A 55271-nucleotide genomic window follows, 5' to 3' on the forward strand; every position below is an offset into this window, starting at 1 on the left:
CAAGCACGCGCGCGCGCTCAACGCCATCACCAACCCGACGACCAACAGCTACAAGCGCCTGGTGCCGCACTTCGAGGCGCCGGTCAAGCTCGCGTACTCGGCCAAGAACCGCTCGGCCTCCATCCGTATCCCGTACGTGGCCAACCCGAAGGCGCGTCGCGTCGAAGCGCGCTTCCCCGACCCGATGGCCAACCCGTACCTGTGCTTTGCCGCGCTGCTGATGGCGGGGCTGGACGGTGTCGAGAACAAGATCCACCCGGGCGAGGCCGCGACCAAGGACCTGTACCACCTGCCGCCGGAAGAGGACAAGTTGGTGCCGACCGTCTGCCACAGCCTGGATCAAGCGCTGGACTACCTGGACAAGGACCGCGCCTTCCTGACCAAGGGCGGTGTGTTCACCGACTCCATGATCGACGCCTACATCGAGCTCAAGATGCAGGAAGTCACCCGCGCCCGCGTCGAGGTTACCCCGACCGAGTACGACATGTACTTCAGCCTGTAAGCGTGCGGATTGGCCCCGCTTGCAGCCGGGGCCAATGAGCGAACAAAGGGGCGGCCAGGTGCCGCCCCGCGTGTTTTGTCCGATACTGTGGCCCGTGTGTGAGCAAGTGAGGACGATATGGCGTGGACCCGTGACGAGACGTTTCGAGGGATGGCGGGTGGGGTGCTGGCCGCTACGCTGGCGTGGGCGGTGGCAACGCCGGTGTGGGCACAGGGCGGCTCGACCATCTGGCGCTGCGGCAACGAATACACCAACAACCCCGGCCCCAACCCGGCCGCGCGTGGCTGTCGCGAGGTGCAGGGCGCCAATCTGACCATCGTCGAGGGCGCGCGCCCGGCAGCGCCGGCGCCCGCCTCGACCAACGCATCCAGCGGCGGCGCGGGTGGCAGCGGTGCCACGGCCAATGGCGCCCGCACCCCGGCGGAGCGCGTCGACCCCGACCAGCAACGTGCGCGCGACGCCGAGGCGCGCCGCATTCTGGAGCAGGAGTTGCGCCGCGCCGAGGAGCGGCTGGCGCAGGCGCGCGCCGATTACGCCGACGGCAAGCCGCCGCGCTTGGCCGATGAGCGCACCGACTCGCCCCGCTACCAAGCGCGAGTGGAGGAGCTGCGCACGCGCGTGGAGCGGGCGCAGGCGGACGTGGCGGCCATTCGGCGCGAGATCGACCGCCTGGGCGGCGGGCGCTGAGGGTGGAATGGTGCGCCGATCCTCGCCCTCGGACGGTGGCGTCGACCCGCAGCACCTGGCCGCGCTGGACCTGCTGGCCACGCTGGTGGCCGTGGTCGATGATGGCGGGCATATCCGCTACGCCAACCACGCGCTGGAGGACGCGGTCGGTCTGTCGCGCCGCACGCTCGCAGGTGTGCCCCTATCCGAATGGTTGACCCAGCCCGAGTTGCTGCAGAACGCGCTGCAGGGCGCGCGCGGCAACGAATATGCGGTCATCCGCTATGACACCCACCTCAAGCGACTGTTGCGCGAGCCGCTGCCGGTGCACCTGGTGTTGGCGACGACCGAGTGGCCGGGACACCGCGTGGTGGAAATGCTGCCGCTGGAGCAGCAAACCCGGCAAGAGCGCGAGGAGCGGCTGCTGGAGCAGGCCCAGGCCAACAAAGAGCTGATCCGCAACCTGGCGCACGAGATCAAAAACCCGCTCGGCGGTATCCGTGGCGCGGCCCAGTTGCTGCAGCTGGAGCTGGCCGACCGCGACGATCTGGTCGAGTACACCACCGTCATCGTGCACGAGGCGGATCGGCTGCAGTCGCTGGTCGACCGGCTGTTGGCCCCGCATCGCCGGGCGCCGGTCATGGCCGACGTCAACATCCACGAGGTGTGCGAGCGTGTGCGCGCCATCATCCTGGCCGAGTTTCCACGCGGGCTGCAGGTGGTGCGCGACTACGACACGTCCATCCCTGAATTTCGCGGCGACCGCGAGCTGCTCATCCAGGCCGTGTTGAACCTGGCGCACAACGCGGCCCATGCGCTCAAGGAACGCATCGCCGCGGGCGACGCGCGGCTGACGTTTCGCACCCGTGTGCAGCGGCAAGTCACGTTTGGCAAGCGGCGCTTTCGGCTGGCACTGGAATTGCATGTCATCGACAACGGTCCCGGCGTGCCGGAGGAGATCAAGGACCGCATCTTCTACCCGCTGGTGTCGGGTCGGGATGGCGGCTCGGGTCTGGGCCTGACGCTGGCACAGACCTTCGTGCAGCAGCACCAAGGCCTGATCGAATGCGACAGCCGACCGGGACACACCGATTTCAAGATCCTCATCCCGCTGCCCTGACGGGGGGCCGCGGCCGGGGACACAGTGAGCAGTGCCGCGCATGAAACCGATCTGGATTGCTGACGACGACCCCTCCATCCGCTTCGTGCTGGAAAAGGCGCTGGCGCGCGAGGGCCTGCCCACGCGCAGCTTCGACAGCCCCAAAGCGGTGCTCGACGCGCTGGCCGACGGTGCCGACGAAGGGCCGCAGGTGCTGGTCAGCGACATCCGCATGCCGGGCGGCTCGGGCCTGGAGTTGTTGGAAAAAGTCCGGCGCCAGCACCCGACGCTGCCGGTCATCATCATGACCGCGTATTCGGATCTCGACAGCGCGGTGGCGGCCTTTCAGGGTGGTGCGTTCGAGTATTTACCCAAGCCGTTCGATTTGCCCAAGGCAGTGGAGCTCATCCGGCGCGCGGTGGCCGAAAGCCAGCGCGAGGAAGTGGCACAGGAGGCGTTGGAGGCAGCGCCGGAGATCCTGGGCCAGGCCAGCGCGATGCAGGACGTCTTTCGCGCCATTGGCCGCTTGAGCCAAAGCCACGTCACGGTGCTCATCACCGGCGAGTCGGGGACGGGCAAGGAGCTGGTTGCGCGCGCGCTACACAAGCACTCGCCCCGTGCACGCGGGCCGTTCGTCGCCATCAACACCGCGGCCATTCCCAAGGATCTGCTGGAGTCCGAGCTGTTCGGTCACGAGCGTGGCGCGTTCACAGGGGCGCAGACACTTCGGCGCGGCCGCTTCGAGCAGGCAGAAGGGGGCACGCTGTTTCTCGACGAGATCGGCGACATGCCTTTCGAGCTGCAGACGCGGCTGCTGCGCGTGTTGTCGGATGGACACTACTACCGCGTTGGAGGGCACAGTGCCATCAAGGCCAACGTGCGCGTGATCGCCGCTACGCACCAGAATCTGGAGCAGCGGGTCAAAGAAGGCGCGTTTCGCGAAGACCTGTACCACCGCCTCAACGTCATTCGCCTGCGGCTGCCGCCGCTGCGCGAGCGGCGCGAGGACATCCCGCTGCTGGCGCGGTTTTTTCTGCAGCAAAGCGCGCGCCAGTTGGCCGTCGAGCCCAAGCGCTTATCCGACCAGGCGCTGGCCGCATTGGTGGCGTTTGATTTTCCCGGCAATGTGCGCCAGTTGGAAAACCTCTGCCATTGGCTCACCGTCATGGCCCCGGCGCAGGTGGTCGAGGTCAAAGACCTGCCGCCAGAAGTACTGGCCGCGCTGTCAGAGCGCGATGCGGCGCCTGCCCCAACGCCGCGCGCCGATGGCCCTGCGGTGCCCGAGGGCCTGCAGCGGGGCACCGAATGGCCGGTTTGGGCGCCTACCGGGGGCATGAACCGCGCCGCGCCGGTCCCGGCTCAGGGTGCCGACTGGGAAGCGGCGTTGCAGACCGAGGTGTTGTCGATGCTGGCGCACGGGCGGCCAGACGTGTGGGACGCGCTGCTGCGCCGCGTCGAGACGCGGCTGATTCAAGCCGCGCTGCAGGCCACGCGCGGGCGGCGCATCGAAGCCGCCCAGCGCCTGGGCATCGGTCGCAACACCATCACGCGAAAAATTCAGGAGCTGGGGCTGGAGTGATGGGGCGCGTCATCCGTCTGCCAGTTCCAGCACCACGGGCGCATGGTCGCTGGGCTGCTTCCATTTGCGCGGTGCGCGGTCGATGGTGCAGGCGCGCGCCAGCGGGCGCAGCGCATCGCTGATGAAGATGTGGTCGATGCGCAGGCCGCGGTTTTTGGGGAAAGCGAGCTGCCGGTAATCCCACCACGAATAACTTTTGGGTGGCTGAGGAAAGAGTCGAAACGCGTCGTGCAGGCCCAAATCTTTGAGTGCCTGCAGGTGCGCGCGCTCCTCGCGTGTGCAATGGATGGTGTCGCGCAGCGCCTCGGGGTCCCACACGTCGGCGTCGTCCACCGTGATATTGAAGTCCCCCATCAGCACGAGCCGCGGGTGGCGTGCCAGCTCTTGAGCGATCCAGCCACGCAGCGCTTCGAGCCAACGCATCTTATAGGCAAACTTGTCGCTTCCCGGCGCCTGCCCGTTGGGGACGTAAGCCCCAATCACGCGCAGCGGCGCGGCCCCCGTGGCCGGCTGCACGGTGGCCGCGATCATCCGTGCCTGTTCGTCGTCAAAGCCGGGGATGTTACGCTGCACGTCCGCCAGCGCGCCCGGTCGGCGCACCAGCAGCGCCACGCCGTTGTACGTTTTTTGGCCGAACCACGCGGCTGTGTATCCCGCCTGCTGCAGCGCTTGCACGGGAAATTGGTCGTCGCTGAGTTTGAGCTCCTGCAGCGCTAGTATGTCCACCGGGTGCGCCGCCAGCCAGTCGAGCACGTGCGGCAGGCGCACGGCGAGTGAGTTCACATTCCAGGTGGCGAGGTGCATGGGTCTCAATCCCAGCAGCCAGCCGTCGTGGGCGATCGTGCCCCGGTGTGATTGACGGTTAGCGTGCCACACGCGTCCGATGCCTGGGGTCCAGGGGTGACGCGCACGGCTTGAATCGTGTAGGAGTTCGCATCCGGCGTGCCACTGAATGAGAACGTGTAACGGGTTGCTAGGTCATTGCGACACGTCGTGTTCGGTAGCGTCGCGCCCGCATAGGTTATATGGTTAGTGTAGTAACGTTCCATCCATTGTGCCAGTTCCAGTAAGCAAGCCTGCGCAGCACGTCTGTGCGTCTTCAAGACATGCTGTTTGTAAGAGGGGTAAGAGATGGCCGCCAAAATACCAACAATGGCAACCACGATCATCAGTTCGATTAATGTGAAACCCAGTTGTCGATTCGCTTTCATTGTGCCCCCGTCAATTAAGAACGATCTCGCGCCATGAAATCCGCCCGGTTCGTTTCGTGCCGTAATTCACCTTGATCGATGCAACGCTCCCGCTGGAGCCGCCCGCGACCAGCCGATCGCCCACCAGCGTCGGTTCAGAGGGCATGCCGACATTCGGATCGAAGCCGCCGATGTAATTGCCATTGAGCTTATCATCCGTGAAGTCGCCATTGTTATTGACATCAAGAATCGGCAAACTGACGCGTGCGCCGCTGAAGGGGTCGATCGCATTGATAAAACCGTTCCCGCCGGGGACGCACGGATCGACGACGGGGATGATTGAGCTGGCGATCAGCGTCGGCTTCACCAGACGATAGAGTTTCGAAGCGGTGACGATCCGCTCGCCGGTACGCGTCGTAAAGTCGAGATACCAACCCTTTTTGCCCGCCATATCATTGGCTGTTGCTTCTGAAAACACGCGCACCGTTTTGCCATCGAAGACGCCTTCTTGCTGGATACTGCGCTGTTTCAGTTGCGTGCGACCGGTAATCTGGCTGCCTTCGTCGATCAGGCCATACCAGCTCTGCAACTGGGTGTCGGACGGATCGCCGCTTCGGAAATAGCTGCCGGAACCGAAAAAAAGATAGCGCTTGCCGTAGTTGGGGTCGCCAGTCACATCATTGACCGCGACGGTGATCTGCGCGGTGATCGGCTGCGCATTTCCCGACCCATCCTTTGCCGTAAAGAAAGGTTGCGGCGTAGAACCCGACTTGAATGCGACATCCCACTGATTCTTGTTGGAGTGACTGACATCGAACTTCCAGACGTTGCCTTTGAGGTCGCCCGCGTAGATGAAGTCGATTTTGCCATCGCCGTTGCTATCGAAGACGCCCGGGCTGGCCAGGCCGTTATCGCCGGCAACGCCGGTGTCGATCTTCTTCAGCAACGTGCCATCGTCGAGCTTGAAAATATAGAGCACGGCTTTGCTGCTCGATGAATTGTAGCCATTGCCGACGATCACCGCCCAGTTGCCATCGTTCATCTTGGCGATCACCGGCCGGCCGAGCATGAAGCCCAAGTCATTGTCGCCGTTGCAGGCGCTGACCGTACCACCCGTGGCAAAGCACTCCCACTTGACATGAGTCGTCGCAAAAGAGCCCGGCGTGGTGACATCGAGCCCGAACAAGCCTTTGCCGCCACGACCCAGGGTGGCGACGAGGTAATTTTTGCCGCCGGTGTCGCTTTGGCTGGAGACCGCGATGTCGCCATCGACGAAGTAGTCGTGGGTGTAAGTGGGCATTGAGAGGTTCCTGAGCTTGGGCATCATCGCGCTCGGGATGTAGGCGAAGAGTTCCTGGCCGTTCGTCGCGTTGAAGGCGTGCAGCATCCCGTCATTGGCGCCGACATAGACGGTGTTGGTGTCCTTCACATAGAACGGGGAGGAATGGACGATGTCACCCAGCACGTTGTCTGGGCTTTTTGGCCGATTGCGGAAGCTGCCGCCGTTTTGCAGTTCCTTGCTGCGCACGCCGCGCAGGTAGTCCACCACGTCAGCGCCGCCCAGCGCCGATTGGTCACTCGATGAAAGATTCGTCCAAGTAAATGCTACCGCACTGCCGCCGGAGCGGGTAAAAATCTTGCGGCTGGCTGGCGTAGGAACATGCTCTGAGGCTTTCCAGAGGGGAGTATCTCCCGCACCGGAGGAAGTTACCGGATAGGCTTTGAGATCGCCAGACCATTCTTGGCTATTGAACAGTGCTTGATAAACTGCTGAATCTGAGGAAATCGAGGTCGAGTTGGCCGTCACTGAAGACGCGGATCCAACTTTTTTGAGGATATCCAGAAAAATCGAATCGAATACCGCGTTCAGCGAAGCTGAATCGCTTGCCGAATATGCCCTCGAAGTGCCCCCCGCAGCAGCAATCGCGTCCAACGTCGTCGGATTTACGCCAAATGGCAAAGCAAAGCCGATAACATACGTTTCCACCCCCTCTGCCCTCAATGCTGCAGCAGCAGACGCAGCCTGCGTAATCGCAGTAGCTGGGTTGCTCACAGGGTTACCATTCCTATCAGTAGAGGGCAACCCATCGGTGAGCAAAATAACAAAATTCCTGCCGCACGATTGCGGCAGAGGATAACAGGAAGCAGTGTAACCTTCAGCAGTATTCGTCCAAGTCCCTCTGAAATAGTCGCGCGCGGTCAGCAACGTTCCCTCGATTGGTGTAAGGCCGGCATTGCGAATCCCAGTTTCGTTGCATGGCAAAGGCTGCCCAGGAACATTGCATCTCAATTTGGCAAGTAAGGATGCCCTGTGCGCAGCATCCAACGGACTGATCGGAACATGTAAAAAACCGCGCCCAGGCGAATCATTGCGAAACCAGGTTCTGCCGACGAATGTCCATGCATTCAATCTGCCGAAATCCAAAATGCCTTGGGCCAAGTCACTATCGGTCGGCCAAAACGTAAAATTTCCTATCAGCACACCGTAACCGAGAGCCGCTTCCCCGGGTCTGATACCGCCGCTGGGCAAAGGGGAAACGACCCCATCGCTGGTACCGATTTTCACGCGGAAACACCGATACGTATCCCACGGGCCTCCCGGATAAGTCTCTGCGCCATTATCAAAGTCGGCAGTTGGAGAATAACAAAAGCCATTGCCGTAGTTTGAATTGGCATAAAAAGGAAGCGCGACGTTGTAGTAGATAAATCCGCCCGGATCAGTCGGATTGGGAGTACGGAAACGCTTTGTCAAAGATCTGCGGGGGCCGGCGTAGCTGGGATTGTAATTGGCTGGATCATAGCTGACATCGTAGGGCGAGTTGTGTAGAAACGAAGCAGTTGGTTCGTTTTGGCGATAAGCCATTAAACCCAGGTTGATGCGATTCAAATAGGTGTCGAGGAGACTGCGAGCGACTTGACGCGCGATTTCTGATTTGCTTTCCGGACTATTTGAGCCCCTGGCCTCGCCGTTGGGCGCCTCGTCCATACTGTTCGAATTATCCAGAATTAGCAATACGTTCGGCTTCCCGGTCACGATAAACAAAGGATAGTTTGGGATGCTTACTGCCTTTGCCTCAGGTATCCCTGAAATACAAACGAAAACAGCTAGCAAAATGGAGTTTAAAAGCTGACGACAAAACATCTTACTCTCCCCATTCCGTCCAATAAATCGACTGCAGCATCACGCTCGCCCGCCCGGCGCCGGGATTGCTGCGTGCGGTGATGCGGTAGCGTTTGCAGTTGTTGGGGTCACTGGCCCCGCCGTCGCTGCACGGGAAGGTGTTACCCAGGTATTAACAGATTTTGCGAATGGCACGCGTGTGATGCGTCGGCCGCCGTTGAGAGGAACTTCGATCCGCGGTAGTGGTGAAGCAAGAGCGACGATGAAGGTATCAATGGACTGGCGGGTAGGTAAATCAGAACGCAAGTCGCCGCGTTTGGCGAATGCGGCGACAGACGTGGAATAGTCGATTCCCTGTTTGGTGGGCTCCTCGGGTGCTAGACCGCGAATGGTTGCAAGCGAGGTGACGCTTTTTGGAGAAGGCATCGAGTCGAAATTCGTGCCAACCTGTCCAATAAACCGGAGACCGGCGACACCGGATTCATGGCTGGAAATATAGGTTGCTTCGGCGCTCGCATTGAAGGATGCCAGAGCGTCCCCAACACCACTGCCAAACTCCGGTGCGACGCCAGGAAGTTGATCGGAATCGAATGAGACGTTGATGTCGGATATGACAAGCATATTCGCGCGGGCACAGTAAGGTGCCTTCACTGCACTTGCGAGTGTGTCGTACGGGTCATCCCAGGCAGCGGACAGTAATCCAACGTGATCATCGATCGTTGTCGATCCGGCTAATTCTGGCGTGGCTTTCTTCTTACCTGCGAAGTATCGAACCGCTTCATACATCATGTCGCCAAACGGAGCGCCCCAATCAACGAACTCTCCAGAGTCAGGTGGTCGAGTTGCCACCCAACCTGATCTATAGGCTGTGTCAGTGCGTCCATTATTGAAGTCACGTATCCTCAGGCGATCGAATGTACGCACGATGGTTGCATTGGGGCTGAACGTCCCATCGTATGGGTTGATTTCACTTTTGAATGAAGAGACGACTTTGCGCAGTCGTCCTCCCGCCATGTTGCGATCGTAACTGCCAGTAATTAAGCCAAATAACATGGCATCGTTTTCGCCGTAGTCATGCAGTACTCCAACGGGTTTCCATTTTCCGCAGGGATATTGCGTGCAGTCGTCATGAAAAGATGTTGTACATACCTCGACACGAACCGTGTAGTTAGTTCGTGTTCCGCCGTGTGAGCCATCCAGTACAGGCCTTTCCGAGGCTGCCCATTCCCAAACCCGTTTGGTGCTGTTCGTCACCACAGAAAGTAGAGGGGGAAGATCACTGCAGTGATTGAGTGTTGCGCAATTGACATTCGCATTGGCAGTCAAATGGCCAAAAAAATGACGCTTTCCGGGGTCGGGTTCACCCGAGGGGGTATAATCAGAAATACGATATCCATCCACGTTTGCACTCGTATATTCCTTGGCCCACGAGTGTGCGTCTTGCGGTATGTAGGCGCGACGTAAAATGGTTTGATCCGCCGTATCGACCTCGCGATGTCCGCCATATAAGACCTTGCGTAGCGCATCGACCCTGCTGGTGGCGACGTCGTTGAGCCAGTTGCCGGACCATTGTCCGGGACACTTTCCGTTCGTGGCCGTATTCGCAGGGGTAAACAAACCGGAGGGGCCGGACCCACTATATGTGTAGCAGAGGTTTGAATCGAAAAGTCCGAAATAAATAATATTTGGCTTGAATCGGATGTCGAGTACACCGTCGCCGTCTATATCGCTGGCATCATTGTGTGCTTCATAGAAAAGACGATGATCTTTGGACGCGACAATCATCGTCATGGGCTTCGCGTTCGTTGGCGTAGTTAGTGGTAGATTGGGTATACTCAGTTGCGCGTGCAATGTAGCTGAAAAAAGTAACACTGCCCCTGCAGTCGGTAAGGCGAATCGGAGGATATGGTTCTTTTGCATCGTCTGCTCCTATTCGGTTCGGTACAGTGACTGCAACACGACGGTAGATCGACCGGTGACAACACCGGCGCGTCCGGTTATGCGATAGAGTTTGCAGTTTTTGGGATCCGATACCCCACCGTCTGTGCAATCCGCATTATTTTTCATGAACTCGATAAAATATTGTGGCGTTAGTTCATTTACTGTCGTCGTCGCATTTTTCCACTGGGTAAATCCGCTTGATGTCAGCCATCTGGGTGGACAATCCTTGTCTGGAACGGGGCAGACCCCGTCCGCACAATTGTTGATAGCGGTTTTGGGGCAGGTGTTATCGGCATCCGTGTATTGAGGTGTTGGCTTATTGTTAGTAACGTACTGTTCACCCTCGCGTAGCGCCGCCTCAGCGGCCTGGAACGCAAGCTGCCGATCATACGTCGCAGCAGTCATTTTTTCTTCGAGCGTGACAGATTGTAAATTGCTTAGTGCAAGCAATGTGACAATAATCAGCAGGATAAGGCTGACCGCGAGAGCAACTCCGCGTTGTGAGTGGCTAGGCGGCAGTGGCGTTGGCTTTAGAAGACATGTTTTCATGGCTGCATGTTGCGCGCGCGAAAAATCGTGTACCACTTTCTCGTCAGCGGATTACCGTTGTTGTCACGGACAAAGGGGTCTTGGGTCGTGATCTCGAGGCGTACTGCAATCACCTGATTCCAGTCAGTAATGGATGACGCGTTGACATAGCTGTTGCTGCCTTGAGCAAGGTAGTCGAGTTGTAAATCATACACATCCGGTGTGACCTCTTCGATCTGAGTAGACGATCCCGATAGGTTTATCCGATATAATGATCGGGTGCCCCGTGGGTTATTGCCGATGTACCACGCATGCGCACTCAGTCGATTCAAATATCCTCGGCTTTCAAACGAATAGGGGGGCGGGTCATTGTTAGGGCCGGGCGCTCCACAGTTGGGTGGTGTCGGATAGCCAAGATATTTGCTGCAATTGCCGGGGCTCCCGGTTCCAGTGTTGTGCACAATGACGTTGTTAGATGGGCTGGCGTTGGTAATTTGAAAGATGGCGGACTGTTGGGTATCACATGCGATAACAATATCACCATCCTTTAATCCATGTGCGTTCGTATTGATTTTTAATTGGGCGGCGCTAGGATTATGGTCGATGATGGGGAGCCCTGTATCCAAGGAGCCGGTCAAGGTAATCAAAGCGTCTGTCCCGGCAATACGGGCAGCCGGGCCGCTCCCGGTCGCCTGAGGAAATTGGGAATCGTGATCAGCGTTGCCCCCTTCAAAACCGCGTATGGCATTGCTCCAATCCGCCCACCATGCGCTGGAACGGTTGTTGAGCACATTGGCAACTTTGTATGCACCGCAGGGATTACCACCAGCGGCGCGTATCGAGCGCCCCAGAATTTCGAAGGAAAAGCGGGCATTTTCCTGCATGCGCGCGAGTGCTTCACTCGTCCGATACGTTTGGCGATTGGCTATCAAAACGCCGACGACCCCAGTGAGGACGACGAGGCCAATGGTCAGGGCGACCAACATTTCGACCAGTGTGAGCCCCGATTGATGAGTGGCGCGGCGGTGAGTGTTCATAGACGGGTCGTCAACACGAAGGTTTGATTTTCGTCGCCACGCGCGCGGCTGTCGTTCCATTCGATTTCGACGGTGCAGACGCCATTGCTTGCGCAGTTGATGGTGCCGCAAGTGCCTTCACCCAGTTGTTCGTGGAGTTTCTCCATCCAGTATTTCCTGTCGTTGGCGACTAGGGTTCCCGTTACTGAGGGGATTTCACAGGATCTTTCGAGGTTGTAGTCGCCAGCTTTGGCAGCGGTGTCGTTGGCCCTCATCGCGTCTAGCATGAGGTACGCCAACATCGTTGCCTGACTGCGTTGCGCAGCCGAGTGGTTGGTTTTGAGTGCATTGATCTGAATGGCCGCGACACCCAGCAGCCCGAAAGCCAGCACCACCAACGCGACGAGAACTTCGATCAAGCTGAAGCCTGCTGATCTGGCGAGATGTCGGGGTTCCATTGAGGGAGGGGGCAGTGGTTGAAGTGACATGTTGCATGTGATTGTGGGTACTAGGCCAAATTACGTTTCGCAGGAGGAAATGTCAGCGCTGTCACTCTCAGGAACGCCGTTACCATCGGTGTCGACCGCTAAGACGGGGCGCATGCGGGTCAGGATGACCGCCTTGGCGCCTTGCAGTTGATTTTTATAGCAGACTATAAAATGGCCGCCGATGGCATTGTTGTCGACTTCTCCGCGGGCGTTGTAGCGGACGAAGTTGGTGAAGTTCGCCTGGTTGGATCGCAGCGTGTAACCAGCTGGCAGTCCTTGCCATGTTCGGATTATGACTTCGTTGGTATTGATGTTACCATCGCCGTTTGAGTCGACAAAGGCTTGGTAGCCATTTTCCCATTCGTCACCGGACTTACGCAAGGTGATATAGGTGTTTCGGCGTATGGCTTCGGTTCGTGCGTAATTAAGCGCATTCAGGAATGTATTGGCGGCGGTGTCGATGCGGTTGCGGCGAATCGTGTCGTTAAAAGACGGTACGGCGATACCGGCCAGAAGCGAAGCGAGCGCGATGACGACAAGCAGCTCGATGAGGGTGACGCCGGCGCCGTGCCGGGGAGAGGGTCGTTGTGACATTCTCGGTACGTGGTGATGGTCCAGTCGTCAACGACTGTAACCATGCGGGCGCGGCCGAACAAGAACGCACCGCCGCGGACGCGACGAGCGGGCCGGGTGGGTGGACGAGCGGTGGCGTTCAGCCGTCAGGCGGAGAGTGGGGCTTGGCATTCGCGCACCACCACCGTCCCCCGCAGCGAGTGCGGCAGCGCCTGGGTGATGGTGACGTCGATCATCTGCCCAATGAGGCGCTGGGCGTGTGGGCCGCCGTCAAAGTTGACGATGCGGTTGCAGGCGGTGCGGCCCATGAGTTCGTGCGGGTTTTTCTTGGACGGGCCTTCGACCAGGATGCGCTGTACGGTGCCCACACGGCTGGCGCTGATGCGCGCGACATGGCCTTCCAATGCCTTTTGCAGCGTTTGCAGTCGTTGCAGCTTGACGTCGTGGGGCGTGTCGTCGGGCAGGTTGGCCGCTGGTGTACCGGGGCGTGGGCTGAAAATAAAGCTGAAGCTCGCATCGAAGCCGATATCGTCGACCAGCTTCATGAGTTTGGCGAAATCGTCTTCCGTCTCGCCTGGGAAGCCGACGATGAAGTCGCTCGAGAGGCTCAGGTCGGGTCGCACGGCGCGCAGCTTGCGCACGGTGCTCTTGTACTCCATCACGGTGTAGCCGCGCTTCATCGCCATCAGGATGCGGTCGCTGCCGTGCTGCACGGGCAGGTGCAGGTGGCTGACCAGCTTCGGGATACGCGCGTAGGCCTCGATCAGGCGCGGCGTGAATTCGTTGGGGTGGCTGGTGGTGTAGCGGATGCGCTCGATGCCCGGGATGTCGGCCACGCATTCGAGCAGCAGGGCGAAGTCCTCGCCGTCGCCACCGCGCCAGGCGTTGACGTTTTGGCCGAGCAGGGTGACTTCCTTGACCCCCTGTTCGGCCAGGCCGGCGACCTCCACCAGCACGTCCTCCAGCGGGCGCGAGACTTCCTCTCCGCGCGTGTAAGGCACGACGCAGTAGCTGCAGTACTTGCTGCAGCCTTCCATGATGCTGACGAACGCCGAGGCACCCTCGACGCGGGCGGGGGGTAGGTGGTCGAACTTTTCGATCTCGGGGAAGCTGACGTCCACCTGCGGCCGCGCCTGGCGCTCGCGCTCGCGCAGCAGCTCGGGCAGGCGGTGCAGCGTCTGCGGGCCAAACACTACGTCCACGTAGGGCGCGCGCTGGATGATGGCTTCACCCTCTTGGCTGGCCACACAGCCCCCCACGCCGATGAGCACGCCTTTTTTCTTCAGGTGTTTGACGCGCCCCAGGTCGGAGAAGACCTTTTCCTGCGCCTTTTCGCGCACGGAGCAGGTGTTGAACAGGATCAGGTCGGCCTGCTCGGGGTCATCGGTGGGCTCGTAGCCGTCGGCGGCGGCCAGGACGTCGGCCATCTTGTCCGAGTCGTACTCGTTCATCTGGCAGCCGAAGGTGCGGATGTAGACTTTTTTGGGCATGGTGCGTCAGCGGTGCGTGGTGTAGAGCCAGGGGCTGAACCGGGGAAAGCCCGCTAGTCTAGCGCCTCGCGCGCAGCAGCGCTTTTTCTAGCTCCAGCACCCCCAGGACGGCGACGCCGATGGCGGCGCTGATGCCGATCCACGGCAGCGGCAGCGGCGCACTGCCAAACCACGTTTGCATGAGGGGCAGGTAGGTAAAGCCCGCCTGCAGCGCGCACGCGGCGCCCACCGCGGCCAGCACGCGCGGGGTGCCCTGCACGCCCACCCAGGTGAAAGAAGGGGCCTTGAGGTAGCGCACGCTGAACAGGTAGAAGATCTCCATCGCCACCAGCGTGTTGACGGCCAGCGTCTGCGCCATGGCCTGGGGGTAGCCGGCGTCCAGCGCCCATTGGTAGGTGCCGAAGATGCCGGCCGCAAACAGCGTGGAGACCAAACCGATGCGCCACAGCACGAAGGGGGTCAGGATCGGTTCGCCCGGCGGGCGTGGGGGGCGGCGCATGATGTCGGGTTCGGTGGGCTCGAACGCCAGCACCATGGCCAACGCGATGGAGCTGACCATGTTGACCCAGAGGATTTGCACCGGTGCGATGGGCAGCGCCAGCCCGAACAGTACCGCCACCAGCAGTGACACCGATTCGCCCCCATTGATGGGCAGCAAAAACGTGATGACCTTGCGCAGATTGTCGTAGACGGTGCGGCCTTCGCGCACGGCGCGCGCGATGGTGGCGAAGTTGTCGTCCGTCAGCACCACGGCGGCGGCTTGCTTGGCGGCATCCGTGCCCTTGTGGCCCATGGCCACGCCCACGTCGGCGGCTTTGAGCGCAGGGGCGTCGTTGACGCCGTCGCCCGTCATGGCCACCACCTCGCCGTTGGCCTGCAGCGCGCGCACGAGTCGCAGCTTGTGCTCGGGCGCCGCGCGCGCAAAGACGTCGACCTCGCGCACGGCGCGCCGCAGTGCCGCGTCGTCCAGGGTGTCGATCGTCTGCCCCGCCATGGCCTGCAGGTGCTCGCCCAAGCCGAGTTGGGCGGCGATCGCCCGCGCGGTGACCAGGTGGTCACCCGTGATCATTTTGACCCGGATGCCGGCGGCACGGCACTGCGCCACGGCCTCGATGGCCTCCTCACGTGGCGGGTCGATGATGCCGACCAGGCCGACCAGGGTCAACCCGTCGCGCACCGTGTCATGGGTGAGCGCGTTACCCGCGGGCACGCGCACCGTGGCCACGGCCAGTACCCGTCGGCCCTGGGCCGCTTGGGCGTCGGCCTGGGCTTGCCAAGGGGCGGCGTCGAGTGCGACGGTCTTTCCCCGATCGTCGAGCACGTGGGAGCAGCGCGCCAGAATCGCCTCCGGCGCCCCTTTGACCCACACGCGCAGTGTGTCGCCATCGGCGTGCGCGGTGGCCATGTAGCGGCGCTCCGACTCGAACGGCAGCAGCGCGACGCGCGGGCGCTCTTCGCGCAAGGTGTTGGGGTCGAGCCCCGCTTTCATCGCCAGTGTCAGCAAGGCGCCCTCGGTCGGGTCGCCGCTGAGCTGCCACTGGCCCGACTCGTCCTGTACCAGCGCGGCATCGTTACACAGCGCCACGCCTTCGGCCAGCAGCAACAGTGCGGGGGCTTCGCGCCAGAGCTCCGCCGCCTGCAGTGGGTGCCCGTCGCGCAGCAGCGCGCCCTGAGGGGCGTAGCCGCTGCCTTCCACCGTGACGATACCGTCGCTGAGCACGACGGTCTGTGCCGTCATTTCGTTGCGCGTCAGCGTCCCGGTCTTGTCGGAGCAGATGACGGTGACGCAGCCCAGCGTCTCCACCGCAGGCAACTGGCGCACGATGGCGCGTTGTCGCGCCATGCGCTGCACGCCGATGGCCAGCGTCACCGACAGAATCGCGGGCAGCCCCTCGGGGATGGCGGCCACGGCCAGCCCCACCGCTGCCATGAAGGTATCCAGTGCTGGCAGCCCGCGCAACCCCCAGCCCACGCCGAACAACAACGCGGCGGCGGCCAGCACCGCCAGCGTGATCCAGCGCCCCATTTGCGCCATTTGTCGCACCAGTGGCGTGGCGGTGTCGCCCACGCTTTGTAGCAGGCGGCCGATGCGCCCCATCTCGGTCGCCATGCCGGTAGCCACGACGACTGCGGTGCCCTGGCCGCGCGTGACCAGTGTGCCGGCATAGCCCATGCTGCGCCGGTCGCCGAGCGCAGCGTGCGCGTCGACGGGGGCGGGGTCTTTGCCGACGGGCACGGACTCCCCGGTCAGCATGGATTCGTCCACCTGCACGTCGTGCGTGCGCAGCCAGCGCACGTCGGCGGGCAGGCGGTCGCCGGCACTGAGTTGCACCACGTCGCCGGGGACGAGTTCGGTCGCGTCCACCTCGACCAAGCGCCCGTCGCGCCAGACCTGCGCGTGAGGCGTGAGCAGCGCGCGGATGGCGGCCAGGGCGCGCTCGGCCTTGCCCTCCTGGATCAGGCCGATGGTGACGTTGAGCAATACCACCGCCAGGATGACGCCGGCGTCGATGCCATGCCCGAGCAGCGCCGTGATGGTGGCCGCCGCCAGCAGGATGAGGATGAGCAGGTTGTTGAACTGTCGCAGCACCCGCCGCCACAACGGGGTGGGCGGGGCTTCGGCCAGGCGGTTGGGGCCGTAGCGCTCGCGCCGCGCCTGCGCCTGCGCGCTGCCCAAGCCGCGCGCCGAGCTTTGCCATTGGTGCAGCACGTCGTCGCAGGGCAGCGCGTGCCATGGGGTGTCGGCGGCGGGCGTGTCAGTGGCAGCGGGGCGCGGGTGTGTGTTCATGACCATGGAGAGAGTAAGGTTATCGCGTGGGATCGTTTCCGCCGCCGCCGGGTTCCGCAGCGGCCGGGGTCAGGCAGCGATTTCTGCGCGTTGACCGGCCACGGCCGCCCCGCGCAGGAACGCGGCCAGTGCCCTCGACGGCGGGGCGGCGCGTGGCCCCTCGAGCAGTTGCGCCGCGCGCAGCAGGTCGCGCCAGCGGCCGATGCGGGTTTGCCAGCCGCGGGCGTCGCGCTGCCAGCGCTGCAGGCGCCGCGCGGCGCGCCCGGGCAGGGTGGGCGACAACGCTTCCGAGCCGTAGCGCAGTCGTTTGGCCAGCAGGCGCGCCTCGTGCAGGGCCTCGGCAGCGCCGGGCTGGGCAGGGTCTGCGGTGCGCAGGTGGCGCTGCAGCCGCGCGTGCCAGCGCGCCAAGCGCTCGATACCCCAGTCGGGGTCGGCGTCCACCTGCGCCGGCAGCTGCTGCAGCCAGGCGGCGCACGCCACCAGCGCGGCAGTGATGGCGGGGTCGCCCAGCTGCGCGCGCAGGGCGCGCCGGGCTTGGTGCGCGCCGCGCGCCAGCTGCTGCTGGGCGCGCTCCACGGCGCGCACGCGCTCGGGGTGGGCGGACTCGTCTTCGACATACAGCGGCCCCCACTCGGCCAGGGTTTCGGTGCGCGCGACGTCCAGATCGCGCACCGTACCCAGGGTGTCTAGCAGGGGGCGCAGCGCTTGCATCGCGGGCGGGGGAGGCAGCCACGGGCGCAGCAGCCGCAACAGGCTGCGCCAGCGCCGCCAACCGACACGGGCCTGATGGATGGCCTCTGGCGCGTCGCTGCGGGCGGCCAACGCGAGGTTGTCGCACAACTGCCCCAGCGCGTCGCCCAGAGCGGCGCGGGCCACGCAAGCGGGGTCCGCCGCGCGCGGCAAGTCGAGCGCGCGGGCGGTGATGGGGGCGTCGTGGGTACCATCGGCCAGGCGTTGCGCCTGCTCGGCCTTGCTGATGCGCGCGGGCAACAGCGGCAGGTGCTGAGCCAGCGCCTCGGCCATGGCGATCAGTGCATCGGCGTCACCCCGCAGGAGCTCCAGCTCGAGCTCCAGCAGCGGCGCGCGTCGTCCCGCCGCGCGGATGTCGCCGGCATCGAGCGCGACCTCGACCACACTGCCGTCGCGGCTACGCACGACCCAGGTGGTGCGCACGCAGCGGGTCTCGTGCACGGGTTGCAGTGCCCGCACCTGTGTGTCGAATGCCGGATCCTGCGCCAGCGGTGTCGAGCGTAACGCGGCCTCATCCAGCGCGGGTCGCCGCAGCGGGGCCGTCCACTCCCCGCGCACACTCAAAGCGCCGTGGCCGCTGCCGGCGGTTTTGAGGGTCTGCTCGTAGGTGCGCACCGGGCGAGCGGCTTCAGACGGCACGCCCGCCGCGCCAGGCAGCGGCTCGATGGCGCGGATGCGCAGCGCACAGCGCTGCTGGCGCAGCCAGCCGTCGGGCGTGTCGTAGTAACGGTTGATCAGGCGCTGTTGCTGGCGCTTGCGCCGGCGCAGCAGCGGATGCTGGCTTAGCCGCTGCAGGGCCTGTTCGGCGCGCCAGCCCGCAAGCGCAAACTTGAGCTCGATTTCTTGCGGCACAATGCCCTCCGATGCTGACATTTGTTCGATCGTAGCCGCATTAGCCACCATGAACCAACCTCCCCGCGACCTTTCGCACGTGGCCCCAGCCGACCGGGCCGAAATTCTGAGCCAAGCGCTGCCCTACATCCGGCGTTACCACGGCAAGACGATGGTCATCAAGTACGGCGGCAATGCGATGACGGATCCGCTCTTGCAGGCCGCGTTTGCCGAGGATGTGGTGCTGCTCAAACTGGTGGGCATCAACCCCGTCGTGGTGCACGGCGGTGGGCCGCAGATCGAGGGGTTGCTCAAGCGCTTGGGCAAGCAGGGTCAGTTCATCCAGGGCATGCGCGTGACCGACGCCGAGACGATGGAGGTCGTCGAGTGGGTGCTGGCCGGCGAGGTGCAGCAAGACATCGTCGGCCTCATCAACCGCGCGGGCGGCAAGGCGGTGGGCCTGACCGGGCGCGACGGCGCCATGATTCGCGCGCGCAAGCTGCGCATGGTCGATGTCAACGATCCGAGCGTGGAGCACGACGTTGGCCAGGTGGGCGACATTGTTTCCATCGATCCCTCGGTCGTGCGCGCGTTGCAGGAGGATCAGTTCATCCCGGTGGTCAGTCCGATTGGTTTTGGCGAGCACAACGAAAGCTACAACATCAACGCCGACGTGGTGGCGGCCAAGCTGGCCACCGTGCTGCAGGCCGAAAAGCTGTTGATGTTGACCAACATCCGCGGCGTGCTGGACAAAGACGGCCAGCTGTTGACCGAGCTCACGCCGCGGCGCATCGACGAGCTGGTGACGGATGGCACCATCAGCGGTGGCATGATCCCGAAGATTGCCGGTGCACTGGATGCCGCCAAGAGTGGCGTCAAGGCGGTGCACATTATCGACGGGCGTGTGCCGCATGCGCTACTGCTCGAGGTGCTTGGTGACCAGCCGTTTGGCACCATGATCCGCTCGCACTGAAGTGGCGCGCCGAGCGCGGTTGCTGCCCCAAAGGCAGCTGCCCAGCACCGGTCGCAAAAATTTCGGTTGACAACCCACGAGTGGCCTCTAAAATAGAACGATCGTTCGTTTTATTTTAGAGGGCCGCATGACCGCAGACGTTCGCCCGTCGAGCAGCGCCACCGTCGCGACACCCGCGCGCCGCGCTCGCAGCGCCAGCCAGCCCCGGCTGTCCAAGGCCGCCCAGAAAGGCCAGCAGACCAAGGCTGCCATCATCGATGCCGCGCTGTCGCTGGCGTCGCAAGTGGGGCTGGAGGGTTTGAGCATCGGCGCCATCGCCGAGGTCATGGGCATGAGCAAGTCCGGCGTCTTTGCGCACTTTGGCTCGCGCGAAGAGCTGCAGATTTCGGTGGTGCGCGAATACCACGAGCGCTTCGAGCGCGACGTCTTTCGTCCGGCGCTGGAGCAGCCCCGCGGGCTGCCGCGGCTGCGCGCGCTGTTCGACAACTGGATGCGCCAGACCTCGCTGGAGATCGACTCCGGCTGCATCTATATCAGCGGCGCGGTCGAGTTCGACGACCGCCCTGGCCCCGTGCGCGACGCGTTGGTGGAGACGGTCACGACTTGGCAGGCCGCGCTGCGCCGCGCGATTCGGCTCGCTATCGACGAAGGCCACCTGCGTACCGACGCCGACCCGGCGCAGATCGCTTTCGAGATCCACGGCCTGATCCTGGCGCTGCACTACGAAGCCCGCTTCCTGCGTACGGCCGAGGGCCTGCAGCGCGCCCGCACCGGTTTCGACAACATCCTGGCGCGCTACCTCGCGTAAGCGCCGGGGCTTCTTTCAACCCCTGTCTGCCCGTTTTCGGAAGGAGACTCCCCATGCCCCAGTACACCCCGCCCCTGCGCGACATGCAATTCGTGCTGCACGAAGTGCTGCGTGTCGTCGATGAACTCAAGGTCTGCCCGCCGCACGCCGAGGTGGATGCCGACACCATCAATGCCGTGCTGGAGGAGGGCGGCAAGTTTGCCGCCGAGGTGGCCTTCCCCATCAACATCAGCGGGGACGCCGAGGGCTGCCGGCTGGACAAGGCCACGCACACCGTGACCACGCCCAGCGGCTTCAAAGAGGCGTATGCGCAGTACGTGGCCGGTGGCTGGCCGGCGCTGAGCTGCGATCCGCAGTACGGCGGCCAGGGCCTGCCGTTCGTGGTCAACCAGGCGTTCTACGAGATGCTCAACAGCGCCAACCAAGCCTGGACGATGTATCCCGGCTTGAGCCACGGCGCCTATGAATGCCTACACGCGCACGGTACCGAGGAGCAAAAGCGTCTGTACCTGCCCAAGCTCACCTCGGGTGAGTGGACCGGGACCATGTGCCTGACCGAGCCGCACTGCGGCACCGATTTGGGCCTGTTGCGCACCAAGGCCGAACCCCAGCCCGACGGCACGTATAAGCTGACCGGGCAGAAGATCTTCATCTCGGCCGGTGAGCACGATCTGGCGGAAAACATCGTGCACCTGGTGCTGGCGCGCCTGCCCGATGCCCCCGCGGGTACCAAGGGCATCAGCCTGTTCGTGGTGCCGAAGTTCAAGGTCAACGCCGACGGCAGCTTGGGCGAGCGCAACGCCATCTACTGTGGCGGCATCGAGCACAAGATGGGCATCCACGGCAACGCTACGTGCCAGATGATTCTGGATGGCGCCGTGGGCACGCTGGTGGGCCAGCCGAACAAGGGGCTGCAGGCGATGTTCGTGATGATGAACGCCGCGCGCCTGGGCGTGGGCAACCAGTCGGTGGGCCTGACCGAGGTGGCGTTCCAAAACGCACTGGCGTATGCCAAGGACCGCATCCAGATGCGCGCGCTCTCCGGCCCCAAGGCCAAGGACAAGCCCGCCGACCCCATCATCGTGCACCCGGACGTGCGCCGCATGCTGCTGACCGCCAAGGCCTACGCCGAGGGCGGCCGTGCACTGCTGATCTACTGTGCGCTGCTGCTGGACAAGGAGCTGCACCACCCCGATGAACAGGTGCGCAAGGACAGCGCCGAGCTGCTGGCGCTGCTGACCCCGATCGCCAAGGCATTCCTGACCGACAACGGCTTCATCGCGGTCAACGAGTGCCTGCAGGTCTTCGGCGGCCACGGTTACATCAAAGAATGGGGCATGGAGCAGTTCGTGCGCGATGCCCGCATCAACATGATCTACGAGGGTACCAACACCATTCAGTCGCTCGACTTGCTGGGGCGCAAGGTGCTGGCCAACAACGGCGCCACGCTCAAGAAGTTCGGCAAGCTGGTGCAGGCGCTCATCGAGGAAGAGGGCGTCAACGAGAAGATGAGCGAATTCATCAACCCGCTGGCGCAGCTGGCTGAGCAGATGACCAAGTTCACCACCGAAATGGGCTTCAAGGCGCTGCAAAACCCCGACGAGGCGGGTGCTGCGGCCGTGCCGTACCTGCGCGTGGCGGGGCATCTGGTGTTTGCCTACTTCTTCGCGCGCATGGCGTCGGCGGCGCTCAAGGCGATCGCGGCGGGCAGCACCGACCCCTTCTACCAGGGCAAACTGCAAACGGCGCGCTTTTACTTCACGCGCCTCTTCCCGGAGACGGCGACGCTCACGCGCCAGGCGCGCGCGGGCGTGGCGTCGCTGATGAACACCGACGCCGCCCTGGGTGTCGAGGGTATTTGAACGGCATTTTTCACTCACAGAGGAGACGATCGATGAACATCCGTACCACCTTCGTCACTGTCTTGTCGGCCCTGGTGCTGCCCGCCTGGGCGCAAATGACCCCGGTGGGCCGTTGGCACACCATCGACGACCAGACCAAGGAGCTCAAGAGCGAGGTCGTGATCACCGAGAAAGACGGTGTCCTGACCGGTCGTATCGAAAAGCTGCTGCGCAAGGGGGCGGACCCCAACCGGCGCTGCACCGCCTGCACCGATGACCGCAAAGACCAGCCCATGGTGGGGTTGGAGATCATCCGCGGCGTGCGCAAGGTCGAGGGCAAGGACGTCTGGGAAGGCGGCACCATCCTCGATCCCGAATCCGGCAAGACCTACAACGTGCGCCTGACGCCCGTCGAGGGCGGGGCCAAGCTGGAGGTGCGCGGCTCGGTGCTGTTCATCGGTCGTACCCAAACCTGGGTGCGCGCGCAGTGACGCGCCGCGCCCGCTGACCGCGAGGAACCCTATCCATGTCTCGATTCCAAGTTCGCCGCGTGGCCGTGCTGGGCGCGGGCGTCATGGGCGCGCAAATCGCCGCCCATCTCGTCAACGTGCGCGTGCCCGTGATTCTGTTCGACCTGCCCAAGGACGGTGCCGACAAGAGCGCCATCGCCCGTCAGGCCATCGCCAACCTGAAAAAGCTCAAACCCAGCCCGTTGGGCGTGGCCGACGAGGCCGACCTGATCGAGCCCGCCAACTATGACGAACACATCGGGCGGCTGGGCGAGTGTGACCTCGTGATCGAGGCGATCGCCGAGCGCATGGACTGGAAACACCAGCTCTACGCGCGCATCGCCCCGCACCTGGCGCCGCACGCCATTTTGGCCACCAACACCTCGGGCCTGTCGATTGGCCAGCTCGCCGAGCCGCTGCCCGAGGCGCTGCGCCCGCGTTTTTGCGGCATCCACTTCTTCAACCCCCCGCGCTACATGCCGCTGGTGGAGTTGATCGCCACCGCGCAAACGCGCGCCGACGTGCTGGATGCGCTGGAGGGGTTTGTCACCACCACGCTGGGCAAGAACGTGGTGCGCGCCAAAGATACGCCCAACTTCGTGGCCAACCGCATCGGTATCGCGGGCATGCTCTCCACCATGCGCGAAGCCGAGCGCTACGGGCTGACGTTCGACATCGTCGATGACCTCACCGGCAAGCGCCTGGGGCGCGCCTCCAGTGGCACCTTCCGCACCGCCGACGTGGTGGGGCTGGACACGCTGGCGCACGTGATCCGCACGATGCAAACCCAGCTCAACCCCGAGACCGACCCGTTCTACGACACCTTTGCCACCCCGGCGGTGCTGCAGGCACTGCTCGACAAAGGCCACCTGGGCCAAAAGACCAAGGCGGGCTTTTACAAAAAGGCGGGGCGTGATGTGCTGCGCTTCGACCTGGCCAAGGGCGATTACGTGCCCGCGGGCGCCAAGGCCGACGAGGTGTACGGCCGTATGCTCAAAAAACCCGCGGCCGAACGGCTGAAGCTGCTGCGCCACGCCGAGGGGCCGCAGGGGCAGTTCCTGTGGGCCATCCTGCGCAACGGTTTTCACTACGCCGCGGTGCACTTGCAAACCATCGCCGAGACCGCGCGTGACGTGGACCAGGCCATGCGCTGGGGCTTTGGCATGAGCCAGGGGCCGTTCGAACTTTGGCAAGAGGCGGGCTGGCTGGACGTGGCACGCATGGTGCAGGAAGATATCGACGCTGGGCGCGCACTGTGCCGCACGCCGCTGCCGGAGTGGGTGTTCCACGGTCCGGTGGCCGAGCGCGGTGGGGTGCACCAGCCCGAAGGTTCGTGGAACCCGGCCACCGGTCGGTTCGAGCCGCCGCGCACGCTGCCGGTGCACGCGCGCCAGCTCTACCGCGAGCGCGTGTTCGGTGAGACCGGCCCCGACTGGCGCACCGATGGCACCACGGTGTATGAGGACGACGCGATCCGCCTGTGGACGCTGGCGCGTCCCGGACTGGACGATGTGCTAATCGCCAGCCTCAAGACCAAAATGCACGCCATCAGCCCGGCGGTGGTGGAGGGGCTGGACCGCGCGGTGGATGAGGCCGAGGCGCGCTTTGGCGGCCTGGTCGTGTGGTCGGGCGACGAGCCGTTTTCGGTGGGTGCCGACCTGCAGGCCACGCTGCCCGCGTTTGCGGCCATGGGCGTGCAGGCCATCGAGTCGGTGGAGTCGGAGATGCAGCGCGTTATGCTGCGCCTGCGCTACGCGCTGGTGCCGACCGTGGCTGCGGTGCGCGGCATGGCGCTGGGTGGCGGCTGCGAGCTGGCGGTGCACTGTGCCCGCCGTGTCGCGCACATGGAGAGCTACATCGGCTTGGTGGAAGTGGGTGTGGGCCTCATTCCCGGCGCGGGCGGGCTGACCTATATCGCCCGCCGCGCCGCGGAAAACGCGCGTCTGTCGACCGGCACCGACTTGCTGCCCTTCTTGACCGAAGGCTTCAAGGCTGCGGCGATGGCCACCGTGGGCACGAGCGCGTTGGAGAGCCGAAAGCTGGGCTACCTGCTGGACAGCGACCTGATCGTGCCGCACCGCGACGAGCTGCTGTTCGTGGCGCTGCGCACCGCGCAGGCCATGGCCGAGGCCGGCTACCGCCCGCCGCTCAAGCGGCTCTTCCCCGTCGCCGGGCGTTCGGGCAAGGCCACCATCCTGGGGTCGCTGGTCAACATGCGCGACGGTGGCTTCATGACCGCGTACGACTTCGAGATCGCCAGCCGCATCGCCCACGTCGTCACCGGCGGTGACGTCGAGCCGGGCACCCTGGTCAGCGAAGAGTACTTGATGAAGCTCGAGCGCGAGGCCTTCTGCGCCCTGATCACCCAGCCCAAGACCCAGGAACGCATCATGGCGCTGCTCAATACCGGCAAGCCGCTGCGCAACTGACCCCGATGCGGAGATACCCGACATGAAACACCTTCGAGACGCCTATATCGTCGCGGCCACCCGCACGCCGATCGGCAAATCCCACAAGGGCTACTTTCGCCACACCCGGCCCGACGACCTGCTGGCCCACGTGCTGCGCGCTGCCGTCGCCCAAGTGCCGGGCCTCGACCCCGCTGCCATCGAAGACGTGATCTGCGGTTGCGCGATTCCTGAGGCCCAGCAGGGCCTCAACGTCGCGCGCGTGGGCGCCGTGCTGGCCGGTCTGCCCAAGAGCGTGGGTGGCATCACCGTCAACCGCTTTTGCGCATCGGGCCTGTCGGCCGTGCAGATGGCCGCCGACCGCATCCGCGTCGGCGAGGCCGACGTCATGATCGCCGCCGGCGTGGAGAGCATGAGCATGGTGCCCATGATGGGCAACACGCCCAGCCTGTCGCCCAGCATCTTTGCCAACCTGGACAATGTCGAGGACTACGGCATCGCCTACGGCATGGGTCTGACGGCAGAGAAGGTCGCGCAGCAATGGAAGGTCAGCCGTGAGGCGCAAGATGCGTTTGCGCTGCAGTCGCACCAGCGCGCCATCCGCGCCCAGCAGGCTGGCGAATTTGCCGACGAAATCACGCCCGTGGACGTGGTCGAGCGCACGCTCGACCTCGACAGTGGTGAGGTTCGTACCCGCACGCGCACCGTCACGCTGGACGAAGGCCCGCGGGCCGACACCAACCTGGAGGCGCTGGGCAAACTCAAGCCCGTGTTCGCCACCCCCCGCCGGGCGGATCTCACCCCCACCGGGTTGGGCACTGTGACCGCGGGCAACAGCTCGCAGACGTCCGACGGGGCCGGCGCGCTCATCCTCGCCAGTGAGGAGGCGGTCAAACGATTCGGCCTGCAGCCGTTGGCGCGGTTCGTCGGCTATGCCGCGCGCGGCGTGCCGCCGCACATCATGGGCATTGGTCCCATCGAGGCCATCCCCGCCGCGCTGCGCGCCGCGGGCCTGAAGCAGGACGACCTCGACTGGATCGAACTCAACGAAGCGTTTGCCGCGCAGTCGCTGGCGGTCATGAACCAACTGGGGCTCGACCCCGGCAAGGTCAACCCCATGGGCGGCGCCATCGCGCTGGGGCACCCGCTGGGCGCCACCGGTGCCATCCGCTCCGCCACCGTCGTGCACGCCCTGCGCCGCCACCAGCTGCGCTACGGCATGGTCACCATGTGCGTGGGCATGGGGCAGGGCGCCGCCGGCATCTTTGAGCGGGTATGATGGAGCACGCCATGTCCGATATCCTGCAACACCGCGAAGCGGGCGTGCTCACGCTCACGCTCAACCGCCCGGCGCGCAAAAACTCGCTGACCAGCGCCATGTACGCCACGCTGGCCGATGCGCTGGCCACGGCCGTCGACGACTCGGCCGTGCGTGCCGTGGTCATCCAGGGCAGCGAATCGATGTTTTGCGCGGGCAACGACATCGAGGAGTTTTTGAACCAGCCCCCGATGGGGGCGGACAGCCCCGTGCTGCGCTTTTTGCGTGCCATCGCCACGTTCCCGAAGCCGCTGCTGGCCTCCGTGTGCGGACCGGCGGTGGGCATCGGCACCACGATGCTGTTCCACTGCGACTTGGTATACGCGGGCGACAACGCGGCGTTTTCTATGCCGTTCGTCAACCTGGGGCTGTGCGTGGAAGGCGCCGCGAGTTTGCTCGCGCCCGCCATGATGGGCTACCACCGCGCGGCCGAGGCGCTGCTGCTGGGTGAACCGATCTATGCCGAAGCCGCGCTGGAAGTCGGCCTGGTCAACAAAGTGCTGCCGCCCACCGAGGCCAACGCTTACACGCAAGGGGTGGCCCGTAAACTCGCTGCCAAACCCCTGGCGTCGCTGATGGAGACGAAGCGCCTCATGAAGGGCGCGCAGCAAAACGCCGTGGTGCAGTGCATCCACGACGAGGCCACCGTGTTTGCGCAACTCTTGCGCGGCCCCGCCGCCAAAGAAGCGTTCCAGGCGTTCCTCGAAAAGCGCACGCCCGACTTCAGCCGGGTGTAGTGCCATCCTTTTACTCGACGACTCGTGTGCGCCAACCATGAGCCGCTCCGCTGCCGCTGCGTCCCCGATGCCGCCGTTCGAAGCCGAGTTCATCGACGGCGTGCGCGAGATTTTCGAACAAAAGATCGTCTTCAACCGCGTCTTGGGCCTACGCATCGATGCCATCGAGCCCCAGCGCGTGACCGCCCACATCGACATGCGCCCGGATCTGGTGGGGCACTTTGCCTACCATCGCATCCACGGCGGCGTCATCAGCGCGAGTCTGGACGCGATGGGCGGCCTGGCCGTGATGGCGGCCATCGGCGCGCGCCACATGGATGAACCCGTGCCGCAGCGGCTGCAGCGTTTTGCGAAACTCGGCACCATCGACTTGCGCGTCGACTATCTGCGCCCCGGTATCGGCGAGGGGTTCCGGTTGGAAGCGGAGGTGCTGCGCCTGGGCTCGCGCGTGGCCTCTACGCGCATGGCCTTCCTCGCCCTCGACGGCAAGCTGCTGGCGACGGGGGCGGGGGTGTATATCGTGTCGTGATGGATGCCCATGGGGCAGCGTTCGACTGTGTGGCCGCTGGTTTACATCAACCTGGACCGTGACGTCCAACGGCGCGAGCGCATGGAGGCGCTGCTGTCTGGGTTACCATTTCCCTATTCGCGATTGTCTGGGGTATTGTGGTCGGAATTGTCGCCCCAAGAACAAGTGCGTCTGTATTCGCCCTCGTTGAATGCGAAACAATTTTTTCGACCGCTGGTCGATGGCGAGAAGGGCTGTTATGCCAGTCACTTGCGGGCGTGTGAGCATCTGCTTGCATCGGATTGGCCAGCCATCGTCGTGTTGGAAGACGATGTTGCTCTCGCCGATAGATTTTGCGAGATCATCACTGCGCTGCAAAACCTTGGGAATGAGGGTTGGGACCTGATCAAACTCTATAGCCGTCCCGACGAGCGGCCCCGTGCGCGCCAAGCGCTCACAGGCGACTGGGACTGGATCATTTACCAGCGGGTGCCGAGCATGAGCAACGGCTACGTGCTCAGTCGCGCAGGTGCGCGAAAATTGCTGAATCGACGCATTCCCTTCGCCCGCCCGGTCGATGTGGATGTGCGATATTGGTGGGAGTGCGACCTACGCGTTTATGGCGTCCTGCCCTCGATCGTCACCATGGCCCCTTCCTCCGAAGACAGCAGCATCTGGGTAGGGGGGCGTCCCCATCGGAGGTGGGGTGAGCGTTTACGCCGTTGGAGTCTGCAGGCAGATTATTCGCTGCGCAACGCATGGTATGGCGCCCGTCAATCCTTTCCGGTTTCATGACGTTCTTCCCATTCCGTCTGAAGGATTGTGGTAGCGAGACGTCGAGCTGGTTCAGCCCGCGATTAAAAACGCTGGGTCAAACGCCTGAGAAGCGTGCGGTAGCGTTCGATCATTTGTTGCCGGCCAAACTGCTGGGCTACTTTACGCTGCCCCGACGCCGCGAGCTCGCTAGCCTGATCAGGGTTCCGCGTCAGCCATTCCAGCGCCCGGGCCAGGTCCTCGGGATCGGCATGACGCACCAGGATTCCGGTCCGATTCGGCTCTACCACCTCGCGGATACCCTCCACGTCGGAACCAATGGCGCAGCAGCCGCTGGCCATACCCTCGAGCAACGCCAGTGGTAAGCCTTCATAATGCGAGCTGAGGACGCAATACCGAACTCGACCATACAGTGCCGGCAAATCGTCGGTAGGACCCAAAAGCCGTACCCAGGGTTGAACACCCAGTTCGGCAATCAGCGCCTGCGATCGTTTTTGCCATCGATGGCTACCGCCGCCTGCAAGATAGACGGGAATGGGGTTGCCGTTCTTGACCATTTGATGCACGGCCCGTATCAAAGTGGTGTGATCTTTCTGACGCGAAAACCGTGCGGCCATGACCACGGCATTCTCTCGGTCCTTCCAAGGCAGACCTTGAGTCCAACGGCCAAGGTCGATGCCGTTGTGGATAGTGATACAGCGCTCCGGCGGGTGGCCGAGTCGAACCAGCGCTTCACGAACGGCATCCGAGACGGCAACCAGTGCATCGGTACGCCGTGCCAACCACAGAGACTGTTGGCGCCGCCACCAGCCGTACCGCTCACGCACATTGTGTTCGACATGGACCAAATGGGGAACCCCTGCCAACAAACCAGCATATCGTCCCCAGAGGTGATCACTGAAGCCATGCGCAACCAGGATGTCTGGTTGCCACACCAAGCACAGTTGCCGCAATCGCCAAATAGTCAGAAGATGAGGACGACGGGGCACCAGTTCAACGCGCAGCCCTTGGGCACGCAGTTGCGCGACCCGTGCCGTCGGATCGTTGGCGCGTCGTCGTAGTACCAACAGCGTTTCTTGGTCATCGGCCGTTGCCGCGCACAGGTCGATGGCCACTTGGGTGGCCCCGGAAAATCCCCCGGTGACGAAGTGCAAAACCCGCAGCCGCTTTCGATCCGACTGTGGTTGGGTTGTCGATGGGGAGGCCGTCATACCTGTCGGTGTGACCGGGGAGCTGTTGCGCCCATCCAGAGCAGGTTCATGAACAGGTACATCATATTTCCACTGTTATGGGCGAACAGAACCTGGGTCATGCCGAAACCAAAGAAACCTAGAACGAGCACGGCACCGCAAACGGCAGCCGTGCATAGTTCCCCGCTCTCATGCCCAGTCGATGTGGCGTTTTGGCGTAGTGAGTGAATGTAAATCAACAGCGGAATCCCGAAAAAAAGTGCGAGCGCGCCGACGCCCGCTAGCCCCCCTTTCGCCCACAAATCCAGCCATTCATGGTGAGCATGGCCAAACCGCAGAACGACGGGTGGAGCCTCGCCTAAAATCACACGATATTGCTTTTCGCGGTCGTATCCTGCCTCGCTCCATCCCAGCATCGGCCGATCCCAACCCATATCCCAAGCAAGCCGCCAGTGGGCCAGTCGATGGCCTATCGATGTTTCGCTCACTCCACCCTCGCGGAAAAGACTCCACTCCAATGGAATCTGCGCGAGTCTTGCTCCCCATTGTGGTGTGTGGTGGGATATCACTCCTGCCGCGATGAGGCTGGCAATTCCGGCAAAAACCCATAAAAACCACGTCTGCTTATTGAGCGATGGTAATGAACGGCGGCGTGAGCCATCCAGCAACCAAGCCAGCATCAGCAGCACAGGAGCAACGATCCATCCCCCGCGCGTACCGGACGCCAAAGCGGCGTATGCACCCGCCACGATGGCCCCACCCGCAAACAGCTTGACCGCGACACCGCCCGCATGGCGCCACCAGAGCAGGCTCCACACCGTCAGCAGAACGGCAATGTCACCAAACTGAATGGCGTTGGTATAACCAGAGGCGCGCTCCATGCCTTGGACATGGATTTGCCAGGCGGCCGTCAGACCAGCAAACCAGGCGCCGGTCCAGCAGCCCAGCTTCAGCCAGCCGATTGGGGGTGGCTTTCGGCAGACGGCGGTGATGGCGATCAGTGCCAACGCGTATTTGGCGATGCGGCCAAACGCTTCGATGGTGAGCGGCCGCCCCCAATCGATGTCGATGCGCAGCAGCCAAACCAAACCCATCAGCGCCACGGCGATGGAAAACCACCGCCAATGCGACAGCTGCCAACACGTGCGCGCACCACCTGAAAAGAGTGCGACGAAGCCCGCCAGCACGAGCATCAGCGCGCCCCAAGAGTAGCCGCTGGGCAAACCTAGGCTGAAAGCAGGTAGGGCAAACGCCGCGCCGGTCACTAGCCCGGCGACGACGCGCTCATGCCAGTGGCCCGACGGAGGCCGAGCATCTGCCATGAATAGAGGCATAGAGGCGCGCTCAATGCCCGCCCTTGACCACTTCACCCGCTCGCAGTCGATACACCGTGCCGCAATAGGGGCACTTGGTTTCACCGGTTTTGGCTATGTCCAGAAATACGCGCGGGTGGCTGTTCCAGAGCTCCATCCCCGCTTTGGGGTGTGGGCAGTGGACGCCGCCGTGGGCATTGAGGTCGGCGGCGCCGAGTTCGACGACCAGGGAGGCGTGTGCGGTGGTGGCTTGCATGGTCATACCAGGGTCAGCCAGTGGGTGTATTTCGGGTTGCGTCCGTTGACGATGTCGAAGAACGCGGTCTGGATTTTTTCGGTGACAGGGCCGCGCATGCCAGCGCCGATGGTGACGCGGTCGAGCTCCCGGATCGGGGTGACTTCGGCAGCGGTGCCGGTGAAGAACGCTTCGTCGGCGATGTAGATCTCGTCGCGCGTGATGCGTTTTTGCACCACTTCCAGCCCCAGATCACGAGCGATGTGCAGCACCGTGTTGCGGGTGATGCCGTTGAGCGCCCCGGCGGAGAGGTCAGGCGTGTAGATCACTCCACCCTTGACGATGAAAATGTTTTCCCCGGCCCCTTCCGAGACGAAGCCGCTGGGATCCAGCAGCAAGGCTTCGTCGTAGCCGTCGTCGGTGGCTTCCATGTTGGCCAGGATCGAGTTGGTGTAGTTGGACACCGTCTTCGCCTGCGTCATAGTGATGTTGACGTGGTGGCGGGTGTAGCTGGAGGTCTTGACGCGGATACCGCGCTTCATGCCTTCCTCCCCCAGATACGCCCCCCAGGCCCAGGCGGCGACCATCAGGTGCACGCGGTTGCCCTTGGGGCTGACGCCCAGCTTCTCCGACCCAATCCAGATCAGCGGGCGAATGTAGCCGCTTTGCAGACCATTGGCGCGTACTACGGTGCGTTGCGCCTCGTTGACCTCGTCCATCGAGTACGGGATGGTCATGCGCAGGATCTTGGCGCTGTTGAACAGACGCTCGGTGTGTTCCTGTAACCGGAAGATCGCGGTGCCCCGCTCGGTGGCATAGGCACGCACGCCCTCGAACGCCCCGCAGCCGTAGTGCAGGGTGTGGGTTAGCACGTGGACCTTGGCGTCGCGCCAGTCCACCAGTTCGCCATCCATCCAGATTTTGCCGTCGCGGTCGTGCAGCGGAAGAGGTGTCGCCATCGAAAGATCCTTTACTGAGAGGCAGACGCGCCGGCGCGGTGCGATGCGCGACCGTCAGACGCGCGGCGGACTGTGACGAGCGTCCATTTTACGTGGGCGGCGGCCTCGGTGACCGGCCGTGGCGACCCGCAAGCCAAGGTGACGGCGCGAGCGGCCCACAAAAGTTTGATCAACGGCACTTTTCACCCTAAAGTTCGGCTCATGCTGGACGATAACGAGGATGAGCGCGGGGCGTGTAGCTCATGCGCGGGGTGTTGTGAGGGACGCACCATGTTGACCATTTCATCGATTGCCGTTGCGCCAGCGCCACAGTCGACGCCGACCGTGCGGGCCCAGCCCGTGACACCGGCGCGGCCGAGCAACGCGGTGGCGCGCGAGAACGCTGCGGGCGGTGCCGTCGCACCGCAGGGCGAGGCCGCGCGTGTCCAGGCGCAAGCGGCCCCGCCCGTGCTGGCACCCGTCACGCCAGCGCAAGAGGGGCAGCGCGCAGACGGGTTTGCCAATGCAGCGGCACCCGAGCGGGCGGGGCTGCCGCCGCCGACAGCCAAAGAGTCCGGGGTGGCTGCCGGGGCAGAGGGCGGCGGTTTGGCCGCCCGTGTCCGTGCAGCGGAGGAGGAGCGTCGCACCCGCGAGGTTGAGGACGCGCAAGCCCAGCGGCGCCTCGATGAACAAGCGCAGCAGCGCGCGGCGCAGGCCGACCCGGCCCGAGCGCAGGGTGCCCGTGGGGGGGGCACCCCCAATCGGGCGGATGGCAAGGCGGATTTTCCGGAGGTGAAGAATCCCGCGCTCGAGCGGCTCGACACCCAGATCAAGGAGCTGTTGCCCAACACGTGGAAGGCCAGCCGCGCGGCGGTCGACATGGTGATTGGCGAGGAGGCTATCAAGGCCGCGCAAGAGCGCGCCCAGCGGCTGGAGGAATTGCAGGCGCGCCTCAATACCCGGCCGCTGGCCAACCTTCCGCCAGACGAAGCGGCCCAGACGTATGGTGAGGCCGCGCAAGGGGAGTCTCGACCGGTCCCTGGTAGCCAGCTCGATCGGCTGGTGTGAAGGGCGTGGTGCTCAGATCCGGTGTCGCACGCCGGCGGCCGCGACGCGCTCCATGATGGCGCGCGCGATTTGTTTGAGCGGCAGCACCTCGTGCACTGCACCCGCCTGGATCGCCATCTTCGGCATACCAAAGACCACGCAGCTCGCCTCGTCTTGCGCGATGTTGTAAGCGCCCGCGTCGCGCATCTCCTTCATCGCTTCCGCGCCGTCGGCGCCCATGCCGGTCAGCATCACACCGATGGCGTTGGGCCCGAGTACCCGCGCGCAAGAGCGAAACAGCACCTCGACCGACGGTTTGTGGCGATTGACGGGCGGGGAGTCGTCCACCACCGCGACGTAGTTGGCCCCGCTGCGGGCGATGGAAAACTGTTTGCCTCCTGGGGCGATGTAGGCGTGACCGGGCAAGATCCGTTCGCCGTCGCGCGCTTCGGCTACCCGGATGCGGCACAAACTGTCCAAGCGGGCCGCAAAGCTGGCGGTAAAGCCCGGCGGCATGTGTTGGGTGATGACCACGGCAGGCGCATCAGGGGGAAATTCCATCAAAATTTCCTTGATGGCCTCGGTGCCGCCGGTCGAGGCCCCGATGCAGATCACCTTCTCGGTGGACAGGCGCACCGCGCTGGGGGCTGTGGCAGGGGCTGGGGCCGCTGGGGGCGAAGAAGCGGTGTGACCCGTGATGCCGCGTAACGCCGGGCTGCTCGAGCCAGTCGGCGTGGGCGCAGGGGCTGCGCTCAGGCGCCGCACGCGCGCACGCGCCGCAATGCGGATTTTCTCGACGATATCGTCGGCGAGCTGCTGCAGGCCGCTGGCCACCCCGATGCGCGGTTTGGCGACGAAGTCCACGGCGCCCAATTCCAGCGCGCGCAACGTTGTCTCGGCCCCCTGCTCGGTCAGCGTCGAGACCATGACCACCGGTGTGGGGCGCAGCCGCATGAGCCGCGACAAAAACTCCAGCCCGTCCATCTTGGGCATTTCGACGTCGAGCGTGATGACATCGGGGTCGCGTTCGCGGATGATTTCGCGCGCCATCAGCGGGTCGCTGGCGGCACCGACGCAGACCATGTCCGGTTGTTTGTTGATGATCTCGGTCAACAGCGACCGCACCAAGGCCGAGTCGTCGACCACCACCACCTTGATTTTGTTCGTCATGCGGGCAAGAAAACGATTCAGAACAGATCCACGGTACCGCCGGCGTTGCTTTGCGCCAGACGGGTTGCGACGCCCTGGCGCTCGTGGGTTTCCAGTGTATCCGGGTGGGCATGGGCCAACCGTTTGACCATCGCCTTGCCCGTCACGGGAAAGAACACCACCTTGCGGGGGTATATATCCATCACGTCTTTGGACACGACGGGGATGCGCTCGGTGGCCAGGTAGTCGAGCACGAACTGGGTGTTGCGTTCGCCCACGTTCATGCTGGTCATGCCGGCGATGACTGCGCCGCCACCGAAGACCTTGGCCTGCATGTATTCGCGGGCCGAGCCGCGCTTGATCAACTCGTTGATCAACAGTTCCATGGCATACGAGCCATAGCGGCCTGAGGTGTCGGCGCCCCCCTCGGGCAGCATGAAATGGTTCATGCCGCCGATGCGCAGTCGCGAGTCCCAGATACACGCGGCAATGCACGAGCCCAGTACCGTCATGATGACGATGTCTTCATCGCTGACGTAGTATTCGCCGGGCAGTACCTTGACAGCGGCGTATTTGAAATGCTGGTCGAAGAAGAAAAAAGAAGCCTCACCCGGTTTGCGCGGGCGCGACTTGAGCTGTTGCACATGGGTGGGGGTGCGCACCGACGCCGTCATAATTTTTCGTAAATCGTTTTGCCGCGCAGGCGGAACAGGTCACGGGCGTCGCTGAAATTTTCGGCATGGCCGACGAACAGCGTTCCGTGCGGTCGCAGCAGACGGTGCAGGCGGCGCAACACTTGCCGTTGGGTATCGTGGTCGAAATAGATCATGACGTTGCGGCAGAAGATCGCATCGAACTCCTCGCGCAGCGGCCATGACTCCTCCACCAGATTGAGCGTGAAGAACTGGACGTGTTTTTGCAGATCTGGCTTGACACGTACCAAGCCTTCGTTGGCGCCCTTGCCCTTGAGAAAGTATTTGCGCCGCTGCTCCGGCGATACCGCGCTCAATTGCTCCAATTTGTAGATGCCGTGCGTGGCCGTCTCCAGCACGCGCGTGTCGATGTCACTGGCCCAGATGCGAAACCGGCCCTGCAGCCCCAATGCATCGGCCATCGTGATGGCGATGGAGTAGGGCTCTTCGCCGGTGGAGGCAGCGCTGCACCAGATCTTCCACTCGTGCGTGGGCGGTGCCTCGCGCACCATGCGCGCCAGCTCGACGAAGTGATGATTCTCCCGAAAAAACGACGTTAGATTGGTGGTCAGCGCGTTGACGAACTCTTGCCACTCCTCGCTGTTCGGGTGCGATTCGAGCCAATCCAAATAGGCGCGAAAGCTCTGGTGGCCCGTCTCGCGCAGCCGACGCGAAATACGGCTGTACACCATGGCCTGCTTGCCCTCGTGCAGGCTGATGCCGGCGTAGCGGTAGATGAGCTGGCGAATGCGCTCGAAATCCGCCACCGTCCATGCGAACTCGCGGGACTGCAGGGTGGCGGAAGCGTCGGCCATCATCGTGGTGTAGGGGCGCAACGCGCCGTTATTGACGCGCCCGGCGCACCAGCGACGACGTGTCCAGGATCAGTGAGACGCTGCCGTCACCCAGGATGGTGGCGCCGGAGACGTTGGGCACCTTGCGGTAGTTGGCTTCGAGGTTTTTGATCACCACCTGCTGTTGGCCCAGCAGTTCGTCGACCATGAGCGCCACCCGCGCGCCATCGGACTCGATGACCACCATGATGCTGTTGGCCGAAGGATCGCTGCCCGCGCGGGGCACCTGGAACAAGCGGTCGAGCTCCACCACCGGCATGTATTCGTCGCGTACCTTGATGAGCTGCGCACTTTGGGCGACGGTGTTGATGTCGCTGGCCTGTACCTGGAACGATTCGACCACCGATGACAGTGGCAGGATGTAGACCTCTTTGCCCACGCGCACGGTCATGCCGTCCATGATGGCCAGCGTCAGCGGCAGGCGCACCCGCACGCTCATGCCATAGCCTTCTGCGGAGTCGATCTCCACCGAGCCGCCCAGCGCCGAAATGTTCTTTTTCACGACATCCATCCCGACGCCGCGTCCCGAGACATCGGTGACCACATCCGCGGTGGAGAAGCCCGGCGCAAAAATGAGCTGCCAGACCTCACTGTCGCTCATGTCGTCCGAGCAGGGGATGCCTTTTTCCCGCGCCTTTTTCAGCAATTTGGCGCGCGACAGGCCGCGGCCGTCGTCGCGCACTTCGATGAGGATCGAGCCCCCTTGGTGCGCCGCCGACAGCGTGATCGTGCCCACCTCGGGCTTGCCCTTGGCCAGGCGCTCATGGGGCAGCTCGATGCCATGGTCGCAGCTGTTGCGGATCAGGTGGGTCAGGGGATCGGTGATCTTTTCGATTAGGCCCTTGTCGAGTTCGGTCGCCTCACCGTGCGTGACCAGCTCCACCTTCTTGCCGAGCTTGCTGGCCAGGTCGCGCAGCATGCGTGGGAAGCGGCTGAACACCACCGACATCGGGATCATGCGGATCGACATGACCGATTCCTGCAGGTCACGCGTGTTGCGCTCCAGATCGGCGAGGCCGGCCAGCAGCTGCTGGTGCAGGGTAGCGTCCAGGTCTCGGCTGTACTGCGCCAACATAGCCTGGGTGATGACGAGTTCGCCCACTTGGTTGATGAGCTGGTCGATCTTGCTGACCGACACGCGCAGCGTCGTGGTCTCGAGCTGCGCCGTCGAGGCCTGCCGTGCGGCCTTGGCGGCCGATTCACGCGTGCGCGCTTCCGCGCTCGGCGCGCCGGCGTCGCCCTGAGCGGGGTGTAAATGTGCCTGGGTCTCGGCCTGCACGCTGGCGGCGTGTTCGTCAGGCGTGATGGGGTTGCCCGGTGCGCCAGCGAAGAGGCCGTAGCCATGCACTTCGTCCTTGCCAGGCACTGGCGCGCCGGTCGCTGGATCCGGCTGGGTACCCGCCACGGGGCTGCCGGGGGCGCCAGCGAAAAGTCCGAAGCCCTCCTCGATGACGTCGCGGCTGTGCTCCACGCTGGTCCCGACGGCCGATGCCGTCATCGGCGATGCCGTGGATGCCGCGGGTTCGGGTGCCCCGGTCAGCGGCACCAACGTCACCTGGTCACGCGCAACGTGGAAGGCGAACAGATCCAGCAGCTCGTCATCGGTGCTGCTGGTGTCGATGTCGTAGATGCGGTACGCGCCCTCGTCGCGCTCGGCGGTGATGTGGCCTAGCCCGGCAATGTCACGAAACAAGTCCTTGATGGGGTCTGCCAGGTCGAGCCGAGCCAGTGGCCCGATACGCGCTTGCAGGCGCCGAGGGACGCCAGGCGGAGCGGCAGCCGGCATGCCGCCAGCCCCCATGGGTGCTGGCGCGGCGGTCGCGGGCGGCGGTGGTGGGGGCGGAGGGGGCGGTGGGGGTGGAGCGACGGGGGCAGCGGCCTGCCCGCTGGCCAGCTGGCGGATGCGCGCGACCAAGCCAGAGGTCTCCGGTGGCTCGCCGCCCAAGCCCTGGTGCCGCGCCAGCAGCCCTTTGAGCGCGTCGCTCGACTCCAGCAGTACGTCGACCATGGGCGCGGTCGGCACCAGTTCATGGCGGCGCAGCTTGTCGAGCAGCGACTCCATCTGGTGCGTGAGCTCGGCAACGTCCTCGAAGCCGAAAGTCGCGGCGCCCCCTTTGATCGAGTGCGCGCAGCGGAAGATCGCGTTGAGCGTCTCGTCGTCGACCGTGTCCAGGTCCAGGTTGAGCAGCAGCTGCTCCATCTGCTCCAGGTTCTCGCCCGCTTCTTCGAAGAAGATTTGGTAGAACTGGGTCAGGTCGAAGCCGTCATTCGCGGTGTCTGCCATGGCGGGGCTCTCGGTCGTCTCGGGGCGGGTGGACGTGGGGGTCAGCGGATGACCTTGCGGATCACTTCGATCAGCCGGTTTGGGTCGAACGGCTTGACCAGCCAGCCGGTGGCGCCGGCAGCCCGGCCCGCTTGCTTCATCTGGTCGCTCGACTCCGTGGTCAGGATCAGGATGGGCGTCTGCGCGTATTGGGGATGCTCGCGCAGCTTGCGCGTCAGGCCGATGCCATCGAGCCGCGGCATGTTCTGGTCCGTCAGCACCAGGTCGAACCGCTGTTTCTGTGCTTTCTCGTAGGCGTCGACGCCATCGACGGCCTCCACCACCTGAAAGCCCGCGCCCACCAGGGTGAACGACACCATTTTGCGCATGGAGGCGGAATCATCAACGGCCAGGATCGAGTGCATGGGCGAACCTTGTGGGAGTGATACGTTCAAAACAATTCGATGGAGCCAGCATCCATCTCACTTTGGGTGACCGGATTGGGCCGCTGAGGCAGGTGGGTGACCACCATGCCCACTTCGTCCTCTTCGGGCTCCATGACCTGCTCGGCCAGCGTGTATGCGCAGCCGCGCAGCACTTTGCCCGTATGAACCAGCAGTTGCGTGGCCATGTCGTGGAATTGCAGCTCCAGCACGGCGCTACGCAGCGTTTCGCGCAGCTCTTGCAGCGCGGGCGAATCGTGTGCCGGCCCCAGAGCATCTGCGGCGGCAAGGGCGCGGTTGAAGCGGTCCAACAGGTTGCTGGTCGCGTGATCCAGCAGCCCCTCCAGGCGCTTGAGGTCGTTCATCGCCACCAGCAGCGAATCCTGCAAATCGGCCACCACGGCCAAGCGAACCTCGACGGTGGGTTCATCATCGGCCTCGGCCGGCGCGGGTCGGGGCTCGATCACGGTCACCTCTTCCCGCGGCCAACGGCGGCGCTGGGGTTGAGGGGCGGGGGATGCCGGATCTGCCATGGGAAAGCCCAAAAGGGGATCGGATAGGATCGGTATCCGTAAATATACCGGCATCTGGTGCCGGTGCGACCCGGGGTTGTTCCGGATCGTGACGAAAATCGATGTTGGGGCGATTTGGGGCACACTTTCCCGCACAATCGGGACCGACGGGGTGCAGCGCCGCGTCGGTGAAGCCGACTGAGCCGCGGCCAGCGCGTCCGTGTCCCCTTGACTTGTTGCGGTTCGTCGTCGCGTGAACGTTTTGCGTCTTTTGCATCTAGAAGACAACCCGGTCGATCACGGGTTGCTGGTGCGCGCGCTGCGCCGCGCGGAGGTCGAGGCCGACGTGGTGCTGGTCGATGCGATGCCAGCGTTTCAGGCTGCGCTGGCCGACGGCGCTGCCCCGGCTTTCGACGCCGTGCTCGCCGACTACCACCTGGCCGGGTTCTGCGGCATGGAGGCGTGGGAGTGGTTGCAGGCGCAAGGGCTCGATCTTCCGTTCATTCTGGTCTCCGGTGCCATCGGTGAGGCCACCGTGGCCGACGCCATGGTGCGCGGCGTCAGCGACTATGTAGACAAGTCACAACTGTCACGCCTACCGCGGGTGCTGCTGCGGGCGCTGGAGTTGTCGGCGACACGGCGCGCGCAGGCCGAAGCGGCGCGTGAGCTGGCCGCCTCGCGCCAGCGCCTGCTGGAGCTGACCGAGCATCTACAAACCAGCATCGACCGCGAGCGCGCCGACATCGCGCGCGAGATCCACGACGACATCGGCGGCGCTTTGGCGGCCGTCAAGCTGGATTTGGCGTGGCTGGCGCGCCGCTTGATGGACGAGGAGGCGCTGGCGCACGTGCGCTCGGCGCTGGCGATGGCCGAACAGGCGCTCGAAGCCAGCCAGCGCCTCATGCGCAACCTGCGCCCTGCGGTGCTCGACCAGGGCCTGATGCCGGCGCTGCAATGGCTCACGCGCACGTTTGCCGAGCGCACGGGGCTGGAGGTGCAGCTGCGCGGCAGGCTGTGCCAGCCGTTGCTCGCGCGTCACGAGATGGTGGCATACCGCACAGTACAAGAGGCGCTCACCAACGTGCTCAAACACGCGCAGGCGCGCCGGGTCACGATCGACGTCAGCGATCTGGAGGATCACCTCACGATCGAAATCGCCGACGACGGGCGCGGCGCGAGCGCGCAGGAGCTGGGCAAGGAGCGCTCGTTTGGGCTGCTGGGCCTGCGTGAGCGCGCCCAATCCGTGGGCGGCTGGCTGGACGTGGTCACGGCCCCCGGCCAGGGCATGACCTTGATCCTGTCGGTGCCGCTGGCCGAGGCGTTATCGACGACGCATGAGGAGGACGACGCATGATTCGTGTGGTGCTGTGCGACGACCATGCCGTGGTGCGCCGCGGGGTGCGCGACACGCTGATGGAAGCCACGGACATCCAGGTGGTGGCCGAAGCCGACAGCTACCCCGCGCTGCGCGAAGCCCTGCGACGCGAAAAGCCCGACGTGCTGCTGCTGGATGTGGACTTGCCCGGCCGCAGCGGGTTGGAGATCCTTGCCGTGCTGCAAGAGGAGGGCAACCCGGTGCGCACGGTCATGGTCAGCATGTACCCGGAGGACCAGTACGCCATCCGCTGCCTGCGCGCGGGCGCCATGGGGTATTTGAACAAGGGCGGTGACCCGCAGGCGCTGATTGCCGCCGTGCGCACCGTGGCGCAGGGGCGCAAGTACATCACCCCCGAGATTGCCGAGCTGCTGGCCAACCACTTGCAAGCGCCCGACAGCGGCGAGCTGCACGACAGCCTGTCCGAGCGCGAGCTGCAGACGCTGCGCCTGATTGCCTCGGGCAAGAAGCTGTCGCAGATTGCCGAGGCGCTCATGATCAGCCCCAAGACCGTGAGCGTCTACCGTGCGCGCGTGCTGGAAAAGCTGGGGTTGAGCAACAACGCCGAGCTCACCGTCTACGCGATCCGCAACAAGCTGGTGTGAGCGCTCATACGCCGACCAGCCCCGCCAGCAGCTGCATTAGGCGCCGCATTGGCTCGGCCAGCAGCGGCAGCGACGCCGCGATGCCGATCAGCCCCACCGACAGCGTGAGGGGAAAGCCGATCGCGAACACGTTCATCTGCGGCGCGATGCGCGAGATGATGCCCAGCACCACGTTGACGAACAGCAGCGTGGCAATCAGTGGCAGCGCGATCCACAGCCCGTGCGAGAAAATGACTGCCCCCAACTCGAACAGCCGCATCTGCCGCAGCGCGCTCCAACTGTCGTCGCCGACCGGGAACGTCGTGAAGCTCGCCGCCACGGCCTGGATCAGCAACAGGTGCCCGTTGAGCACGATGAACAGCAGCATGGTGACGTTGCCGTAGAAGCGCCCGACGGTGCTCGCCTGCGAGCCGGTGCTCGGGTCGAAGAAGCCGGCAAAGTTCAGGCCCATTTGCAAGCCGATGATTTCGCCTGCCATTTCGATGGCGGCAAAGACGATGCGTGCCGCCAGCCCGATGGACAGGCCGATGGCGAGTTGTTGCACGACCGCGCCGAGCGCGTGTGGGCTGTTGAGCGACAGCGTGGGCGGTGCGGGCAGGGCGGGCTGGATGCACACGGCGATCACGAACGCCAGCCCGATGCGCGTGCGCACCGGCACCGACCGTGACGAAAACAGCGGTGCCGCCGAAAATACCCCCAGAATGCGCAAAAACGGCCAGAAGATGGGTGCGATCCAGCCCATCAGCTGTGCCTCGGTGAAGGTCAAAAAGACGCCGTCCATGGCGCTGGTAGCCGTCGCGCCTGCGGGTGGCTCAGACCGCGTACTCCGGAATGGCCAGCAGTACCCGGCGGATGAACTCGACCAGTGTGGTCAGCATCCAAGGGCCCGCGATTGCAAAGACCGCCACCGCCGCCACCAGCTTGGGAACGAAGGACAGCGTTGCCTCGTTGATTTGCGTGAGCGCCTGAAACAGGCTGATCACCAACCCGACCACCAATACCGTGCCCAAAACGGGCGCTGACACCGCCAACAGCGTGAACATCGCTTGCTGGGCCAGGGTGAGGACGGCTTGCGGCTCCATGCGGGCTCCTTTATGGGGTGGCAAAGCTGGCGGCCAGCGAGCCGATGAGCAGATTCCAGCCGTCGGCCAGCACGAACAACATGAGCTTGAACGGCAGCGCCACCAGCACCGGCGACAACATCATCATGCCCAGCGACATTAGCACGCTGGCCACGATCATGTCGATGATCAGGAACGGGATGAACACCATGAACCCGATCTGAAACGCCGTCTTGAGCTCGCTGATGACGAAGGCAGGCACCAGCACCCGCAGGGGTGCGTCGTCAATGCGGGTGTCGGGCGGGAGCTTGGCCAGGTTAACGAAGAGTTGGAAGTCCGCTTGGCGCGTCTGGCCCTTCATGAACTCGCGCATGGGCGCTTCGGCAGCGGCGACCGCCTGCTCGAAGCTGGCCTGTCCCGTGCTGTAGGGACGGTACGCCGTCTCATAAACCTTGTCCAGCGTCGGCCCCATGACGAAGAAGGTCAGAAACAGCGACAGGCCGATGATGACCTGGTTGGGCGGCGACGCTTGCGTGCCCAGCGCCTGGCGCAGCAGCGACAGCACGATGACGATGCGGGTAAACGCCGTCATCATGAGCAAAATGGCCGGCAAAAACGACAGCGCCGTGAAAAACAGCAGCGTCTGGATCGGCACCGAGTAACTGGTGCCGCTCGGCCCCTGTCCGATGACCAGGGGCAGTTGTCCCGGCGGGGTGGACTGGGCCCACAGCGCCGCGCTGCCCGTGGCCAGCGCCAGCGCCAGTGCCCCTTGCAGCCAGCGGCACCTCGCCGTCATGGCGTGGGCTCCCGTCGTGGCTCATGGGTTTGCAGCGCGCGCGCCACGTCCGCGTAGCGGGGCGTGGGCGGCGCCCCGGGGCTGGCCGGGGCAGGGCTGGCGGCGCCCCGCCGAGCGGTGGTCCCCAGCGGCTGCACGTGCAGCGTGCGCACGTGCTGGGGCGTGACGCCCAGCGTCAGCTGCACCAGGCCCGCCGGGCCGTCGAGTTCCACCACCACCACGCGCTGCTGCGGGCCGACCATCAGCTGCGACACCACGCGCAGCGCGGCCGTATCGCCGCTGGAGGCTTGCCGTTGCCGGCGCCACCAGTGTGCCCCCCAGGCCAGCCCCGCCAGTATCGCCAGCAAGGCGAGGGCGGGGGCCAGCGATGCCCAGGTGCCGCTCATGTTCCCGCGCTCAATGCTTGCTCAGGCGCCGCAGGCGCTCCGATGGTGTCACGATGTCGGTCAGGCGGATGCCGAACTTCTCATTGACCACCACCACTTCACCCTGCGCGATCAAGTAGCCGTTGACCAACACGTCCATCGGCTCGCCCGCCAGCGCATCGAGCTCGACGATCGAGCCCTGTGCCAATTGCAGGATGTATTTGATTGGCACCTTGGTGCGGCCCAGCTCCACCGACAGCGTGACGGGGATGTCCAGCACCATGCTGATGTCGTTGTTACCCGTCGGGGCTGGCGGTGTACCGTCGAAGGCTGGCGCGCTGGCAAATGCACCGCCACCGCCGTGGTCGGTGCTGGCCTGCTCCTGCAGCGCTTGCGCCCACTCGTCGGCCAGGGCCTGTTCGTCCACCGGGGTGGCCGGCGGGTTGTCGTTCTCATTTGTCATAGTTCATCCCTCCGTGGGCGTGCCAACTCTGGTCACTGCTGCGGATGGTGCGCACCACCTTCAGGGCGTACTTGCCGTTGTGGGTGCCGTATTCACATTCGAGCACGGGCACGCCGTCCACTTTGGCCTGGATGATGCGCTGTCGTTCCAGCTCGATGAAATCGCCCGGCTTCATGGCCAGCAATTGCTCGACCGTGGCCTCCGCCGTGGCCAGTTCGGCCACCAATTCGACCTCGGCCGCCTGGATCTCGTGGCTCAGCAGTTTGACCCAGCGTCGGTCGACTTCCATCGAGTCGCCCTGCGTGTTGGAATACAGCAGGTCGCGGATCGGCTCCAGCGTCGAGTAGGGGATGCAGACATGCAGCGAACCGCTGATGTCCCCAATCTCGAGCGTGAAGCTGGTGCTGACGACGATTTCGCTGGGCGTGGCGATGTTGGCAAACTGCGGTTGCATCTCCGAGCGCTGGTAGACCAGCTCCAGTGGGTACACGCCCTTCCACGCTTTTTTGTATTCCTCGGCGATCACGTCGACCATGCGGTTGATGACACGCTGCTCGGTGGGCGAGAAGTCGCGCCCCTCGATGCGGGTGTGAAACTTCCCCGTGCCACCGAACAGGCTGTCGATGACGCCAAACAGCAGGGTCGGCTCGCACACCACCAGGCCGCTGCCACGCAGCGGGCGCACAGCCATGATATTGAAGTTGGTTGGCACCACCAGCTCGCGCAGGAACATGCTGTACTTTTGTACCTGCACCGGGCCGACCGAAATTTCTGGGCTGCGACGGATGAAGTTGAACAACCCCACGCGCAAATTGCGTGCGAAGCGCTCGTTGATGACCTCCATCGTGGGCATGCGCCCACGCACGATGCGTTCCTGGCTGGACAGATCGTAGGTGCGGATGCCACCGGTCTGCACCTCTTCCTTGGCCAGCTTCTGGCTCTCACCGGTGACGCCCTCGAGCAGGGCGTCGATCTCGTCCTGGGACAAAAACGCGTCGCTCATGGTCGTCCGTCTAGTGCGTCAAGTGCAAGGTGCCTGTTGCTTCACTGCACGATGATGCTGGAAAACAATACCGCCTCGACCGGGCTGTAGCCCTTGTAAGGTTCCATGTCGGCGGTCTTTTGCACCAGCTCCAGGATTTCTTCGGCCAGCTTGGCCTTGCCTTCGGCGCTGAGCAGCTCGTCGGCCGTGCGGCGCGAGATCAGCATCAGGATGCCGCTGCGGATGGCGGGCATGTATTTTTTGACTTCCTCGGCCGTCTTGGCATCTTCGAGCTGCAAGGTCAATCCGACTTGGGCGTAGCGCGTCGTGCCTGGGTCGGCCAGGTTGACCACCACGGCATCCAGCGGCATGAAAGTGGGCGCGGCCGCTGCGTCCTTCTTCTTCGGCTTGGGCTTGGCTTTCTCGTGATTGGCGGGCGCCTCAGCTTCGTGCTCTTCTCCCCCGCCTTTGAGGAGGAAGAAGGCGGCGCCCCCCGCTGCCGCGAGCACGACGACGAGGGCGATGATGATGATCAGGAGCTTTTTGCTCTTGGGTTTTTCGGCGGGGGCGGCTGCTGGGGCGGACATGATGTCAAAGGCATACCAAGGATGAACCGATCGCCGACGACACGACGTCGGGCGCGACGTGGCCTATTGTGTCACGGCTGGCCGCGCACGCAACGAGGAGCGTCGAATGCATTGTCGCGCCCTCTCGAACGCTGTCCAAAGCCCAAAAACCGGGTGCTTTGTCCTGTTGCTCGGTAGGCTGGCGGCACCACTGCCCGCGCACGCCGTGGCGCGACTGGGAACGTCGCTGCCCCCAGGCCGTGTCGCTCAGGCATAGACGTCGAGCCCGACGCCGCCCCTGTCTCGCTGCAAGCGCGCCGAGGACACGGGTTCCGCGGCGTCCGTCCCGGTCAGGGCCGTCAACCCCATGCGCACCGCGCGGCCAGCGGCGGGTGTGCCCGAATCCTGGCCTTGGCCCTGGGCCGATTGCCCCCCCACCTCCATGCCGCCCAGTGCCAAGCCGGCGCGCGCCAGCGCATCGGCCAGTGCGGTCGGTGCCTGCGCTTGAATCAACTGGCGCAGGGCCGCGTCGTCGGTGCGAAAGCGTAGTTGCGCCACGCCGTCATTGAGCGTCACGTCCACGGATAGGGGGTCGTCCAGTCCCTCGCGCACCGAGAAGCTGGCGCGCTGCGTCTTGCCACTGGCCCACAGGCTCACTTGGGCGCCGATGGCTTCGAACGTGTCGGCCAGTGCCGCGCCTAACTGCAGGCCGAAGTCGGCGGACTCGGCTCCCTCCGTCGCGGCGGGGGCGCTGCCCGGGTCGCCGATGCTGGGGTTGCCCGTCGTCGGCCCGTCGGTGGTGCGTGCGGCCTCGCGCCGGTCGCCGGCCACGGACAGGCCGTTGGGTTCCGCCCCCGCCAGGGCCTGCGCGGCGGCAGGCGCGGCAGAGGCCAGCAGCGCATCCAGCCGCGCAGCGCCCGCGGTGTCGTGGGGCCCGGCCGCATCACTGCGGGCGCGTGCATCCTCGGCGACGGGCGAGGCATTGGCACTCTCGGCAGCGGTGGCGCGCGTACCCGCAGTGGGGCGCTGCTTGGCGCGCGCCAGTGTCGAAACCCACTGACCAAAGGGGGCGCCTGCCGTGCCGGCGTCGGCTGCTGGCCCCGCCGAGTGGCCCAAGCCGCCCTCGCCGGCCAGGTCGGCGACCGGGTTGCTGCGGCGCTTGCCGTCGCCCGTGGCTGCCGCAGGGTCGGGAATGAGCGCTTGTGTTGGAGGGTCGGTCTCCGTCGGCGACGTATCGATCCCTTGCGCCGCTGACAACAGACTGGTCGCCAGGGCAGCGTTCAGCGGATTTTCTGCCGGCGCTGACGTGAGCGTGCTGGCCGTTTGGGGTAGCAAGGCGTTCGTCTCTGGTGTGATGTCCTCCGCTGCGTTTTCGGCCTGCGCGTCCGTCGTGGCATCGGCCGTGATGCGGTCAACAGCGGTACCACCAGGGTCGTCGGCAAACAACTCGGCCAGCAGCTGGGCGAACGGGTCGTTTTGGGCCGGGTCGGCGGCGCTGGCGGCGGTCGCGGCTGGGCGGTTCGCACGCTGGGTCGCTGGGGTGGCGTGCGCGTGCGAGGCGGCTTCGGTTTTCATGGCGGGGCTCCTGTCGTGGGCGGGGCCAAGGGTCACGGGGGCGGCGGATGGCGGCGTCGGTGCACGGTGGCCGCCATTTCGTCGAAGGCTTTTTGTTCCAGGCGCTGCTGACGCCGCAGCCAATCGTGCTGCCAGCGCTGTTGCACGCGCTGCAGCGTGGCGAGCGCGCGCTCGGCGTCGATCAGTTGCGCCTCGTGGTGCGCGATGCGCGCGTCCAACTGTTGCAGCACCTGCGTCTGGTAGCCGATGGCTTCCTCCAGCTTGACCATGAATTGCCGGTGCGTGGCCAGCAGGGTGGGACTCACCCCCGCGCTGGCGCGCTGTTGCCAGCGCGCGTCGGCGTCATGCGTGTAGGCGTGCAGCTGGGCCATTTGGGCGTCGGCTTGCTGCCGCTCGCGCCGCGCTTGCGCCAGCGCTTGCGCGCACGCGTCGCGCCGCCGTTGCGCGAGCTCCAGCAACAGTCCCAGGTCGCGCGGTTTGTTCATGCGGCACCTCCGCGGGCATCACGCTGGGTGCGCGCAAGGGCTGGTGCCAGCACATCGGCCAACTGGCGCACGCTGTCGTCGAACGGGGCGCACTCGCGCATGTCCTGCATCACCAGCGCCTGCATGGCCGGGAAGAGCTGGATCGCCAGATCCGTCTCCGGATCGCTGCCTGCCACATAGGCGCCGAGCTGGATCAGGTCGCGGCTCTTTTGGTAGCGGGAATACAGCTGCCGGAAGCGCCGCGCCAGCGCCCAATGTTCCTCACTCACGACGTTGTGCATGACGCGCGAGGCCGACGCTTCGATGTCGATGGCGGGGTACACGCCCGACTCGGCCAGCGTACGCGACAGCACCACGTGTCCGTCCAAAATGGCGCGCGCGGCGTCGGCCACCGGGTCTTGCTGGTCGTCACCCTCCGACAGCACGGTGTAAAAGGCCGTGATGGAGCCGCCGCCTTCTGGCCCATTGCCGGAGCGCTCGACCAGCTGCGGCAGCCGTGCAAACGCGCTGGGCGGGTAGCCCTTGGTGGCCGGCGGCTCACCGATCGCCAGGGCGATTTCGCGCTGCGCCATCGCGTAGCGGGTGAGCGAATCCATCAACAGCAGCACGTGGCGGCCGTCGTCGCGAAACCGCTCGGCGATGGCCGTGGCGTAGTGTGCGCCTTGCAAGCGCACCAAGGGAGGGGCGTCCGCCGGGGCGGCCACCACCACGGCCCGCCCACGGTCGCGCGGGCCCAAGATGTCGTCGATGAACTCCTTGACCTCGCGGCCGCGTTCGCCGATGAGGCCGACCACGATCACGTCGGCCTGCGTGTAGCGCGCCATCATGCCCAGCAGCACGCTCTTGCCCACGCCCGAGCCCGCGAACAGACCGAGCCGTTGGCCGCGGCCTACCGTCAGCAGCGCGTTGATGGCCCGCACGCCGGTGTCCAGCGGCTCGCGCACGGGGGCGCGCTGCATGGCGTTGATGGGTGGACGTTCCAGCGGTTGCACCTGCACGCCGTGCAACGGGCCACCGCCGTCCAGCGGGTGGCCGTAGGCGTCCACCACCCGGCCCAGCAGGCCGTCACCCAGCGGCAGGCGCAGCACGCCACGGTCGTTGGGTACGATGGGGTGGGGCGCGTCGCCCCAGCGCGGCTGCGGGCGATACGGGGGCAGGGGGCGCACGCGCGCGCCCGGAGCCAGCCCCATCACTTCGCTGGCGGGCATCAAAAAGGCGCGGTCGCCGGCAAATCCCACCACTTCAGCGAGCACGGTGGCGCCCGCGTCCGGCGCGGGGGCGAGTGGGTCGGGGTTGGGGTCGATCACGCACTGCGAGCCGACGGGGGTGCGAATACCGCGAGCTTCCAGCACCAGACCGGCCAGGCGGGTCAGGCGTCCGCTGGTCTCCAGCGGCGTGGGCTGGCTGGCAGCCTGGCGCGCCGCCGCCAGAAAGCGCTCCCACGGGGCGAGGTCGGGCGTGGTGACGTCAGTCATGCTCATGCCCCTCGGTGGGATTCCAGGGCAGATCCAGTCCCAGGTTGGCCACCGCGCGCGCCCAGCGCCGCTCGATGGTGCCGTCGATACTGCCATGTGCCGTTTCGACCACGCAGCCGCCCGGGGTGAGGCGCGCATCCGGCACCAGCCGCACCTGCTGGCGGGTCAGCGCCTCCTCCATGAGAGGTCCCAGCCGCGCCGCATCCTGTGGGTGCAGGCGCAGCACCGCTGGGCGGGCGTCGTCGGTCAGCAACGACAGTGCTTCCTCCACCACGGCGCGCACCGGTTCCAGCGGCTGCGCCAATTCGCGCCGCACCACCTGGCGCGCGATGTCGCAGGCCAGCAACAGCACTTGGTCGGCCAGCCGACTGCGCACCGCGTCCAACTCCGCGTCCGCGGCGGCCAGAATCGCCATCACCTGCTCGGCGTGTGCCTGCGCTTGCTGGCGCAGCGGCTCGGTCAGCGCGTCGCGCGCCTCCTGCGCGCCGGTCTGGCGACCCTGCTCGAACCCCTGTGCGAATGCCTCGGCGCGCGCCCGCTCGAGGTCCTCCGGCGTGATCGCTGGCTCTGGCGCCGGTTCGGCAGCGGCGCGCTCGCGCTCGTCCACCGGCTCGAAGGCCCAGGCCGTGACCACCTGCACCTCCTCGCGCGGGATGAAGCGCTGATAGGGGTGTCCCCCGCGGTTAGACGAAGGCATCGTCGCCGCCTCCACCCAACACGATCTGGCCCTCGTCGGCCAGACGGCGCACGATCTTCAGGATTTCCTTTTGCTGCGCCTCGACCTCGGACAGCCGCACCGGCCCGCGCGACTCCAGGTCCTCCTTGAGCGCTTCGGCCGCCCGGCTGGACATGTTGGACAAAATCTTGTCGCGCAGCTCCTGCGAGGCGCCCTTGAGCGCCACCACCAACTGGTCGGACGACACCTCCTTGAGCACCATCTGCAGCGACTTGTTGTCCAGCTTGAGCAAGTCCTCGAAGGTGAACATCTTGTCCATGATCTTCTGCGCCAGATCCGGGTCCTGCTCGCGGATGGCGTCGATCACGCTGGCCTCCAGGCTGGTGCCCAGCAGGTTGATGATCTCGGCCGCCGTCTTGATGCCGCCCAGCGAACTCTTGCGGATCTTGTCGCCGCCGGCCAGTACCTGGTAGAGCGCTTCGTTGAGGTCCTTCAGCGCCGTGGGCTGAATGCCTTCTAACGTGGCGATGCGCAGCACCACCTCGTTGCGGGTGCGCTCGCTGAATTGTTTGAGGATGTTGGCCGCGTGGTCCTGGTCCAGGTGAACCAGAATCGCCGCCAGAATTTGCGGGTGTTCGTTGCGCAGCAGCTCGGCCACCGAGATGGGGTCCATCCACTTCAGGCTCTCGATGCCCGAGACGTCGCCGCCTTGCAAGATACGGTCGATCAGCAGCGCGGCCTTATCGTCACCGAGCGCCCGCTTGAGCACCGTGCGCACGTAGTTGTCGGTGTCCGACACCAGCAAACTCTGCGATTGTGCCTCGTGTGTGAAGCGCTCGATGACCGCCGCCACCTTCTCTTTGGGCACGGCGCGCATGCGCGCGATGGCCTCGCCCAAACGCTGCACTTCCTTGGGCGAGAAATGCTTGAAGACCTCAGCCGCCTCCTCTTCCCCCAGAGACATGAGGAAGATGGCGGCATCCTGCAGTCCGTCGTCTGTGTCGGCCATCTGCGTTCACCCGTTGCCGCTGGTTCAGGCGGCCGCCCCCTCGCCGCTGATCCAGCCCTTGATGATATTGGCCACGGCGACCGGGTTTTCTTTCGCCAGTCGGCGCGCATCGGCCAGCCGCAGCTCTTCGGGGGTGGGCTCATTGTGCACCGGTTCGGGCAAACCGGGGCGCTCGACGACTTCGCCCACCACCGCCTCGACCTGGCTGCCCGGGGCGGGCAGGGCGGCCGTCCCCGCGGCGCCAGCGGTGGCTTGTGCAGATGGCGGCTGCATCATCTTGAGCGCCGGGCGCACCAAGCCCAAGAACACGATCAACCCCAGCGCCACCATGCCCAGCGGCCCGGCCAGACTGCGCAGCAGGTCTTGCATATCCGGGTTTTGGTACCACGGGATTTCCACCGGCTCCACCTTCGGCTGATTGAACGGCGCGTTGACCACGTTGACCGAGTCCCCGCGCTCGGCGTTGTAGCCGATGGCCTCGCGCACCAAGGCCTGAATCTGTTCCAGCCGCTCGGGCGGCAGCGCCGCGGTCGCGGGGCCCTTTTTGGCGTCAGGGTTGGGCAGGTGGTTGATGACCACCGCCGCACTCAAGCGCCGCACCGTGCCGGTGGCGTTGCGCGTGACCGAGATGGTTTTGTCCACTTCATAGTTGACCACCTGTTCGCGCCGGGTGCGCTGATCGCTCGTGCCCGTCGCGCCCACCACCCCCACCGGTGCCCCGGGCCCGTTGATGGGCGCGGCTGTCGCACCGGGGGCCACGTTGGTGACTGCGCCTGGTACCCCAGCCGGGGTGTTGAGCCCCGGCGTGTTCTCTTCCACGGTTTGCGAGCTCCGTACCGCGGCCGGCTCCGTGCCCTGATTCGGGCGGTGCTGCTCGGTAGTCGACTCGGTCAGCGAAAAGTCCACATTGGCCGTCACCGTCGCGCGCACGTTGTCGCGGCCCACCACCGGCTCCAGCAAATCCAGAATGCGCTGCTGATAGGTCTGCTCTAGCGTGCGCACGTATTCCAGTTGGCGCGAGTCGATACCGTTGTCGGCCTCGGCCCGCTGTGACAGCAGCGTGCCGTTCTGGTCGATCACGCTGACCGCCTTCGGGTCCATCTCGGGCACGGAGCTGGCCACCAGGTGTACGATGCCCGCTACCTGCGTGCGGTCCAGCGTGCGGCCCGGGTGCAGGGTCAGTACCACGCTGGCGGACGGCTTTTGCTGTTCGCGAAAAAACCCATTCTGGTTGGGCAGTGCCAGGTGCACGCGCGCATCCGCCACCGACGCCAGCGACAAAATGGTGCGCGTAAGCTCACCTTCCAAACTGCGCTGAAAGTTCACCCGCTCCTGGAACTGCGTCATCCCCAGCCGCGTGGTGTCCATCAGCTCAAAGCCCGCCACCGTCCCTTTGGGCAGGCCCTGGCTGGCCAGTTTCATGCGCACATCGTTGACACGGTCTGCCGGCACCAGAATCGCGTTGCCCCCGTCTGCGTGCTTATACGGCACGTTCATTTGCGACAGTGCCGCCAAAATCGCGCCCCCGTCTTTGTCCGATAGGTTGGCATACAACACCCGGTAGTCCGGTCGGTTGGCCAGGTAAAACGCCATCGCCAGCAGCGCCACCATGGCCAGCAGCCCGGCGCCCAACGACAGTTTGCGTCCCGGGCTCAGGCGCTGCCAGCCGGCTAGCAGCGGCGATGGTGCCCGCTCGCCGGCGGGCGCAGGCAGGGAGGGGTCCAATTCGGCAACGGCGGTGGTCGAGGTAGCCATGGCGCGCATTATCAGAACCGTTGGCCGTGGCTAAAGTCCAAACAATCCCCTCCAGTCCGGGTTATTTGCGCTTATGCAAGCGGCTGTTCGGCCGGTAGCATCCCAGCCATCGTGTTCAACCCGGATCGGAGCCTGCCATGGACCTGCGCCTGCTCCCCATGACCACCGCTTCGATGAGTCCTGCGCAAGCGGCCGCGCTACGGGCCGCGCAAAAGGCGCTGGCGGCCAAAGCCGCCGCGGGCGCTGACGTGTCGGGGGCCGCTGCGTCGGCCTCGGCAACCGCCCCCCGCACGGCGGGTGCCGTTGCGCCCACCCGCGGCTTTGGCGAGGCGCTGCGCACCGCGCTGCACGACGTCAGCGCGGCGCAAAACCGCGCCAGCGCCCTGCAAAACCGCGTGCAGCTGGGCGACCGCAGCGTCAGCCTGGAAGAAACGATGGTTGCCATGCAAAAGGCACAGATCGGTTTTCAGGCCGCGCTGCACGTGCGCAACCGCATGATGCAGGCCTACACCGACGTCATGAACATGCAGGTGTGACCGGCCAGCGCGCCTCGTGCGGTCGTTGTTGCCACCCCCTGCGGCCTGGGCGACAATCGCGCCGTGAGATCCTCTCGACTGCCTGCCATGACCGACCGCAAGCGGCTGCCCATCGGCATCCAGACCTTCGCCAAGATCCGTGGGGACGATTATTACTATGTTGACAAGACGCCGTACGCGCTTCGGCTGATCGAATCGGGTTCGCACTACTTCCTCTCGCGCCCGCGGCGCTTCGGCAAGTCGTTGTTTCTGGACACGCTCGCCGAACTCTTCGCCGGCAACGAGCCGCTCTTTCGGGGGCTGTACTGCCACGACAAGTGGGATTGGTCCAAGCGGCATCCCGTCATTCGGATCAGCTTCGCCGAAGGGCGGCTGGAGAGCCGAGAGCAACTGGATGAGCGCATCCGCGAACTGCTCGACAACCACCAGCGCTCCCTTGGAATCCACTGCGAGCACCGCTCCATCCCGGGCTGCTTTGGCGAGCTCATCGAGCGGGCCACGCAAAAATACGGCCAACGCGCCGTCGTCCTGGTCGATGAATACGACAAACCGATCCTCGACAACCTCACCGAGCCGGAGGTGGCGCGGGCCATGCGCGAGGGCTTGCGCAACCTTTACTCGGTCATCAAGGGGCAAGACGCCCACATCCGATTCGCGTTTCTGACCGGGGTTTCCAAGTTCAGCAAGGTCTCGATCTTCTCGGGGCTCAACAACCTGCGCGACATCACCGTCTCGGCGGAGTATTCGGCCATCTGTGGCTACACCGAAGCCGACCTCGATGCCGTGTTCGCCCCCGAGCTCGAGGGGCTCGATCGCGACGACATCCGCCGCTGGTACAACGGCTACCGCTGGCTGGGCGAGTCGGTCTACAACCCGTTCGATGTGCTGCTGCTGCTGCAAGAGCGCACCTTTCGCGCGTACTGGTTCGAGACCGGCACACCCACCTTCTTGGTCGATTTGCTGCGCAGCCGCCAGACGTTTATCCCGCAGCTCGACACCCTGGTGGCCGATGATCAGCTGCTGGGCGCGTTCGATGTCGAGTACATCGGCACGGAAGCGCTGCTGTGGCAGACGGGCTATCTCACCATCACCGGCGTGGAGCGGCTCGGGGGACTCGTGCAGTACCAACTGGGCTATCCCAACCGCGAGGTGGAAAGCGCTTTCAACCAGGCGCTGCTGCGCGCCTGGGTGCCACCGCAGGTGCCCACGCAGCCGCTGCCGCTTCTGAAGAAGTGGTTCGCGCTTGATTGGACTGCCCTGCGCACGCACTTCGAGTCGCTCTTTGCCGGCATCCCGGCCGACTGGTACCGCGCGAATCCCGTCCTGCACTATGAGGGCTACTGGGCCAGCGTCTTTTACTCGCACCTCGCCAGCCTCGGGCTCGATCTCACCCCGGAAGACGTCACGAACCAAGGCCGCATCGACTTGACGCTCAAACTGCCGCAGGCCATCGTCATCATGGAGTTCAAGCGCATCGATGGCGACCAACCCACGGGCGAGGCGATCGCCCAGCTGCGACAGAGGGGCTACGCCGACAAATACCGCGCCGACGGCCGCCCCATTTGGCTGCTGGGCGTGGAGTTCAGCAGCGCCACGCGCAATGTGGTGGGGTGGGACGTTCAGCCTGCCTCCCCGGATCTTCATTCCTGACCATCCCGCGACGTGGGACAGAGCGGTGTCCGCGACGCGCGGGCACCGGATCAGTGCAGCCAAGCGCTGCGGATCGGCTCGCCTGGGGGCACGTCGCCCCACACATCCAGCCACGGCTCGGCCAGCGCGCGGATCTGCGCATCGTGGCGCAAAATGGCCAACATGATGCGGTGCTTCTCTGCCCGCTCGGCGGGCGTGAGCTGCGCGTGCTCACCCTGCTCGCGCAGGCGCTCGATCAACACCGCGCAGGCGCCTTCCAGTTCCACGACGCGGTCCCAGTCGTCGGCCTGCGCCGCTTGCAGCATGCGGGCGCTCGCGTCTTCCAGGGCTTGATAGACGTCCATCACGCTGGGGCTGGGTTTGGGGGTAGCGCTCATGATTCGGGCCTCCGGCAGTCGGCTGCTTACTGGGGGCGGATGGCTTTCCAGCCGTCGGCGACGGTGCGCAGATGCTGGCGTACCTCTGCGAACAGCGCACGGTCGCGCTTGGCGTGCGCCTCCGCCAAGCGGGCGGCGCAATAGGCGTACAAGCCATCGAGCCGCTCGGCCAGCTCGCCACCTTTTTCCAGGTCCAGTCCGCCGCGCAGGCCCTCTTGCAGCAGCATCACGGCCTTCTTCACCGCCTTGCCGCGCCTCTCCGTCTCGTGTGTCTCCAGGGCGCCCATCGCCACCGCGATCTGCTCATCGATCGCGTCGAACAGCATCTCGATCAGCCCGTGCGGGTCGGCCGTGGTGGCGCGGGTGCTGGCGGCCATCTGGCCGTAGGTCTTGGCGTGTTTCATGGGGGTCAGAGCAAGCATGGTGGCCCTCGCGTGATTGCGAAC

54 protein-coding genes (1 of these 54 cut by a window edge) are annotated in these 55271 nt (G+C 64.7%); 18 read left to right on the forward strand and 36 right to left on the reverse strand.

The annotated features are described in order from the left end of the window. From glnA to ntrC, 4 genes are all read left to right on the forward strand, one after another. Positions 1–502, forward strand: the end of a protein-coding gene (glnA, locus tag ACPP3B_RS09705; protein WP_299022976.1) for a type I glutamate--ammonia ligase. 914 nt of this gene lie to the left of the window's left edge; the window shows 502 of its 1416 coding nt (coding positions 915–1416); the start codon falls outside the window, past its left edge; the stop codon is at positions 500–502. Between the two features lie 117 nt (positions 503–619). Next, entirely contained in the window at positions 620–1189 is a 570-nt protein-coding gene (locus ACPP3B_RS09710) for a hypothetical protein (RefSeq protein ID WP_299022972.1), read from the forward strand. A gap of 7 nt (positions 1190–1196) precedes the next feature. After that, entirely contained in the window at positions 1197–2288 is a 1092-nt protein-coding gene (glnL, locus tag ACPP3B_RS09715; protein WP_299022971.1) for a nitrogen regulation protein NR(II), read from the forward strand. A gap of 40 nt (positions 2289–2328) precedes the next feature. After that, the gene (ntrC, locus tag ACPP3B_RS09720; protein WP_299022969.1) at positions 2329–3846 is read left to right on the forward strand and encodes a nitrogen regulation protein NR(I); all 1518 of its coding nucleotides are present in this window, start codon (positions 2329–2331) and stop codon (positions 3844–3846) included. Between the two features lie 9 nt (positions 3847–3855). Here ntrC and xth read toward each other — a convergent pair whose 3' ends face one another. The 11 genes from xth to ACPP3B_RS09775 form a co-directional block, all read right to left on the reverse strand. Then, a complete protein-coding gene (xth, locus tag ACPP3B_RS09725) occupies positions 3856–4650 on the reverse strand; it encodes an exodeoxyribonuclease III (RefSeq protein ID WP_424858852.1) in 795 nt (264 codons plus the stop codon). Positions 4651–4655: 5 nt separating this feature from the next. Further along, positions 4656–5057, reverse strand: a complete 402-nt coding sequence (locus ACPP3B_RS09730) for a type IV pilin protein (protein WP_424858853.1) — start codon at positions 5055–5057, stop codon at positions 4656–4658. Positions 5058–5067: 10 nt separating this feature from the next. Beyond that, positions 5068–8022, reverse strand: a complete 2955-nt coding sequence (locus ACPP3B_RS09735) for a pilus assembly protein (RefSeq protein ID WP_424858854.1) — start codon at positions 8020–8022, stop codon at positions 5068–5070. 157 nt (positions 8023–8179) lie between these two features. Next, positions 8180–8326 carry a pilus assembly PilX family protein gene (locus tag ACPP3B_RS09740; protein WP_424860176.1) on the reverse strand — a complete coding sequence of 49 codons (147 nt, stop codon included), beginning with the start codon at positions 8324–8326 and terminating at the stop codon, positions 8180–8182. 1760 nt (positions 8327–10086) lie between these two features. Then, on the reverse strand, positions 10087–10647 hold the full coding sequence (locus ACPP3B_RS09745) for a pilus assembly PilX family protein (RefSeq protein WP_424858855.1): 561 nt from the start codon (positions 10645–10647) through the stop codon (positions 10087–10089). Further along, positions 10644–11663 (reverse strand): PilW family protein, encoded by a 1020-nt coding sequence (locus tag ACPP3B_RS09750; RefSeq protein ID WP_424858856.1) that lies wholly within the window; start codon positions 11661–11663, stop codon positions 10644–10646. Before ACPP3B_RS09750 ends, ACPP3B_RS09745 begins: the two co-directional genes overlap by 4 nt. Further along, positions 11660–12130 (reverse strand): type IV pilus modification protein PilV, encoded by a 471-nt coding sequence (pilV, locus tag ACPP3B_RS09755; RefSeq protein WP_424858857.1) that lies wholly within the window; start codon positions 12128–12130, stop codon positions 11660–11662. Before pilV ends, ACPP3B_RS09750 begins: the two co-directional genes overlap by 4 nt. Before the next feature lie 30 nt (positions 12131–12160). Beyond that, positions 12161–12724, reverse strand: coding sequence for a GspH/FimT family pseudopilin (locus ACPP3B_RS09760; RefSeq protein WP_424858858.1), 564 nt, complete (start codon positions 12722–12724; stop codon positions 12161–12163). Positions 12725–12849: 125 nt separating this feature from the next. Then, on the reverse strand, positions 12850–14193 hold the full coding sequence (gene miaB, locus ACPP3B_RS09765; protein ID WP_424858859.1) for a tRNA (N6-isopentenyl adenosine(37)-C2)-methylthiotransferase MiaB: 1344 nt from the start codon (positions 14191–14193) through the stop codon (positions 12850–12852). A 58-nt stretch (positions 14194–14251) separates the two neighbouring features. Further along, positions 14252–16981, reverse strand: a complete 2730-nt coding sequence (locus ACPP3B_RS09770; RefSeq protein WP_424858860.1) for a cation-translocating P-type ATPase — start codon at positions 16979–16981, stop codon at positions 14252–14254. A 69-nt stretch (positions 16982–17050) separates the two neighbouring features. Continuing rightward, on the reverse strand, positions 17051–18604 hold the full coding sequence (locus tag ACPP3B_RS09775) for a CHAD domain-containing protein (protein ID WP_424858861.1): 1554 nt from the start codon (positions 18602–18604) through the stop codon (positions 17051–17053). Between the two features lie 28 nt (positions 18605–18632). Between ACPP3B_RS09775 and argB the strand changes: the two genes are divergently transcribed. From argB to ACPP3B_RS09820, 9 genes are all read left to right on the forward strand, one after another. After that, the gene (gene argB / locus ACPP3B_RS09780; RefSeq protein WP_299019505.1) at positions 18633–19535 is read left to right on the forward strand and encodes an acetylglutamate kinase; all 903 of its coding nucleotides are present in this window, start codon (positions 18633–18635) and stop codon (positions 19533–19535) included. Positions 19536–19662: 127 nt separating this feature from the next. Next, positions 19663–20343, forward strand: a complete 681-nt coding sequence (locus ACPP3B_RS09785; protein WP_299019507.1) for a TetR/AcrR family transcriptional regulator — start codon at positions 19663–19665, stop codon at positions 20341–20343. A gap of 53 nt (positions 20344–20396) precedes the next feature. Beyond that, positions 20397–22205, forward strand: coding sequence for an acyl-CoA dehydrogenase C-terminal domain-containing protein (locus tag ACPP3B_RS09790; protein ID WP_424858862.1), 1809 nt, complete (start codon positions 20397–20399; stop codon positions 22203–22205). A 32-nt stretch (positions 22206–22237) separates the two neighbouring features. Further along, positions 22238–22675 carry a DUF2147 domain-containing protein gene (locus tag ACPP3B_RS09795; protein ID WP_424858863.1) on the forward strand — a complete coding sequence of 146 codons (438 nt, stop codon included), beginning with the start codon at positions 22238–22240 and terminating at the stop codon, positions 22673–22675. Between the two features lie 35 nt (positions 22676–22710). Beyond that, complete coding sequence (locus tag ACPP3B_RS09800) at positions 22711–25122, forward strand: 3-hydroxyacyl-CoA dehydrogenase NAD-binding domain-containing protein (protein WP_424858864.1); 2412 nt, start codon at positions 22711–22713, stop codon at positions 25120–25122. Positions 25123–25144: 22 nt separating this feature from the next. Further along, a complete protein-coding gene (locus ACPP3B_RS09805; RefSeq protein ID WP_424858865.1) occupies positions 25145–26380 on the forward strand; it encodes an acetyl-CoA C-acyltransferase in 1236 nt (411 codons plus the stop codon). A gap of 11 nt (positions 26381–26391) precedes the next feature. Beyond that, entirely contained in the window at positions 26392–27156 is a 765-nt protein-coding gene (locus tag ACPP3B_RS09810; protein ID WP_424858866.1) for an enoyl-CoA hydratase, read from the forward strand. Between the two features lie 37 nt (positions 27157–27193). Continuing rightward, positions 27194–27685, forward strand: a complete 492-nt coding sequence (locus tag ACPP3B_RS09815) for a thioesterase family protein (protein WP_424858867.1) — start codon at positions 27194–27196, stop codon at positions 27683–27685. Between the two features lie 9 nt (positions 27686–27694). Continuing rightward, on the forward strand, positions 27695–28459 hold the full coding sequence (locus ACPP3B_RS09820; protein WP_424858868.1) for a glycosyltransferase family 25 protein: 765 nt from the start codon (positions 27695–27697) through the stop codon (positions 28457–28459). Between the two features lie 62 nt (positions 28460–28521). Here ACPP3B_RS09820 and ACPP3B_RS09825 read toward each other — a convergent pair whose 3' ends face one another. Genes ACPP3B_RS09825 through ACPP3B_RS09840 form a run of 4 tightly spaced genes read right to left on the reverse strand, consistent with a single transcriptional unit; the run spans position 28522 to position 32135 of the window. Continuing rightward, a complete protein-coding gene (locus ACPP3B_RS09825) occupies positions 28522–29649 on the reverse strand; it encodes a glycosyltransferase family 4 protein (RefSeq protein WP_424858869.1) in 1128 nt (375 codons plus the stop codon). Continuing rightward, positions 29646–30962, reverse strand: coding sequence for an O-antigen ligase family protein (locus tag ACPP3B_RS09830; RefSeq protein ID WP_424858870.1), 1317 nt, complete (start codon positions 30960–30962; stop codon positions 29646–29648). Before ACPP3B_RS09830 ends, ACPP3B_RS09825 begins: the two co-directional genes overlap by 4 nt. A gap of 10 nt (positions 30963–30972) precedes the next feature. Beyond that, positions 30973–31203, reverse strand: a complete 231-nt coding sequence (locus ACPP3B_RS09835; RefSeq protein WP_424858871.1) for a zinc-finger domain-containing protein — start codon at positions 31201–31203, stop codon at positions 30973–30975. Beyond that, on the reverse strand, positions 31200–32135 hold the full coding sequence (locus tag ACPP3B_RS09840) for a branched-chain amino acid transaminase (RefSeq protein ID WP_299021911.1): 936 nt from the start codon (positions 32133–32135) through the stop codon (positions 31200–31202). Before ACPP3B_RS09840 ends, ACPP3B_RS09835 begins: the two co-directional genes overlap by 4 nt. 270 nt (positions 32136–32405) lie before the next feature. On the opposite strand from ACPP3B_RS09840, the gene ACPP3B_RS09845 reads away from it, so the two are divergent. Beyond that, the gene (locus tag ACPP3B_RS09845) at positions 32406–33182 is read left to right on the forward strand and encodes a hypothetical protein (RefSeq protein ID WP_424858872.1); all 777 of its coding nucleotides are present in this window, start codon (positions 32406–32408) and stop codon (positions 33180–33182) included. Between the two features lie 12 nt (positions 33183–33194). On the opposite strand, the gene ACPP3B_RS09850 is transcribed toward ACPP3B_RS09845, so the two are convergent. Genes ACPP3B_RS09850 through ACPP3B_RS09875 form a run of 6 tightly spaced genes read right to left on the reverse strand, consistent with a single transcriptional unit; the run spans position 33195 to position 39095 of the window. After that, positions 33195–34331: a protein-glutamate methylesterase/protein-glutamine glutaminase gene (locus ACPP3B_RS09850; RefSeq protein WP_424858873.1), complete on the reverse strand. Its 1137-nt coding sequence runs from the start codon at positions 34329–34331 to the stop codon at positions 33195–33197. Between the two features lie 17 nt (positions 34332–34348). After that, positions 34349–34984 carry a chemoreceptor glutamine deamidase CheD gene (gene cheD, locus ACPP3B_RS09855; RefSeq protein WP_424858874.1) on the reverse strand — a complete coding sequence of 212 codons (636 nt, stop codon included), beginning with the start codon at positions 34982–34984 and terminating at the stop codon, positions 34349–34351. After that, positions 34981–35820: a CheR family methyltransferase gene (locus ACPP3B_RS09860; RefSeq protein WP_424860177.1), complete on the reverse strand. Its 840-nt coding sequence runs from the start codon at positions 35818–35820 to the stop codon at positions 34981–34983. The genes cheD and ACPP3B_RS09860 overlap by 4 nt, the downstream gene beginning before the upstream one ends. Positions 35821–35845: 25 nt before the next feature. Continuing rightward, on the reverse strand, positions 35846–38140 hold the full coding sequence (locus ACPP3B_RS09865) for a chemotaxis protein CheW (RefSeq protein WP_424858875.1): 2295 nt from the start codon (positions 38138–38140) through the stop codon (positions 35846–35848). A gap of 41 nt (positions 38141–38181) precedes the next feature. After that, positions 38182–38544 (reverse strand): response regulator, encoded by a 363-nt coding sequence (locus tag ACPP3B_RS09870; RefSeq protein ID WP_299020467.1) that lies wholly within the window; start codon positions 38542–38544, stop codon positions 38182–38184. 26 nt (positions 38545–38570) lie between these two features. Next, entirely contained in the window at positions 38571–39095 is a 525-nt protein-coding gene (locus ACPP3B_RS09875; protein ID WP_424858876.1) for a hypothetical protein, read from the reverse strand. Between the two features lie 232 nt (positions 39096–39327). On the opposite strand from ACPP3B_RS09875, the gene ACPP3B_RS09880 reads away from it, so the two are divergent. Next, positions 39328–40428 carry an ATP-binding protein gene (locus ACPP3B_RS09880; RefSeq protein WP_424858877.1) on the forward strand — a complete coding sequence of 367 codons (1101 nt, stop codon included), beginning with the start codon at positions 39328–39330 and terminating at the stop codon, positions 40426–40428. Further along, positions 40425–41054 (forward strand): response regulator, encoded by a 630-nt coding sequence (locus ACPP3B_RS09885; RefSeq protein ID WP_299020462.1) that lies wholly within the window; start codon positions 40425–40427, stop codon positions 41052–41054. Before ACPP3B_RS09880 ends, ACPP3B_RS09885 begins: the two co-directional genes overlap by 4 nt. Positions 41055–41058: 4 nt before the next feature. On the opposite strand, the gene fliR is transcribed toward ACPP3B_RS09885, so the two are convergent. From fliR to fliF, 13 genes are all read right to left on the reverse strand, one after another. Then, a complete protein-coding gene (fliR, locus tag ACPP3B_RS09890; RefSeq protein ID WP_299020461.1) occupies positions 41059–41835 on the reverse strand; it encodes a flagellar biosynthetic protein FliR in 777 nt (258 codons plus the stop codon). Between the two features lie 31 nt (positions 41836–41866). After that, positions 41867–42136, reverse strand: coding sequence for a flagellar biosynthesis protein FliQ (gene fliQ, locus ACPP3B_RS09895; RefSeq protein WP_299020460.1), 270 nt, complete (start codon positions 42134–42136; stop codon positions 41867–41869). Between the two features lie 10 nt (positions 42137–42146). Then, entirely contained in the window at positions 42147–42911 is a 765-nt protein-coding gene (gene fliP / locus ACPP3B_RS09900) for a flagellar type III secretion system pore protein FliP (RefSeq protein WP_299020459.1), read from the reverse strand. After that, positions 42908–43297: a FliO/MopB family protein gene (locus ACPP3B_RS09905; protein ID WP_299020458.1), complete on the reverse strand. Its 390-nt coding sequence runs from the start codon at positions 43295–43297 to the stop codon at positions 42908–42910. The genes fliP and ACPP3B_RS09905 overlap by 4 nt, the downstream gene beginning before the upstream one ends. A gap of 10 nt (positions 43298–43307) precedes the next feature. Continuing rightward, positions 43308–43739 carry a flagellar motor switch protein FliN gene (fliN, locus tag ACPP3B_RS09910; protein WP_299020457.1) on the reverse strand — a complete coding sequence of 144 codons (432 nt, stop codon included), beginning with the start codon at positions 43737–43739 and terminating at the stop codon, positions 43308–43310. Continuing rightward, positions 43729–44742, reverse strand: coding sequence for a flagellar motor switch protein FliM (gene fliM, locus ACPP3B_RS09915; protein WP_424858878.1), 1014 nt, complete (start codon positions 44740–44742; stop codon positions 43729–43731). The genes fliN and fliM overlap by 11 nt, the downstream gene beginning before the upstream one ends. A 41-nt stretch (positions 44743–44783) precedes the next feature. Next, on the reverse strand, positions 44784–45308 hold the full coding sequence (fliL, locus tag ACPP3B_RS09920; protein WP_424858879.1) for a flagellar basal body-associated protein FliL: 525 nt from the start codon (positions 45306–45308) through the stop codon (positions 44784–44786). Positions 45309–45554: 246 nt separating this feature from the next. Beyond that, complete coding sequence (locus ACPP3B_RS09925; protein ID WP_424858880.1) at positions 45555–46862, reverse strand: flagellar hook-length control protein FliK; 1308 nt, start codon at positions 46860–46862, stop codon at positions 45555–45557. Between the two features lie 32 nt (positions 46863–46894). Next, the gene (gene fliJ, locus ACPP3B_RS09930; protein WP_424858881.1) at positions 46895–47347 is read right to left on the reverse strand and encodes a flagellar export protein FliJ; all 453 of its coding nucleotides are present in this window, start codon (positions 47345–47347) and stop codon (positions 46895–46897) included. Beyond that, positions 47344–48822 carry a flagellar protein export ATPase FliI gene (gene fliI / locus ACPP3B_RS09935; protein WP_424860178.1) on the reverse strand — a complete coding sequence of 493 codons (1479 nt, stop codon included), beginning with the start codon at positions 48820–48822 and terminating at the stop codon, positions 47344–47346. The genes fliJ and fliI overlap by 4 nt, the downstream gene beginning before the upstream one ends. Continuing rightward, positions 48815–49519, reverse strand: coding sequence for a FliH/SctL family protein (locus ACPP3B_RS09940; protein ID WP_424858882.1), 705 nt, complete (start codon positions 49517–49519; stop codon positions 48815–48817). Before ACPP3B_RS09940 ends, fliI begins: the two co-directional genes overlap by 8 nt. Next, entirely contained in the window at positions 49506–50507 is a 1002-nt protein-coding gene (gene fliG / locus ACPP3B_RS09945; RefSeq protein WP_424858883.1) for a flagellar motor switch protein FliG, read from the reverse strand. Before fliG ends, ACPP3B_RS09940 begins: the two co-directional genes overlap by 14 nt. 24 nt (positions 50508–50531) lie before the next feature. After that, positions 50532–52262, reverse strand: a complete 1731-nt coding sequence (fliF, locus tag ACPP3B_RS09950; protein ID WP_424858884.1) for a flagellar basal-body MS-ring/collar protein FliF — start codon at positions 52260–52262, stop codon at positions 50532–50534. A 137-nt stretch (positions 52263–52399) separates the two neighbouring features. Here fliF and fliE point away from each other — a divergent pair, with 137 nt between their 5' ends. Together fliE and ACPP3B_RS09960 are read left to right on the forward strand one after the other, a co-directional pair. Further along, a complete protein-coding gene (gene fliE, locus ACPP3B_RS09955; protein ID WP_424858885.1) occupies positions 52400–52798 on the forward strand; it encodes a flagellar hook-basal body complex protein FliE in 399 nt (132 codons plus the stop codon). Between the two features lie 87 nt (positions 52799–52885). Beyond that, positions 52886–54448 (forward strand): ATP-binding protein, encoded by a 1563-nt coding sequence (locus tag ACPP3B_RS09960; RefSeq protein WP_424858886.1) that lies wholly within the window; start codon positions 52886–52888, stop codon positions 54446–54448. Between the two features lie 50 nt (positions 54449–54498). On the opposite strand, the gene ACPP3B_RS09965 is transcribed toward ACPP3B_RS09960, so the two are convergent. Next, the gene (locus ACPP3B_RS09965) at positions 54499–54825 is read right to left on the reverse strand and encodes a flagellar protein FliT (protein WP_299020313.1); all 327 of its coding nucleotides are present in this window, start codon (positions 54823–54825) and stop codon (positions 54499–54501) included. A gap of 26 nt (positions 54826–54851) precedes the next feature. Further along, on the reverse strand, positions 54852–55247 hold the full coding sequence (fliS, locus tag ACPP3B_RS09970; protein ID WP_299020316.1) for a flagellar export chaperone FliS: 396 nt from the start codon (positions 55245–55247) through the stop codon (positions 54852–54854). Positions 55248–55271 lie beyond the last annotated feature (24 nt).

The organism is Tepidimonas sp. HKU77 (genome assembly GCF_049728535.1).
Classification (GTDB): Bacteria; Pseudomonadota; Gammaproteobacteria; order Burkholderiales; family Burkholderiaceae_C; genus Tepidimonas.

What these genes read in the sequence shown, in the direction of transcription:
- ACPP3B_RS09710 (WP_299022972.1), top strand. Translation starts at nt 620, where the DNA reads ATGGCGTGGACCCGTGACGAGACGTTTCGAGGGATGGCGGGTGGGGTG.
- glnL (WP_299022971.1), top strand. Translation starts at nt 1,197, where the DNA reads ATGGTGCGCCGATCCTCGCCCTCGGACGGTGGCGTCGACCCGCAGCAC.
- ntrC (WP_299022969.1), top strand. Translation starts at nt 2,329, where the DNA reads ATGAAACCGATCTGGATTGCTGACGACGACCCCTCCATCCGCTTCGTG.
- xth (WP_424858852.1), bottom strand. Translation starts at nt 4,650, where the DNA reads ATGCACCTCGCCACCTGGAATGTGAACTCACTCGCCGTGCGCCTGCCG.
- ACPP3B_RS09730 (WP_424858853.1), bottom strand. Translation starts at nt 5,057, where the DNA reads ATGAAAGCGAATCGACAACTGGGTTTCACATTAATCGAACTGATGATC.
- ACPP3B_RS09735 (WP_424858854.1), bottom strand. Translation starts at nt 8,022, where the DNA reads ATGGACGAGGCGCCCAACGGCGAGGCCAGGGGCTCAAATAGTCCGGAA.
- ACPP3B_RS09745 (WP_424858855.1), bottom strand. Translation starts at nt 10,647, where the DNA reads ATGAAAACATGTCTTCTAAAGCCAACGCCACTGCCGCCTAGCCACTCA.
- ACPP3B_RS09750 (WP_424858856.1), bottom strand. Translation starts at nt 11,663, where the DNA reads ATGAACACTCACCGCCGCGCCACTCATCAATCGGGGCTCACACTGGTC.
- pilV (WP_424858857.1), bottom strand. Translation starts at nt 12,130, where the DNA reads ATGTCACTTCAACCACTGCCCCCTCCCTCAATGGAACCCCGACATCTC.
- ACPP3B_RS09760 (WP_424858858.1), bottom strand. Translation starts at nt 12,724, where the DNA reads ATGTCACAACGACCCTCTCCCCGGCACGGCGCCGGCGTCACCCTCATC.
- miaB (WP_424858859.1), bottom strand. Translation starts at nt 14,193, where the DNA reads ATGCCCAAAAAAGTCTACATCCGCACCTTCGGCTGCCAGATGAACGAG.
- ACPP3B_RS09770 (WP_424858860.1), bottom strand. Translation starts at nt 16,981, where the DNA reads ATGAACACACACCCGCGCCCCGCTGCCACTGACACGCCCGCCGCCGAC.
- ACPP3B_RS09775 (WP_424858861.1), bottom strand. Translation starts at nt 18,604, where the DNA reads ATGTCAGCATCGGAGGGCATTGTGCCGCAAGAAATCGAGCTCAAGTTT.
- argB (WP_299019505.1), top strand. Translation starts at nt 18,633, where the DNA reads ATGAACCAACCTCCCCGCGACCTTTCGCACGTGGCCCCAGCCGACCGG.
- ACPP3B_RS09785 (WP_299019507.1), top strand. Translation starts at nt 19,663, where the DNA reads ATGACCGCAGACGTTCGCCCGTCGAGCAGCGCCACCGTCGCGACACCC.
- ACPP3B_RS09790 (WP_424858862.1), top strand. Translation starts at nt 20,397, where the DNA reads ATGCCCCAGTACACCCCGCCCCTGCGCGACATGCAATTCGTGCTGCAC.
- ACPP3B_RS09795 (WP_424858863.1), top strand. Translation starts at nt 22,238, where the DNA reads ATGAACATCCGTACCACCTTCGTCACTGTCTTGTCGGCCCTGGTGCTG.
- ACPP3B_RS09800 (WP_424858864.1), top strand. Translation starts at nt 22,711, where the DNA reads ATGTCTCGATTCCAAGTTCGCCGCGTGGCCGTGCTGGGCGCGGGCGTC.
- ACPP3B_RS09805 (WP_424858865.1), top strand. Translation starts at nt 25,145, where the DNA reads ATGAAACACCTTCGAGACGCCTATATCGTCGCGGCCACCCGCACGCCG.
- ACPP3B_RS09810 (WP_424858866.1), top strand. Translation starts at nt 26,392, where the DNA reads ATGTCCGATATCCTGCAACACCGCGAAGCGGGCGTGCTCACGCTCACG.
- ACPP3B_RS09815 (WP_424858867.1), top strand. Translation starts at nt 27,194, where the DNA reads ATGAGCCGCTCCGCTGCCGCTGCGTCCCCGATGCCGCCGTTCGAAGCC.
- ACPP3B_RS09820 (WP_424858868.1), top strand. Translation starts at nt 27,695, where the DNA reads ATGGGGCAGCGTTCGACTGTGTGGCCGCTGGTTTACATCAACCTGGAC.
- ACPP3B_RS09825 (WP_424858869.1), bottom strand. Translation starts at nt 29,649, where the DNA reads ATGACGGCCTCCCCATCGACAACCCAACCACAGTCGGATCGAAAGCGG.
- ACPP3B_RS09830 (WP_424858870.1), bottom strand. Translation starts at nt 30,962, where the DNA reads ATGCCTCTATTCATGGCAGATGCTCGGCCTCCGTCGGGCCACTGGCAT.
- ACPP3B_RS09835 (WP_424858871.1), bottom strand. Translation starts at nt 31,203, where the DNA reads ATGACCATGCAAGCCACCACCGCACACGCCTCCCTGGTCGTCGAACTC.
- ACPP3B_RS09840 (WP_299021911.1), bottom strand. Translation starts at nt 32,135, where the DNA reads ATGGCGACACCTCTTCCGCTGCACGACCGCGACGGCAAAATCTGGATG.
- ACPP3B_RS09845 (WP_424858872.1), top strand. Translation starts at nt 32,406, where the DNA reads ATGTTGACCATTTCATCGATTGCCGTTGCGCCAGCGCCACAGTCGACG.
- ACPP3B_RS09850 (WP_424858873.1), bottom strand. Translation starts at nt 34,331, where the DNA reads ATGACGAACAAAATCAAGGTGGTGGTGGTCGACGACTCGGCCTTGGTG.
- cheD (WP_424858874.1), bottom strand. Translation starts at nt 34,984, where the DNA reads ATGACGGCGTCGGTGCGCACCCCCACCCATGTGCAACAGCTCAAGTCG.
- ACPP3B_RS09860 (WP_424860177.1), bottom strand. Translation starts at nt 35,820, where the DNA reads ATGATGGCCGACGCTTCCGCCACCCTGCAGTCCCGCGAGTTCGCATGG.
- ACPP3B_RS09865 (WP_424858875.1), bottom strand. Translation starts at nt 38,140, where the DNA reads ATGGCAGACACCGCGAATGACGGCTTCGACCTGACCCAGTTCTACCAA.
- ACPP3B_RS09870 (WP_299020467.1), bottom strand. Translation starts at nt 38,544, where the DNA reads ATGCACTCGATCCTGGCCGTTGATGATTCCGCCTCCATGCGCAAAATG.
- ACPP3B_RS09875 (WP_424858876.1), bottom strand. Translation starts at nt 39,095, where the DNA reads ATGGCAGATCCGGCATCCCCCGCCCCTCAACCCCAGCGCCGCCGTTGG.
- ACPP3B_RS09885 (WP_299020462.1), top strand. Translation starts at nt 40,425, where the DNA reads ATGATTCGTGTGGTGCTGTGCGACGACCATGCCGTGGTGCGCCGCGGG.
- fliR (WP_299020461.1), bottom strand. Translation starts at nt 41,835, where the DNA reads ATGGACGGCGTCTTTTTGACCTTCACCGAGGCACAGCTGATGGGCTGG.
- fliQ (WP_299020460.1), bottom strand. Translation starts at nt 42,136, where the DNA reads ATGGAGCCGCAAGCCGTCCTCACCCTGGCCCAGCAAGCGATGTTCACG.
- fliP (WP_299020459.1), bottom strand. Translation starts at nt 42,911, where the DNA reads ATGACGGCGAGGTGCCGCTGGCTGCAAGGGGCACTGGCGCTGGCGCTG.
- ACPP3B_RS09905 (WP_299020458.1), bottom strand. Translation starts at nt 43,297, where the DNA reads ATGAGCGGCACCTGGGCATCGCTGGCCCCCGCCCTCGCCTTGCTGGCG.
- fliN (WP_299020457.1), bottom strand. Translation starts at nt 43,739, where the DNA reads ATGACAAATGAGAACGACAACCCGCCGGCCACCCCGGTGGACGAACAG.
- fliM (WP_424858878.1), bottom strand. Translation starts at nt 44,742, where the DNA reads ATGAGCGACGCGTTTTTGTCCCAGGACGAGATCGACGCCCTGCTCGAG.
- fliL (WP_424858879.1), bottom strand. Translation starts at nt 45,308, where the DNA reads ATGTCCGCCCCAGCAGCCGCCCCCGCCGAAAAACCCAAGAGCAAAAAG.
- ACPP3B_RS09925 (WP_424858880.1), bottom strand. Translation starts at nt 46,862, where the DNA reads ATGAAAACCGAAGCCGCCTCGCACGCGCACGCCACCCCAGCGACCCAG.
- fliJ (WP_424858881.1), bottom strand. Translation starts at nt 47,347, where the DNA reads ATGAACAAACCGCGCGACCTGGGACTGTTGCTGGAGCTCGCGCAACGG.
- fliI (WP_424860178.1), bottom strand. Translation starts at nt 48,822, where the DNA reads ATGACTGACGTCACCACGCCCGACCTCGCCCCGTGGGAGCGCTTTCTG.
- ACPP3B_RS09940 (WP_424858882.1), bottom strand. Translation starts at nt 49,519, where the DNA reads ATGCCTTCGTCTAACCGCGGGGGACACCCCTATCAGCGCTTCATCCCG.
- fliG (WP_424858883.1), bottom strand. Translation starts at nt 50,507, where the DNA reads ATGGCCGACACAGACGACGGACTGCAGGATGCCGCCATCTTCCTCATG.
- fliF (WP_424858884.1), bottom strand. Translation starts at nt 52,262, where the DNA reads ATGGCTACCTCGACCACCGCCGTTGCCGAATTGGACCCCTCCCTGCCT.
- fliE (WP_424858885.1), top strand. Translation starts at nt 52,400, where the DNA reads ATGGACCTGCGCCTGCTCCCCATGACCACCGCTTCGATGAGTCCTGCG.
- ACPP3B_RS09960 (WP_424858886.1), top strand. Translation starts at nt 52,886, where the DNA reads ATGACCGACCGCAAGCGGCTGCCCATCGGCATCCAGACCTTCGCCAAG.
- ACPP3B_RS09965 (WP_299020313.1), bottom strand. Translation starts at nt 54,825, where the DNA reads ATGAGCGCTACCCCCAAACCCAGCCCCAGCGTGATGGACGTCTATCAA.
- fliS (WP_299020316.1), bottom strand. Translation starts at nt 55,247, where the DNA reads ATGCTTGCTCTGACCCCCATGAAACACGCCAAGACCTACGGCCAGATG.